Raw genomic sequence first — 57,671 nt, forward strand, 5'->3', positions numbered from 1 at the left:
CTCGGGGTTGAAGGTGAGTTCGGGCGAGGCGCCTGCTGCTTCACCGGTTCCTGAGGGAAGCTCGGGGTTGAAGGTGAGTTCGGGCGAGGCGCCTGCTGCTTCACCGGTTCCTGAGGGAAGCTCGGGGTTGAAGGTGAGTTCGGGCGAGGCGCCTGCTCCTCCACCGGTTCCTGAGGGAAGCTCGGGGTTGAAGGTGAGTTCGGGCGAGGCGCCTGCTCCTCCACCCCTTTCCGAGGGAACCAGGCCGTCTGCTCGTTTCCTTCGTTTGGGCTCTGGCACTCTGAAGGCGATGAATGTCGTTGGGCAGGTAAGCACGGTGACGGGGGCACTAACTGAGGCGGGGCGCACGATGGAGTTGGAGAGAGAGCACGGTCGGGGACGCACTAATGAGCTCCTGATGGGCGCAGCTACCGCTATTGCCTGTGTTCCGGCTGGCTTGGTGGATGACGCCCTTGCTGCATTCGCCACGTATATGACCGGCTCGCCGGCTCCGATAATGGATTATGCGGACAAGAACGGATCAGGACCGGTTCAGCACCTCGCTGGGCGAGTAATACGGGGTGTATTGAAGATTGGTTTCCGGTTGGGGCTCTGAGGCCAGCGGGTCTTGCAGCCGGGGCTGGACCGGGCGCGTGTTAGATAGCCCATCAAAGTGACTTTGGATTATGCCCGGCCGATCAGAATACGATGGCCCGCCAGCCAAGGCTCAGCGGCTTTGTCGAGAGCGCTTCTCGTTTTCGGCAACGGCGTGAGCGGCCGCGTTGGGCTGACTTTGGGCTATTCGCGCCTGTATGGCCTCTCGCAGCCGTGCTAGGGAGCGGATCCTCGCATCTGCTCGATTGAACACATTTTTCCTAATTGCGACGTATCGCGAGAGCGGGCTCATGGATCTCGTAGCTGCTGGCCCTTTGGCGCGCTGCTGCGAGGGCACATGTCGGACGATGATCGCCGGCCGGGAGGGCAACTGCCCTGAGCCTTTCCGCAAAGGATACGACTGGTTTCTTGGGAACTTAGGCTTCACCCTTGGTCTAAGGAAACTCGTCCTTCGCGACAGCGGGGTCCTACCTTGGCGTAGAAGGCTGCTCTTCTTCAATGTAAGGGGCTTGTTTTTGTATGGACCTCTGAGACCGTAAAAGCCGCCGTATCGAGTCGTCTTCCGTCGATCGCGTCGGCGCCGGAGCCGCCGAAACTGCCTGAGTCGAACAGCAGATGAATATCGAGGGCGGGCGACCGGCGCCCTCTTGGCTGCCACCGCCTTCTTCACCTTCGGCTTTCCAGCAATCAGCATGGCTGCCTCGGATCTTAATAGGAGAACATATCGAGTCTTAATAGGAGAACATCGAGCAATGGCCGAACTCGGCCCCAAGTACGCCAAGCGGTGACAACTTAAAGCGCAATGGGTATGTTCTATTAGCCTATTCTGAGCGCAGCGTCCCTACAACTTTTGTGGGAGCTGCGGTACACGTCCTTACCCTGGAACCTCAGAATCCTGAGTTCGTCGCCTCCGCCTTTGGTCACGACTCCGGTATCAGAAGGGCTATCGAGGGCCGTCGGCTGGACATCGTTATCGATGGTCGTCCGCTGCGGTATTGGTGGCGGGACTGGGAACAGCCCGAGTGGCAAATAACGGTTCCGGTCCCGGATCTCGTTACTAGGTTGTCGCCGTCTTCGCCACGAGCAGCCCTTCAGCAATTACGCCAGCTCAGGGGTCCCGGCGTCGGCCACGCGCCGACTAGGGCCGAACTGTTTTACTGCGCCACCTGCTTCGATGTCTCCGACGGCATTCTGTCAGTGGAAATAAGCCGCACCACTGATGCGGTGACTTGGCGGGCCCTCGGTTGGAAGGACGAGGAACAGGACGGCGATGCGGACGCCCTTATCTCAAACGCAACGGATTTCTTGTTTGATCCTATCGCCTACGATTCTGCACTCAGCAACGCCCGCGCAGAGTTCCGCCGCGGCTGTCGCCCTCGGTGGAGTTGGCGCTGGTTGGGTTGAATTGTCAGCAGGCCGGCCGGCTGAGGCTCCACTAATAGACAGGCCATGGGGCACTCTCTTTTAGGGTTTAGTCCGCAGGTTGACGTAGCGGGACCACGCGTCGCCTGCGTTGTCGGCGTGGAGGAACGCGATTTGGTGGCTATAGCCGAGGGCGTCGGCGACCAGCGGTGGCGGGGAAAGGATGAGGTGTTCGTCGAGTGCGGTGTTTCGTGCGCCGAGCAGGACGATGCGGAGACTGCGGAGCCTGTCCATGATGCCGTTCGGGTGAAGTGGTTGTCCGGCGCGGGTTCCCGGGAAGAGCCAGGGACTTTGGGCATCTGATCCTGTTCTAAGATTCGGGCGGTTTCGCAGGTGGTTCTTGAAGCAGTTCTGCGAAGGGCTGGGGTACGGGGACCGGATGGGCGCCGAAGCTGATCCTCACGCTGCCATTCGTTTCGCTGGTCTCGACGGCGTCGGCACGGAGCCTGGCTACCCGCACGAGCGGCTGGGCGTAGAGAAGCAGCAAGATGCCGGCGATTCGGTAGGGCAGGGATACGCTAGTACCGGTGAGCTGTTCCCGCAGCCATGCGACGCGTTGGTCTTGGGTGATTGTTGGTCGGGTTTTGGCCGTGTAGTGTCCACCGCCATTTTCCGCCCTCAAATCACATCAAAGTCGTGCTCATAATCTGAATCAATGGTCCGGGGAAGCCCGAACGTCTTGGCCAGGATCCAGAGGGGCGGCGGGTGCGTCTGCGGAAGATTGCAGGGAGATGGACATCGGGATTCCTTTCAGCCAGGAGTACCCCCAGTGTCACGGCCGCAAGGGAATGCTGTCCAAGACCAAATCCGGAGGAACGCCATGCCCGAAAGGCATGGACTGTACGAAAGAGCAGCTGGTCTTCACCTGGGAGGACTCCCCCATGGCCAACCTCATGCTCTCAGTGATGGGCGCCTTCGCCGAGTTCGAACGCTTCCTGATCCGGGAGCGGTAGCGGGGAGGCATCGTCCTGGCCCAGCAGCGCGGCGCCTACCGCGGACGGAAAAAGACCCTCTCGCGGGAACGGGCGGCCGAAATGGTACCGCGGGCGGCCACTGGAATCCCCAAATCCGTCCTCGCCAGTGGCTATGGCATCAGCCGGGAATCGGTGTACCAGTACCTGCGCCAGGCCACGCCTTCCTGAAGCCCTCGCAGGCAATTCTTTTGTGCCGCAACGGTAGCACAAAGCCAGATTGACGGAATCTTCATTATCGACTCTTCTATGGTTGTCAACGCAGTAATGGCCGGGGACCGTTGGCATTGAGTGTGCGGTAGATCCTTCGGGCGAGGTAGCGTTTCACACACCGGCGGATCTCCTTCTTGGTTCGCCCTTCTGCTTGCCGTTTTGCTACGTATTCGATGGTCTCTGGATCGAAGGCCATCCGGGTAACAGCAACCAGGTGAAGGGCTTTATTCAGGGTCCTGTCGCCGCCGCGGTTGAGCCTGTGACGGACGGTATTTCCAGATGAAGCGGGAATGGGGTTGACCCCGGCGAGGGAGGCGAAGGCGGCCTCGGAATGAACCCGGCCCTGATGAGACCAGGCGGTAAGGCATATGGCTGCCGTGATTGGTCCGAAGCCGGATTCCTGCAGCAGCGGCGCGGCTTCGCTTACCTCGACCAGTTCGGTGATCCGGGAGCCGTTTGCCTTGATCTCCGCGTCAAGGTCGCCGATGCGCTTGGCCAGTCTGACGGCTTCGGAGCGGGCCACAGACACCGCAAGAGGTTCTTCACGGACCCGCCACCGGGACACCTCCAGTATCTGGCTTCCGGTCAACGACTCGCGCGCATCGAAGCCCAAATCATTGATCCGGAGCAGTGCGGTCAACGCATTCACGGTCCTGGTCCGGTCCGTGGTCATCGAATGACGCGCACTGACCAGGACCCGCAACGCCGCCCGGACCCCTTCGTTCAGCCGTGGCCGGCGCAACTTATCCTCTTCCAAGGAAAGGACGGCAGAAGCGATCCGGTGCGCGTCCAACGGATCCGACTTACCAACCCCACGACGCGGCAGGGCGTCCATGCGCGTGGCTTCAGCAACCTGGTAGCCGGCAGCTGCGACAGCACCGGCCAACACGGCACCATAAGAAGCGGCGCCCTCAATCACCCATAGAGTGGCCAGATCGGCTTCGGTGCGACGCGCAACCCAAGCAATGGCGCGGTTGATCCCGGCGCCCGTCGCTGGGAAATCCCGGTTGTCGATCCGTTCGCCGTTTGCCGCGGCGATGATGGCGAAGACGTGCTTCCGGGCGTGGGTGTCGACACCCACGACAAACGGGTGGGAATGCGCAACGATAGTCATAGCGGTTCTGGCACCTTCCTCATTTCGCGGACATGTCAGGCCGTTACGGGGCCGGTACCAGTCCGGGTAGAGGTCACTTCGGAACAGCACTGTGACGAGCCACGCCCCGCGCGGGAGCGGACAATCTTCTGATCAAGTCACCGAGGTGGGCCGGGCAGGTGCCGGCCGCCCACCCAACAGACGGACAAGTCGATAACAGGGCACCATACGGGGGCCAAGCGTTCAGACGAGTCACAGCCGCCGGGTGGAACGGCCTGCACCTACTCTGCCAGCCAGTCCCAGACCAGCCGCCCCAATCCTCACAGGCGTTCAAACCACGGGAGTGGAAGTAGCTGCGAGTACTCCCGTGCTTGGAGGAACCTGGGTGTTTCCGCAGGTCAGGCAGGCTTTGCGACGGACCTGACCGTTCTGTCGACACGGCTGAATTTGGCCGCGGATCCCTTGCCGCTATAGGTTTCCTGCATCTAATGCATGTTTCCATGGTTTAGGGGTTGCAGTGAGCGGTGCCATTCCGGGTTTCGTCCCGCGGATGCTGGTCGATCCGGACATTGGGCTGTTCCGGGCTGATGAACGGGTTTTTGCTGCCATGCTCGATGGCTGGCGGGCGCAGATGTTGGCGCGTGGCCTCACGACGGAGACCATCAAGAAGCGTTGCCAGTTGCTGGAGCGTTTTCAGGGCTTCACGGGTGAACGTCCGTGGCATTGGGGTCCGGCCGACATCGATGACTTCCTGGGCGATCTGCGTTCTGGCGAGAAGCCGATCAGCCTGAAGACCTTGCGTTCGTACAGCAACGCTGTGGCGATGTTCTGCTCCTACGTGACCCATCCGGGCTATGGGTGGGGCGAGTTCTGCGAACGGACTTTCGGTGATATTCCGAGCCAGATCTGTTTCGAGTGGAACATGCCTCGGCACACCACCGATGATGCCGTCCCGGCGAAGAAGCGCTCGTTCACCAAGGCGGAACTGCAGCGGTTATTTGACTACATTGATGACCTCGTCGACCGGGAATACGCCGCCGGCAGTAAGCGCTGGCTGCCCCTGTTCCGCGACTCGGTGGCGTTCAAGGTCTGTTATGCCTACGGGCTTCGCCGGCGTGAAATGACCATGCTGGACCTGGAGGACTTCGGCCCGAACCCGCACGTCAGCGACTACGGCCGGTTCGGGGCAGTCCAGGTTCGGTTTGCCAAGGGCACCGCGGGCTCAGGACCCAGACGGCGCACCGTGTTGACCGTGCCGGAGTTCGACTGGGTCGTGGACCAGCTCAAGACATGGACATCCGGTGGATTGCGGCAGCAGTTCCCGACCGCGGAACGGTCCTCGGCGCTTTGGCCGAGTGAGCGTGGTGCCCGGATGTCCCTGGGCTCGTTCGGGGATGCGTTCGCCGCTGCACGGGATGCCGTCGGCCTGCCCCGGGAGCTGGGACTGCATTGCCTCAGGCATTCCTACGTGACCCACCTGATCGAAGCCGGTTACGACGCGGCGTTCGTGCAGACTCAGGTTGGCCACTCCTACGCCTCGACCACCGGGCTCTACACATCGGTATCGTCTGACTTCAAGCAGAAAACCGTGCAGCAGATGATTGCACGTCGCATCGCGAACTTGGAGGACCCAGATGCCTGAACAGCGCCGGATTGGCTACCGCTGGAACCTGCGAGCCTTGATGGCAAAACAGAACCTCTGGAAGACCACCGAATTGATGCCGCTCCTGAAATCCCGTGGCATTAACCTCTCCGAAAGCCAGGTTTACAGGCTGGTCACATCCACGCCGGAGCGCATTCCGGCCAGGACATTCGCCGCGCTCTGCGACATCCTGAACTGCACACCAAACGACTTGTTCGAGCCTTTTGTCGAGATGCGCGCGGCGGCGACGGCCAACGCCCCCAAGCGCAGCGAAGACCTCGGCATCCAACCAGGCAACCCGATCGCTCGACGCGTCCGACTCGTCGCTTCCGAGGACGATGAGTAGGCCACGCAAAGCAGAGGACCCCATCCGCTGGCCGGTCCCCTGCGGCCGCTGTGGCCAGCACCACCAAACCGTCGCTCGATAGCCCGACGGCGGAGTCTGCGGCTACTGCTACCAGCAAGCCAAACGCACTCGTGGCACCTGCGCCTGCGGCCACGAAGGCGTCCTGCCCGGAATTATCGATGACCACCCTGCCTGCCGCCGATGCTCAGGCATCCGACTCAACGTCGACTGCGAGAGCTGCGGAGCAGAAGACGAACTTCACAGCGGCGGCCGCTGCTGGGGCTGTGTGTTGGCCACCGTTGTTGAAGACCTGCTCACGGACCCGTCGCGGGGAATCATGGCGCCCGAATTGATTCCGCTTGCTGCAGTATTGAAGTCGATGAAACGCGCCAACAGCGGCATCACCTGGATCCGGCAAAAACACGTCACGGCTCTTACCCGAATCGAGGAGCCGACCTGACGAGATCGCCAAAGACGAAGCTCGGTGCGTTTGACTCCCCAGGGGCCTGGTTCGTTGCGAACGCGGTGAAGCGCATTCCGTCGAGGTCGGTGATGTACGGCCTGCCCGACGGCGAGTGGCGAACGGTCCGAGGCGGCGCGCCGCCGCCTCGGGTCATCAGTTGCTGAGCCACCGGCCCAGATTGAATCCGGCCGCCAGACCGACGAGCGCAACCCCGACAAGTCCCACCCAGCCGACAGGCGTGAAAAGAGACGCGATCAATAGCACGCCGCCGATGGCCCCGAGTGCGTTCACGATCCCGCCCGCGTTGTCCCCCCTTTCGAACGAGCGCACCGAGGCAACACCGAATCCGATCGCTGCCGTCGCTCCTCCCGCGAATGTCGCCCCGGCGGCTCCGATCGCCATGGCTTGGGAAGAACCGAGGATGGCTCCCGCGCCGTACATTATTCCGCTGGTCGCTTCGGCCACGCCACCGATCACCAGCGGTATCGCTACCGCAGGATTCGGGTCCTGCCCTCCCGTGATGGCCGTGAACATCCCGGTGCCGAAGAACAGCCCTCCGCCGAGCCCTCCGCCGACTGCCCGTGCTGTCCACTCATACCGCACCTGGATCGACTGAGGTGACGGGGTCCCGTGCGCCTCGACAGGGTGTCCCGAAAAGGCGCCCCTCCGCACGACCGAAGCGGAACGAGGACCCCAGATGCGCTCGAACTCCGCCTGTGACAGCTGCCCGTTCCGAACTGCCGCGCGAGCCTTGTTGAACTCCGCCTCACCCGCGGCGTGTTCCGGCGTCGGCGCCCCTTCGATGTCCCCCATCATCCAGCCCGAGCCGTTGTTTTTGATCGCCGCCTTCGCTTCCGCCTTGCCCGCCGGCCCAGACCAGAGGTGAAGTGTGCCCTTCGGCCGAGCGCCGGTCACACTGGTTGGGCGCGCCGCCTCTTGGACTACTGACCGAGCGGCATCGGCAGTCGGTGCGAGCTCGGCGGATGACTGGGCCTCACCCATGGCATTCGTTCGTGGAGGACCTTTGACCGTGACCTCCTCCGGTTCTTCGTCGCCGCCGGCTGAGGCGTCGCCCTTGTCTTTGCCTTCACCAGGCCTTCGCAGCCAGGTTCCGACCTCCCAACCGCCGCCCGCGCGCTTCATGAGGCCGATGCCCCGGCCTTGCTCATCGGCCTTTTGCTCGACCCCTTCGGCATTGAAACCGGTGAAGTCGAAGCCTTGAGCCCTCAACCGCCGCGACGCTTCTGCCGGATCGGAAACCCCGGTCAAATCGACATCACTCAACTTGTAGCTGATACGTTCCTGCGTTCCCGTCGGGTCGAGGTAGACTACGGGATTGTTCGCGCAATAGCGGAAGAGATTGGGTCCGCTGACGAACCCCGCTGGGTCGGCGCTCGTCCAACGTCCGAGCCATGGCGCGTAGTAGCGCGCCCCGAAGTACAGCAGTCCCGTCTCGTCGTCGCGCTCCTTCCCGCTGAACCGGAAGCGCCTCAGGCTCAGGTCGACTCCCGGCTTCGCGGAACGGTATGCGGTTGTGCCGTAGGGGTGGTACTCCTCGTATGAGATCGGGTTGCCATCCGCATCGGTCTCGAGCACCGCCGACCCGAGGTGGTTCGTGTACTGATAGCGGATGAGGGGCGCGTTCAATGGGTTGGCCGGATCGACGTTGTCGTCGTCTCGGACTTTGGTGTCCACTTGGGCGATGCGTCCCGTTTCATCGGCGATGATCACGGTCCGCCGCTCGAGTCGCACCTCACCGGTGTCGCGCCGTCGTCGGCGGAAGATCTGCAGGGCACCGAGGTCGATCCACTCTAGATTCAGGTTGCCGCTGCGCTCGATCACCCTTCGGATCCGCTGGCCGCCCGGTGCGTAGCGATAATGCGCTGCGCCACCGCCCCCCAGGTCGACTCGGCTGAGCTGGTCGAACGAATTCCACTCCATGACGGCGAGGTGGGGCATCCGGGTCATGTTGCCGTAATCGTCGTAGGAGTACGCGTCCGAGAACGGCCCCGCTGCCGAATCTCCCGAGCGGCTGCTCGACGTCAGGCGATTCGTGCGGTCGGCCGCCACGTCGTCGAAGGCGTAACGGTAGCGTCGCGTCCACCCGCTGCCGACCCCCTGCTCGGTGCGGAATCGGTGGGAGAGCTGCGTGATGTTTCCGAGCAGATCGTATTGGTACTCCTCGGTGTACCTCCGGACAGCGGCGAGGTCGTTCGGATGCTTCAGAGAGACCGCGTCAAGGTCCGCAGAGCCCCGAATGTCGTCGTTGACGACCCCGGCCAGCTCTCTGCCGGTCGCCCGGACGAGCTGATACAGGGCGTCGTACTCGTAGCGGTTCTCCGCTGTGACGACGGCGTTGTTGAAGAATCTCGTCTGCTGCGCGTCGTCGGCAAGTCGGGTGATGTTGCCGATGGGGTCGTAGGTGTACTGCAGGCGCTGCAGAGCCTGCGTCGCGGGGTCCTCACCGAGGGGGCACGTCACGAGCTCCGTGAGCCGGAACGTCGTCCGGTCGTGGAAGTACCGGGTCACGACGTCGTTGCCGTAGTGGGCGAAGATGCGGCGCGCCTTGGCGTCGTAGTCCTGAGCCTTGAGGAAGTCGATCAGATCCCCTTGGCCGCCGATGCGAGCCTGGAGGGAGGCCAAGAAGCCCGATTCGTTGTACTCGGAATGCAGCTCAGTCCCGTCGGGCATCGTGACCCGCGTCGGTCGGTTCAGCGCGTCAAAGTCCGCTGATGCCGAGAACACCTCCGCCGGGTTCAGCAGCACTGTCGCCGCCGCGATTGCGGAGGGGACGTCGGGGGCCGCCTGCAGCGGGCTCCAATCGACCATTCCGGCGTAGTCCCTCGTCAGGGTCCGGTCGACAGATATCGGCCGCCCGCGGAAATCCAATGCGGGGACCCGCACGCTGCCGGCCTGGTCGAAGACGACATGCGCGGTGCCGAGAAGGTTCAGAGGCTTGGCTTGGGCCGCGCCGAGCCGGTCGCCGAAGATCACGTGGTTGAAGAGGATCTCCAGGCTGGCACCATCCTGGACGTACGAGTTCACCGGGCGCTGGAGCTCGTCGTATTCGACCCGGAACCTTCGGCCGTGCTCATCCCACGTGCGCACCAGTCCCCCCACGACGTTCAGGAACGTCCACCGCCGGCCCCGTTCGGCACTCACGCCGAGAATCGGTGTCCCGCCCATCCCCGTGAAGCCACTCGCGACTTCACGCTGCTCCTGGTCGAAGATCCGGGAGAAGCGCCCCGCGAGGTCGATCTCCGTCCGCGCGGCCGCCGCCTTGCCCCCGCCGTAATCCGACACGACATACATCGTGCGACCGAGGCTGTCCGAGTGCGCGACAGCCGGCGTTCCGGCATGCTTCGCGGCCAGCCAGGCGGAGCGTCTCTCCGGATCGTTCGCGGGTTCGGGTTCAGCGACAGGGTCGGGGCTGCCTCGATCCATGTACCAGCGGCTCTCGGTGACAGTGTCGTTGACGTCGAAAAGTCGCGTGAGCCAAGGCGTGAACTCCACCTTGGTGAAGGTCCCGTTCGGAAACTCCGTACGGATGCTGCGTCCGAGCGGGTCGTAGTACGTGATCGCGGTGACGCCGAGTTCGCGCACGGCACTCTCGTCCTCATACTCCGACGTGGTGCTGAAGTACGGTTCGTACTGCTTGACGACGTTTCCCTTGTTGTCGGTGACGACGCGGCCGTTTCCGATCCAGCGCGGATCGGCATCCACCTCGACGGCCGACCCATCCGCCTCGACCCGCAGCGCTCTCCCGGGATGGGCGCGCGTCTTGACGAGCACGACACCTCCGGCCCCCGCGGAGTACGAATACGTCTCCTGCCAGCGGGTGTCCGCAGCGCCGTGCCGCTCCCGCGTAAGCGTGCGCGCGAAATTGGGCTTGCCGTGGTCACGCCAGTTGAAGAGTTCGTACTCTGAACGTGTGGTCGGATCCGCGAGCGAATCCCCGTCGGCCGATCCCGACTTGCCCATCACCGCGGACTTCGCGACCATGCCCAGCTCATCGTGCTCGACGGCCGATCGGTTGCCGTTCGCGTCGGTGATCAGCACCGGTGCCAGCACCCGGTAATCGTTGGCGGCGGTCACGACGTTCCATGCGGCCTGAGTGACCGACACGGCCTCGATGAGGAGGTGGTACGCGTCGTAGGTCGCGATGGTCTCGATCCCGAGCGGCTCCCTCGTGCCGACCGGCACATAGAAGGCGTCACGCGCGTTCGGCGGGTAGACCGGGGTACCGGATGGCGCCCACCATCCTGCGTGTCCCGGGGAGCGGACATACCCGGCGGCGGTGAGCTCGGCATCCGCCACTTGGCCGGCGTACTGCGCTGCGAGCACACCCGGGGTCAGGCGGAGGTCGAGCCACTCGTGCGCGAGGCCCAGCGAGCCCCACTCGCCGAGGGGAAGCGGGTTGAGCTCATCGTCGAGGAATGTGGCCCGTTCGTGGGAGAGCAGCCGCTTCTGGAGTGTCGCGCCGTCCGCGACGATCTCGTAGTCGATGTCAGCGGCCGCGGCGATGTCATCCGCGAGCTGTTCGATCGTGAACCTCTCCGTTTCCGGTTGCAGGCCGGTGATCTCGTGGCTTCGTGAATCGAACGGTACTCGCAGGCGATAGACGTCCGGCGACGCGTCGGCGTCGATGTCGTCGGTGTACTCGGTTTCCGCCCAGACGATGTACGGATGCCCCTGCGCGGCGGTGACCTCACCGGGAAGGTCAGGTTCCGCCTGTTTCCTCCCGTAGGCGACCATGCACGTGCTGCGCGGGTTGCCGTACTCATCGAGGTTTAGCGCGAGCGAGTGCGAGATACGCGGATCAGCGGCATTGCGCTCATAGGCCAAAGAGACGCTCTCGCGCGGTACCGTCAGGAACACGGCGTGGCGCTGTCCGCTTCGCGGCTGAAGCCGGCGCACCTCGTACGTGCTCTCCATCACGGCATACGGGTGCTCTTGGACGGATGAGCCGTCGTGGCTGTATGTCTCCTGCCGCAGAACCACGCCTTTGAGTGCTCGCATACTCTCGCGCGCTTCACAGGCATCCCGGCTGGAGGCGGTCTTCGGCGCGGGAAGATGCTGCTCGCCGCGGTAGTACTCCGCGCGGTATCCCTGCGTCGTCCGTCGCTCCTTGTCGATGGATCCCGTGTGGTACCAGGTCCGCGTCGTGACGGGCGGCTGATACAACTCGGGAGTGGTCTCCTGCGCACCGTCCATGCGCGCGACGCCGGCGACGTGGTCTTCGAACGCCTCTGTGTCGAACTGCTCGACCATTCCGAACCCGCGGAACTCCCGCTCTTCCCCGTCGAAGCAGCCGTGGTGATAGGAGAACCGGCTCACGAACCGAGCCCGGCTGACCCGATCGACCGTCTCTATGCGCTCGACCACGTGCACGGGAAACGGCAGGCAACCCAGCCACGGACGGCCGGCCGCCTTGTCCTGCAGGTAGAACCTGGTGGACGGCGCGTACGTCACGTGGACCTCCGCGCCGAGATTGTTCACCAACGACACGAGCAGATGCGGCTTCTGCCCGCCCGTCAGGCTCACATAGCACGTCGGCCGCTCTGAATCGCCGGGCGACGAAGACGTCCAGACGAGACACGCGGTGCCGTTGCCCAGCAGGTCGACGAGCACCACGCCACCGAGGTCGGTGGTCTCGGGCTGCACCGCAAGGCGCTGCGGCGCGCTCCAGCCGTTGCCGGACTGGTTCGAATACATCATGACGCCATCGCCGTGGAGATACAGGATGTCGGTCGTGCCGCTCCCATCGATGTCGGCGAGCCGCAGGCGGGCAGGGTCGAAGATGTCCAGTTCGTCGAACCAGGGCGGGCCGTCCATCGTGACTTTCGCACCGAACCGGCCGTACCCGAGGTTCGGCCAGTATGAGACCTCGCCGTTGCGGATGCGCACGATATCGCTCAGGCCATCGCCAGAGATGTCGGCGAGGTGAATGGACTCCGAGGGGTCGGCGAACACGACCCGCGGACCCCTCTCCTCATCGAGGGCCTTGATCAACCGCTCACCGCGTCCGAATCCGGCCTCACCGAGCGAGGCGTGCCAGACGTAGGCGTCGTCCTCCGAGATCAACACATCTGCGAGCCCGTCTCCATCGAGGTCGACGAACCGCAGATTTGGATCGCACAGATCCCGCACCAGCGGGGCAGCGAGTGCGCGGAACGGCTCCCAGCCCTCATCTGCGTCGTGCTCGAACAGGCCGAGGGTTGCTCCGCCCCATGTCACGACGTCCAGACGCCCATCACCCGCCAGGTCGAGGAACTCACCACCACGACTCAGCGTGACCGTGGGCGCAAGTGCCACGGTCTCCGCGGCGGCGAATCGGGCGATGCCGGCTTCCTCGCCTCCCGCACCCGTGACTGGACTGACGTTGCGCTCGTAGAACCAGGCACCGCCCTGTTCGGTGAGCAGGCCCGGTATCCCCTCGCCGTGGAGATCGACCCAGCGATGCGCGAGGTCCTCCAGCGTAACGGGGACTTCTTTAAGGCTGGTGCGCTCCACGCGACGGACGGTGGATTCGACTTCGACCTCGGAGTATCGCAGCTCGACCGGAGGCATGCTTCGTGCCTCGTAGTCCCCTCCGTTGCGTCGGTAGCCCGTGTGGGTGACCGCGGTGAGGAAGGTATACACCGCGTTCTGCACTGCGGCGGGATCCACTTCGTCCGAGTACGTGAAGTCCGTCGATGACACGAGGCACTCCCGGCCGACCCCCGGCTCTGCGGGGAAGTGGTGGAACATCAACGCCCGCTGACAGATCCGATAGGTCCGGATCTCGAAGCCTGCGCAATACCGGGAGAACGGATCGCTCCGGCAGGGCCACACCCGGGTGGGTGCGGGCACGGGTGCCGCCTCGTCGTGGTCGCCATAGTCCAGCACCAACTCGAAGTGCCAGAAGTCGCTTCCGTCCAGCGCCCGCGCACCCGGCGGTTCCGGCCATGGGTCGGCGGCATCGAGCGCCGGGTAGTACGGGCGGCGGTTGCCGTACCGCACGCGCTTCAGATACCGCTGAGCCGAACGCGAGACATCGGACCGATTCCGCTCGTGCGCTTTGGCGATGAGGCCGTCGCCCGGACCTTCGAAGATCCGCTCCGAGTCTTCGGCGATGAAGTCATACACGACCACGTTGCCCTTGTCGTCGTGCGTTTCGCAGATGGCCCAGCTGAAGATGCGACTCGCATCGAGAGGGTCTGCGATCCGGCTCTCCGGGGTGCGGCCATACCAGGTCGTGACATTGTCCTTGGAGATCGTCCGCCAGAAGACATCACTGGGGTCGCCGATGTTTGTCCACCGCTCGATTCGTGCGAAGAGACCCTCGATGCGTGGCCGATAGCGGCGAATGCGGTATCTCCTGCCGTCGACTGTCCGCAGCGGAAGCTTCGGTGGCGCCCACGTGCCGTCCGCGGCCTGGACCAGGGCGGGGACCAGGTCTTCCGTCCCCGAGAGCAGGAAATCGTCGGAGTCAGTGTCGTCGCGGTACCGCGGGAGCCCGGTGTCGGTTTTGCGGGTTATCGAGGGAAGCGACAGGCTCCAGCCGAACCCGAACGGGCCGTTTCCCGTAGCGGAGTCGTAGGTCAGCGGCAGGGCCGGGCCGAACCCCGCGCGGCCGGGACTTGTTGCGATCGGCAGGGACAGCGATCCGGTTCCGGTGACCGGGTTCGCCGCGAACTTCTCCCCCAGGCTGCGGATCGCTCCACCGCCCTTCGGCAGCTCGATCCTGGGTGCCTGAGGGAGCACCACTGGCAGCGACCCGGAAGATGGGCGATCCGCGGACGCCGACCGATCAGCCATCGAGCGGCCCGATCAGCGCCGATGGCCGCGTCACCAGCGGCACGGCGTCGGGACGCACATGCAGCGGAACAGCTGATGAGAGGACCGAGCCGCGGAATCCGAACGGATCGTCGTGTGCCGCGACGATGTCGTCCGCCGTCCACAGGAGCAGGTCGACCCTCAGCGGCACGCTCGCGGTCGCATCCGTCAGTTCCGCCCGCAAGGATTGGGTCGGCCGACGATCGAGCACGACGATAAGGTCCAGGTCGCTGTGAACATCGGCCCGCCCTTTGCTCCACGACCCGTACATCAGCACGGCCATCGCGTGCGACACAGCGACGAGTCGACGTGCCAGTCCGACGGCGAATGGCGGCGGAGTCTCATACATCGCTGGCCTCGAAACGCAGCAGCAGCCAGGCATGGCGCACCGCGTCGTCCGGCAGCGCGTCCCACGTAAGGTCGGCCGTTCGCTTGAATTGAAGAGTCCAGGTTCCCAGGAGATCCGGCCCCTGCCCTGCGGGCCACGTGGCGGGTGCGTGCGCGAGCTCGCCGAACGCGCCGCCGGTCGTGGCGGCGACCTCGATGCGGGCAGCCGCCGCTCCGCCGGCTGCCGGAGGTGGTGTCATCCGCACATCCAGTGGGCTTGTCTCGACCTCGGCCACGAGATCGGCGCCCAGGACGCGCAGCCGCTTCGCGCCGCTGTGCTGTCGCTGTAGGAACGTCAGCACCTCCCGTCCCACGGGAATCCTCAGCTGCTGCTCCTCGCCTTCGGAGGGATGCAGGAACCGCGCCCACTTGGCGCCGTGCGTCCCATCGAGCCAGATGAGGGCCGCACCGCGCTTGGGGACGGCCTCGCTCACGGCGCTTCGCGCTTGAGCCACGAGCTGCGACGACCCTTGGTCGCCCTCATAGGCGATGGTCAGGACGAAGTCCGAGAGTGTGTCGACATCGAACGCGTTGTCACGAGGGTCCAATTCGATCGTCCAGTGGCTGATGAGGCCGGCTCCCTCGAACGGCTCGTACCGATCGTCGGGCGCTGATCCGGCGAGGCGACCGCGGTCGTCGACGCCGTGACTCGTGCGGATGCTGGCGATCGTCGGCATCGCCGCTGCGAAGCCCGGGCCACCGGCGAACGCGTCACCGAAGTCCTGGCCTGCCTGCGCTGAGGTCCTGACCACCGCTTGAGTCAACATCACCGTGGCGTGCACGCCGGTATAGGGTCCCGTGACACTGGGCGCGTCCACGGCGACCCACCGGATTCGCTGGTTGTACCATCCCGGGTTCTCCCTTGCGAAGAGCCACTCGGGCAGTTCGATAGTCGTGCGGCCCGTTGCCTTGAGCTCGAGGAGCTTGCCGGGCATCAGGGTAGCGAGTGAAACGCGGGTCGTCGCCTCCAGCCGGCGTCGGTTGTTCTCCAGCGCGATCGACTCGAGGCGGCGGAGATCGTTGACGAGTCGGTCGCCGGCGAGAAGTCCCTTCCGCAGGCTGTCCCAGTATCCGAATTGGACGACGGGCGGGGTCGTGTGGTCGCCTGTCTCGTATCTGTACGCCTCCTCGGCCTGACGCGCGCGGTCATACGCGAGCTGGTAGGCCTGGAAGTAGACGGTCGACAGCTGGCCCAGCGTCCACTCATAAAGCTCAGCCCCCGTGTACCTGCTGCGCAAGAACTCGTCGACGCTCTGCGCAGCCTCGACGGCGTGCAGATGCGCATCGAGCTCATGCTGGCTCACGGCCTCGCGGACTTGGGCGACGACGATCTCCTTCGCGAGCCGATTCAGCTCCTTTCGGGCCAGCTCGGCCTGGAACTGATTGTCTTCGTGCCGGCGCTGATAGCCGCCCTGGGTCTCGAGCATGCCGCCGGCGGAGTGCAGGATGCCGCTTACTCCCTCGAAGACTCTCGCGAAGCCGCTCGCCGAGTCGGCGATGTTCTCGCCGCCGTAGGTCACGGTTGCGACGGGTGTCCCGCCGAAGCCGGCCGCCCCGAAGGTGACGGACGGTGCAAGGCTGGCCCCGCCGGACACCGCGCCCAGGATCGTCGCAATGATCTGCGAAACGATGCCGAGGGCGTGCGCGACGGTCGCCGCCGTCTCCCAATCGTTCATGTAGGGCTGGGCGCTGTAGTGGTCGATTCTCAGCTGGATCGCCTCTGTGCTGTTCTCCAGCGCCTCTCGAGCACGCTGGGCCTCGAGCACCTGCGCCTCACGGACCCGCTGGACTAGCGTCTCCTGCGCAACCTCGTTGCCCGATCGAAGCCGTTCGAGCGCGTCAGCGTCGCGCCGCTCGAGGATGGCGAGCATCCTCTCACCCAGCGCACGGACGTCCTCCGCACACGACCGAGCAGATTCGAACAGGGTCGCGTAGCGGTACGGCGATCCCTTTGCAGACGCGGGGTCGAGCACGCTCGAAAGGTCGACCCCCATCGCCGCCGCGCGCACGAGCAGCGCGGGGTCGATGGGAGGCTCGAAAAGCGGCAGCTGTCTGAACACCCCTGAGATGTCCATCGAGTTGCGGATCTTAAACAGTCGGTCTGCGACGGTGTCCCAGTACACGAGAAGCGCGTCGTTGGCTGGGATGCCGAAGTACGACAGCCGGACCACCGGCAAGGCGCCCGGTTCGTCGGACCCGATGACAAGGGTCGGACGATTGGTCAGGTTCTCGAGCTGGACCTCGACCTGTGCATTGCCGAAGGCATCCAGTTCCTCGGCGGCGACCAACTCCTCGTAGGACTTCGCATCCCGTGGGACGGCTGGGATGTGCTCGGGGCGGCGACCGAGGAGTTCGCCCGCGAGCACATAAAGCAGCGTCGCCTCATTGATCGATTCGATCGTCTCCCGGCGGAAGAGCTGGTCGCCCCACGCGATCACCGCGTCAAGGTACTTCCGGACGACCGCTTTCTGGTAGGCGACGGGACGGAATCTCGCGATGACATCAGGCATGAAGGGGTTGTTTCGCCACTGCGTGATCTGCTTGACGATTTCCGGGTCGTCGGCGTTGCCGAGGATCTCCGTGATCCGGCTTCGCTGATACGTCTCGTCCGTCGCTTCGAAGAACGGCTTCGTGATCCAGTAACGCTGCGGAGCCGACTCGGACTCCGTGTTCGACGGGTCGAAGATCCGGTGGAACCAATCCAGCGCCTCCTCGAAGCGCTGATTCGTGCTCAAGCGGCAGCCAACGAGGAGCGGAATGTGGAAGAAGACCTCCCAGTTGTAGACGGACATTGCCCCTGACCGGGAGAAGTCGAGGATGTCCTTTTGTGCGGTCGGGTCGGCAACCGCCACATTCCCAACCGGGGCGTAGGACGAGAAGTCGAACGCGTTGCCGGGTGGATAGCTGGCCGGGAAGCGCTGCATCGCTCGGTTCAGCACGCCGTCTGGTCCCGAGCGATTGAGCTCGCGGAGGAGAAGCGCAGCGTACGGGTGCTGGAAAGGCGCGAATGTGTATTGCAGCCTCTGGACCGAGGTCGTCGAGTCAATTCGAACGTTCGCCCACTGCGAGGTGACGAAATACGCGCGAGCCGCGTCGAGGTAGAAGAAGGGGCTGCGATCGGCGGCCGTGTCGAGTTGGATCCGGTGCATGCTTTGCACCGTGCCGAAAGGCGGACGCGCGCCCTGAAGGAGCGCGACCTCGGCCCCGTTCTGAATCACGGTCAGCTGGCCGGTATTCGGTGTGACGCTGTTGTTTCGCATCCTTCCCGATTCCAGGTGCATGCCGGGCGGCTGCACGAGGCGCGCGGACACCTGGGCCGTCGTGGTGAGCCGATCCACGACTCGTCTCTGTGGATCGCTGATATCGCTGACGAAGGTGAACGAGTCCGAGGCCGCGAGGTTCGGATTGGGTTGCCCGTCACTTCCGATGGGGTGGTAGAAACCGCGCAGCGGCTTGAGTCGCAGCCCCGTCACGTGGCCCTCGAAGACGAACGACGACGAGTGCCATGGCCGGGCCGACTCGTCGAAGCTCTTGTTCGTGAGCTTCCGATGATAGCCGAGGTAAGGATCCCAGAACCATCCCTGGTTGAACTCATAGCTCATGGAGATGTAGACATCGATCCAGAGTTGGTTCTCGGCGCTGTGATAGCGCGGCTTGAGCGTGTAGGAACGCGCCGGCCGGGGCCAGGGGTGCACGAGAGTCTGCGGAGCGGTCCGCTTGGCCGACCAACCGTCCCTGCCCCGAACGGTCCAAGAGAGCTTGATCTCCAGCTGCGTCGGCGGCTCCGGAGCCGCCGTCGTTCCGGTGGAAGGCTGCGCGGCGGGCTGCCGCTTCCCCTTCTGAGGCTTCTCGGTGAACTGCAGCCAGAAGAGATGGAGTGTTCGGTTGTACACGACGGGAAGCACCTGTTCCGCCGTGACGTCGAGATCGATGGTCTCCCATGGCGTCCAGATGGAGGCATTCACGTCGTAGCGTCGGTAGAAGTACGTGAAGGGCTCGCCGCGCGTGCGACCGACGACGTGCAGGAGGTTTACCGACGGACCGAGATTATCCCAGGGATGATCGTCGTCGATCTCATGATGCACGCCGACGACCTCGAGGTTCGCAATCTCGTTGAGCTTCGTGAGGTAGTTCCTCAACGCGTCCTCGCTGCGCTCGGCGGTGATCTCGCCCGAGAGCAGCTCCTGCTCGAATTCCTTGAACAACGGGGTCTTGTCGTCACGCAGCTCCGGCTCGATCCAGTTCTCCGGATAGAGGAAGATCTTCCGGTTGGCCTCCCATATGCGGTAGTTCTTCATCCACTTCCACTGCCGCCAGCTGTTGGGGGACGCCAAGTCCGCCTTTTCGTCCGTCGTGATGACGACGTGGGGCTTCTCCAGGTTGAGATAGGCACGCTGGACGAACATCTGCGCGCTTCCGATCGCGTGCTTAATGCGTGAAGTGAGGACGGGCGGATTAGTTTCGACGTCGATCAGCAGGTAGTCGATCAGGTCGGCGCTGGACGTCCAGCGCTTGGGGTTCGGATACTCCTTGCCGGCCACCTGCACGGTCGGTGGCTGCGTCCGGGAGGCGTTCTCGATGAGATAGGCGACGAGCGCATTCCGCTTGCGCTCCCGCCACACATCCTGCAACGGGCCCAGGACGGTGAGCCATGCGCCTCGCTCGTACTTCGACTTCGCAGCTTGCATGACCGCCTTCGCGATCTCGCGTTCCGGCGGACCGCCCTGGCGCTCGCGCACCGACCAGGTCGCGGCGACGTCGGAGGAGATCCCGAGCCGTTGCACGGCGTCCGAGGCATCCGCGAGCCTTCGGAGGAACTGGGGATCGGTGTAGCGGGCGGCGGTGCCACCGTCGAGCTGCGTGAGTGTTGCCGTGCTGATTCCGGAAAGGCTCGTCGCGATGCCACGGATCTCATCGATGGGACGACCGTCGGCCGCCGCCGCGAACAGGTCACGCGGCGTGCTGGCGGGGGCCGCCGGCGCGGCACCTGGGGGTGCAGAAACGATGGAGGCACGCAGGTCAAGCGCCCGATGGGCGCCGCTCCACCGCAGCAGGCGGACCCAGCCCGATGCGAGCGGCACGCCGGGCGCGGCATCCACGGGCAGATCGACCAGCCGAAGCCCGAGCGCGGAACCCCGCTGCAACGTCCACGCGAGTTTGTCCGTGTCCAGGGTGAGTGCACGCGCAACGCGAGCCATCTTGAGGATTCGCCGGTACACCGTGAACAGACGAGGAAAGTCCGTGCGCGTGACGGCGGAGTGCACGAAGTCACCGCCGGGCTGACGCTTGAGGAGCTCGGGATCGAGGAAGGCGTCGAGCAGCTTTCCGACGGCGTCGGACTCGTCCAGCAGCGTCTTCGCCTGCGCGGGAACCAGACCAGTTGCGGCTGCGATGGTCGTGAAGACCTGCCCCGCCGGCGAAGCCGCAGGCGCGGTCCGCATGCTCTCTCGAAGCGAACCGAGCGCGAGACCGACCGCTTCGTCGGTCGGGGCGAGGGGGGAGGCCGGCCTGCTCGAGAGCAGGAAATCCTGCTCCGTGATCGTCAGCCCGGCTGCGCGCAGCTCGTCGGTCAGCTCGATGAAGACGAGCAGCGTCGACGGCGACGCGAACGGATCGGAGACGAGCGGCTTCAGCAGGTCCCCAGCCGCCAGCAATTCAGGCACATCGAATCGCAGCCCTCGTGCCAGCCCGACCCAGGCTGTCAGCCGGGAGAGAGTCATGAGGTCGTTGGTCGCACCCGTGCGGTCGAGCAGCGCCGTCAGGGAGGGGTCCGCTATGGCGAGCGCGGCGAGGAGCGCCGGGCGGTGCTGCCGCAGGTCACTCCCGTCCGGCTGAGGGTCGAACGCCGGATCCGGCGCACCTGTGACGGCCCTGCGGAGGAACGTCTTCGCATACAGCGAGGCGTCGGCGGCTGTCAGGTCGGTGGGATCCGACTCTGCAGGGTGACCCCTCGTCGGCAGGACGCCAAACCAGGCGGCCAACTCCTGAGCCCCCGTCCCGAGGCGATCGCCGAGCCGCGCAGCGGCGGCAAGCTGCTTGAGCGCAGGGCCGTCGAGCGCGTCCCCGCCGATCCTCTCGGCTCGGACCAGCAGGCCCAGCTCCCAAAGGTCCCACGGCGCATGCCGCCATACCCGCAGCACCCGGTGGATGCGGTCGAGCGCATCGGCGCTCACACCATCCACGGTCTGGAGATTCAGATCCGCGCTGGATGCGGGGCGCTTGATGTGGATCGGCGAATCCCCGTCGGGTGTGATCCAAGCGTTCTGCAGCAGCATCTGCAGCTGCAGGTAGCTGAGCTTGGTGCGCTCGAGTACCTCCAGAACGGGGATGCTGCTCCGCAATGCGTCGAAGCCCCAGAGCGTACTCTGGTCGCCCGTGGCCGGCTTCGCGGTCGTGATGAGCCCCGCTTCGTGGCTCGACACGCCCAGGTACTCGGCGGCGGCATCCACTTCGGCATCTGGACCCGCTGCGGCACTGCGGAAAATCTCCATGAGCCGCCACCTCGGAACGCCCAAGTGCGTCAGCAGAGTGCGAGTCTGGTCCTGCCAGAGGTCATACGCCGACGAGATCGGAAGGTCGGACACGCGTAGATCGTCGTAGACGGTCTCGTCCTGGTGCTCCGGGGTCGCACGCAGCTCGTCGGATGGCAGAGTGGTCTGGCGGTCCAGGAGCCCCGCGGATCCCGGGTAGATCGATTCGAGGACTTCGTTGGTCAGGTCGATGTACGGAAGCACCGTCTCGGTGTTGGCGCAATCGAGCTTGATCTTAACGATGTCGGGGCGACGGTCGGTCAGTACCTTGAGCACGGTGCCGCCGGTGTTGGCGGCACGGGTGAGGAAGCGAAGAATCTCGGCGAGGTAGGCCGCCGGCCCGTACACCGAGGCGCAGTGCGGGCAGTCACATGCGTCCAGCGCGCCGAACAGCGACTCGAGATCCGGAATGTCCTTGAGAACCTTCGAGCGCAATTCCGCGGTGAGAACGAGCGGACTAAGTGCTGCCGGCAGCGTCTTCTGGAGCTCGGAGCGGAATTCGCCGATCCGCTGCAGCACTTGCGCGTACTGGATCTCGGCGTAGCCGTACATGCTGGCTATCGTGGGCGCGTCGATCTTCAGGGGAGCGAGCTTCGCCGCGAACGCCTCGGGCCCCAGCGAGAGCACCTGGACCGAGCTGTGAACGCCCGCATCCAGCAAGGCGGTCGCGGTCTCGATGGTGGGAGCGAGCCGATGCACGCGTTGAAGCACCCGCATCTCGCTGCGTATCTCCGGCTTCGATTGGGGCGCGTTCGCTGCGATGAAGGCATCGACGCTGGAGGTCCGCAGCTCGAATCCGGGATGCGCGTCGACCAGCTGTTCGATGTCGCCGACGGCCGTCAGTCCGCCAGCTCCAGTACGTTTGACAGAGGCGGTGAGAGCGACCGTCGGGAAGAGTCGATGCGCCTGCGCTTCCATCGTGCGGGCGAAGGTCGCATGGCGCGCCGGGTCGGTGTCACCGTCTGTGTTCACCGGCACAGAGCCCACGGTCGCAACGAGTTGGTTCCATTGCTCCGAGTCCCACTTCGCGAGGTCGCGTGTGGTCGTGAGCTCTCCGTGGGCCGGGTCATCCAGTCGCTGCGCGAGCAGATCGACCGTGGGGGGGTGATTCTTGGCGACGAGCCCGATCTCGACCCCCGTCTCGAGGGACGCCACGGCACCCGCTCCCCCGTACGCATCAGGGTTCTCACGGAGGAGATCCCAGAACTTTGGCCCCATTCCGCCGGTGAGTGCGAATGCGTCGGCGATTGCAGCGTGAGTCCCTTCCGGGACGATCGTGCGCTTCAGTGTGTCGCGCAACGTCCCATTCCCGACCAGGAGCGGACGGTCGAGCGCCATGCGCCGGCGCGCTTCCGCAATCTCAGCCATGATCGTGTCAAGGCGCGCGCCGAGGGCGACGCCGACGAGGTTCTCGGAGACGGCCGTCTCGAGCGCACTTCGCGCGAGTGCCGGTTCGGAGAATGCGACCCCGACGGCCACGCGGTCCACGAGTTGCTCGATGAGCGTCCACTCGTGTGTCTGTGCGAGCAAGTCGCTCGGCACGCCGGCTGGCAGGTTCTGTGCGAGGAAGGCGAAGCACACCTCGGCGTCGAGCTCGCCGCCCAGCACGCCTGCCGCGCGAGCCGCAAGGATGAGGCGCATGACATCGTCCTGCACGAGTCCGGACTGAGCGGCGACTCGCGATACGTCGGCGCGTTCCGCCGTTTCCATGAGGGCGGTCATATCCGTGACCCCGATCTTGGCGACCGCGGCCAGCAGCAGCTGATGGAGGCTCGTGCCGCGGTAGGGGTGGGCCCCTTCGGTGAAGTTGGCCCAGCATGTGGCTGTCGGGTTCAGCAGCCTCTTTACCCCGATCGGGTTCCCGCCTCCGTCGAGGTAACGCACTTTGATCGCGAGCGGAGAGATCGGCTGCCCGCTCGCTGGGTCCTTCGGAACCTCGTACGGGATGTCGAAGAACCCGGTGGGCAGTGTCCGCCTGGTCGCGAGCACGACCGACTCCCCGGCAACGGGATCCGTCGACAGCTCCACGGTGATATCGCCGCGTCCCTGCCACGTCTCATCGCGCACGGACCCGCGGATCCGATGCGGATATTCGGGTCCGGGAGTCGCGATACGGATCTCGCTGTTGATCGCCGATCGAGTCGCAGCGTCCAGGGCACCCGTCTGCGGAAGCCGCTTCGCCGCCTGGAATGAGAGCACCGCCTGGCGGGTGCTCTTTCCGAAGCGAGCGGCCTTGAATTCTGCCTCCGGCGGCGCGTGGCCGAGGAAAGCGAGGGCCTTCTGAGCCGTCGCCACGTCCTTGTTCGTCATGTTGAGACGCAGGTTGCGAGGGACGACTCGCACTTCGTTCGCCTGAGGAGCAGAGACCGGCTTCGACGGCGGCCGGCGACTGGCCGCAACCGCTCTGACACGGTCGAATGTCGTCGGGTCCACCTCGCCCGTCACGGGAAGACCGAGCGACTCCTGGAGGATCCTCACGGCGGCCCGCGTCGAGTCGGCTGCCGTGCGTGTACGCAGCTCAGCTTCGTCGATGTGCAGCTCCACTCCACGAACGGACGCCGCCTTCAGCAGCGCGCGCTGAAGCGTTCTGGTCTGCCGATGCGTGGCCAGAGTGGCGGTGAGGGCGGCCTGCCGAAGCGCCCCAAGAGTGACTTCCCCCACAAGCCCGTCGACGGTGAGACCGTTCTGCTCCTGAAAGCGCTTGACCTCGCCGATCGTGGACTCACCTGCGGTCCGGGTGCTGCGTTCCTCGGCGATCGGCGCGAAACCGGCACGCGCCAGCATGTCCTGCACTTTCGCGGTGCGCATGCGGCTCGATGCGATGTGAGTATGAGCCACTTCCGCGACGACTCTGGCGATCGTCGCATCGTCAGCGTCCCCCGTCGCGGGGAGTCCGACCCGCTCCTGGAATGCCACGAGCGCGCTCGTGGCTGCCGGGAGATCCATCTCGCTGGGGGTGGCCACTGCCTCAGGCGGAGCGATCTGGGCGAGGGCACGCGCGGCGGCGAGCGTTCGCCGTCGTCCGGGCTGCAATCGCCGAAGCTCCGGCAGGGAGGCTCGAACTGAGGCATCGACCATAGGAAGCCCCTTCCCGAAAAAACGCGTCGATCAAGACGAAGCTGCGGCTCCCGCCGGTGACACCGGTGGCGACAGTCGGTGCGGCGAGGACCACCAGTAGTACCGTGGGGCTGATGCCCCGCATATGCTGAATGCTCCCAGATTCTGCGGCGGCGCGGTAGAGGTTCGGTCAGGTGGAGGCCTCAAGCGCCCTGAAAGCGAAAAGGCCCCGAGCGAATGCCGAGGTCCTTTTCAAGAACTGAAAGCTTCTTGTGATGATGCTAAATCTCAGTTTCCTGCACTAAGTCACACCCTCAATACTTCAACCTTAAGTCCTTCCAGTGTGACGCACTTTAGTCCTGTAATGCCTCCGTGACAAGCGTCAAGCTCAGCGCTCGGCCCGAGTGAGCGAAGCGTCCCCTAACGATGCCAAGGCGCCGCGGCATCCCGGAGATCCACCAAACCAGCATCCACACAGGGACCAGCCCCTACATCTAGTGCGAGGGAAAGGGCCGCAAGCACCGGGCCACCCCCATCAGCACCAAGACCCGGGACCAGATGCGCACCTACCTCACCGAACGCCAAGTGTCCAGGTAAGTTGCGAAAATGGCCAACTACATTGAGATAGGACACTCAGCCCTGGTCGCCGGATGTCCGGTCTCAATATAATTGGCAACTTGGATGTGGGGTTTTGCCAACTTAACTTAGACAGATTATGCCGCCGGCGTCTCATCCGAGTTGGCAATTCCGTATGCGTCTTCCCTGCCGTAGGGCGGCCTGGCCACCTCTCCGGAGGCATTGTCCGTCCGTAGTGTTGCCAGACGCGGTGAGACAAAGGCACGCGCTACATTGCTATGTCTATTGAGATTTTGCCAACAAGATTGAGATCGGACACCGGAATTGATGCATCCAGTGAGATACTCAACCGAATTGATGGGGAAATACGTTATCCGATTTCTCGTCATGCGGAATCATTGATGCTGATTCTGCTTGAGGGCGATGTAGTCAGACATTCGTGTGGCTGCCCGGGCTGCATGCCGGGCGATGACTGCCGGGCTGTAGTCGAGTAGATCGATGAGCGTCCCGGCGTCGACTTCCTGGGTGAGATCGCGGAGCGTGGCATTTCGGGCCCTTTGTGCGTCGATGCCAAGGACTTTGAGCCGCTCGGACAGGGTCGCCGGGTGGAGGTGCTGGCCGGCGCGGATGCCCGGGAACAGCCAGGGCGTGTTCGTGTTCGTCGTGTTCCGGTTCTCGGATGAGTTCGTCGAGGACGGCGGCCTGCGGCCGTTCAGCGGGCAAAACACGGGCCACTCGGCCAGAAGGCAAGATCTGCGGACCCTGCTTCACGACCGCCACCCGCACCCATGGGACCGGCACCTATTGCGGTCAGCACCGGCCCTTACCAGGGCCACCCGCGGCTTACGTCCCCCGCTGAGTCAACCCGGGCTCTTCCGGTGCTGGGTGGTCTGGGGCTATGGTGCGTGGAGACGTGCCGGTCGGCTGCGCCGCTGGGACGATAGGGAGGTTTGGTATGGATCCTGTGACGTTGGGGATTGCCGCGGCCGCGCTGATCGCGAAGTTCTTCGACAGTGCCGTGTCCAACGCTGGCGAGGAGGCCGGGGCCGGCCTGGTGGCGTGGATCCGGGACCGGTTCAAAGGTCATGAGGCAGAGGAGCAGGCCCTCGTCCGGGTCGAGGATGCACCGGACAGCGCCTCGCGCGTGAAGGCCCTCGAGGGTGTCATCGTGGACCGGGCCCAGGCAGACCCTGGGTTCCTGGCCCAGCTCGCCAAGTTAGTTGAGACGGCCCAGCCCGCGGCGGCGCAGGGCACGGCCACAACGTCCGGGGATCAGTCCCCCGCTTTCGGTCAGGTCGGCGGGGGAAACGTGAACGTTAACTACGGCAATACCCCGCCGCCTCCCGCGCCCGGAACCTAGGATCAGGTATGGATGTTGTGGGCGGGGGAACGGCGGGCACTGGCGGGTTCCAGAGCCCGGCCTTCGGCTCGGTCAGCAATTCCACGGTCACCATCGTGTATGGCGGGCGGCCGTTCGTGTGCAGCCTCAAACCCGCCTGGGTGCCCTTGGCCCCTACGGTCACGTCGCCCGCGAGGCTGTTGCGGGCCCGCGCGGCCGTTGTCCCGTACCTCGATCCCGCCGGTCATATGGAGATGCTCCGCGGCTGGCTCAGCACCCCGGAGCCCTTCTCCGTCCGCCTTATTGGTGGGCGGGGCGGGTCCGGGAAGACCCGCCTCGCCGTGGAACTGTGCCGCGCTGCCGCCGGAGAGGACTGGGCCGCGGGCCTCCTGGGCCCCTTCCCGCCCGAGTCGGTCCCGGCCGAACAGGTCACAGCAGGTAACGGCACCGGCCCCGGGATGCTGGTTGTTATCGACTACGCCGAGACCCGCACCAGTGAACTCGAGGCCGCCCTGCTCGCCCTGCAGCGCACCGCCGGCCCAGCACGCCGGATCCGGGTCCTGCTCCTCGTCCGCCGCGCCCCCCGGCGCACGGCGTGGACCGATGTGCTGCGCACCGGCGAGGACGAGCTCGACGCCATCCTCGACATCGCCGCCCCCCACGAGATAATCCTCGAGGAAACAGCCTGGGACCTCGGCGACCGGGAGGATCTGTACCGCAGCAGCTGGAAGGCGTTCACCGAACGCCCGCAGCAACCCGGCGGCACCACCTCCGCCGCGACCCCGCCGCTCCCGAACCTGGCCGCGGCCGGATTCGGGAACCCGCTCCTGGTCGCGGCGACCGCATACCTCGCCGTGCATGACCCCGGAAGGACCCTGCCGGACACCCGCGAAGGCCTCCTCGACGGAATCCTTGACCACGAAGCCAGCCACTGGGACCGCAGCAGCAACCGGCCTTCCGACGCCGACGGCACCGTCACCCGCCGCGCTGCCGCCATGGCCGCCCTCGCCGGAGCCGATGATGAAACCGAGGCAGCGGGGCTCCTCCACCACCTGCCCGACCTCCAAGACACAACCAGCGGGACCCGGATGTCCTGGGCACGCTGGTACCAGCGCTGCTACCCCGGCCCCCGGTTCTGGAACCCGCTCGAACCCGACCTCCTCGGCGAACACCTCATCGCGACCACCCTCACCGACTTCCCCGAAGCCCTCGCCGCTTCCATCGTCCCCGAACGCGGCCCCAACACCGCCCAGCCCCTGACCGTCCTTGCCCGGATCGCCGCCACAAACCAAACCCTGAACGCGAATTCGGGCTTCACCGCCATCGCCGCCCACGCCCTCCAAGACTCCCTCCCCGCACTCACCCGCACCGCCCTCGACGAAGCCGCGATCCCTAAAGCCGCCGTGCCCGCCGGGCCCACCATCGCCGCCGCCCTCGCCCAGGCCGTCAATGCCCTCAGCCCCCACCTCGGAGACGTGACAGAGTCCCTCAACACCCTGCCCCGCCGCTCCGTCCCGCACCTAAACGGCCTCGCCCTCGCCCTCACCCGACACCACGCCTCATGGCTACGACCCCAAACCAACCCAAACACCAGCACCGCAGCCGACCTAGCAGGCGCATTGAACGAACTTTCCAACCGACTTGCGAACATCGGGGACCGCGCCGACGCCCTGCACACCATCCGCGAAGCCGTCGACATCCGCCGACGCTTGGCCCAGGCCGATCCAGCCGCCTACACTCCCGACCTCGCCGGGTCACTGAACAACCTCGCCAATTGTCTCGCCGCCACGGGGGACCGCATCGGAGCCCTGGCCGCTATCCGCGAAGCCGTCGGACTGTACCGAGGCTTGGCCGAGGCCGAACCAGCCGACCTCGCCATGTGCCTAAACAACCTAGCCAACCGCCTCGCGGACACCGGCGACCGCACCGGAGCCCTGCACGCCATCCAAGAAGCCACAGCGCTGTACCGGGACTTGGCACAGGCCGACCCCGCCGCCTACACTCCCAACCTCGCCTCAGCCCTAAACAACCTAGCTAGAGGACTAGAGGGCACAGGCAACCGCGAGGGGGCCCTGCACGCCGTCCGCGAAGCCATCAACATCCACCGGGGACTGGCAGGGGTCGACCCCGAGGCCTACAACCCCGACTTAGCCATGTCCCTGAATAACCTCGCCACCCGTCTCTCGGACAACGGCGACTACGGCGAGGCTGTGCAAGCCGCCAGCGAAGCCACCGACATCCGACGCGGCTTGGCAGAGACTCACCCCGCCGCCTATACCCCCGGCCTTGCCTCATCCCTGAACAATCTAGCTGCCTCTCTTGCGGGTAACGGGGATCGCGACGGCGCCCTGCACGCCATACAAGAGGCAACAGAACTGTACCGGGGCCTGGCAGAGACTCATCCAGCCGCCCACACCCCTGACCTTGCCGCATCCCTGAATAACCTAGCTGCCTGTCTTGCGGGTAACGGGGATCGCGACGGCGCCCTGCACGCCATACAAGAGGCAACAGAACTCTACCGGGACCTGGCAGAGACCTTCCCAGCCGTCCACACTTCCGATCTCGCCATGTCTCTGAACAACCTCGCCGGCGGACTCGTTGGGGTCGGGAACCTCGACGGGGCGGAGCAGGCCATTGAAGAGGCAACAGATTTGTACCGGGATCTGGCCCAAGCCCATCCCGCGGCATACACGCCGGACCTCGCCACCTCCCTACACAATCTGTCAATTCGGCTCGCAGCCACCGGCAAGCTTGACAGGGCCCTGCGTGCCATCCGCGAGGCCGTCGACATCCGCTACACCCTGGCCCAGGCCCAGCGCCCCGCCTTCACCGCAGGCCTTGCCTCATCTCTAGACGTCCTGTCTAACCGTCTCGCAGACAGAGGGGACCTCAAAGGGGCGCTGCACGCCATACAGGCAGCCGTCAACATCCGCCGGGCTCTGGCCGACGCCCAGCCCGCAGCCTTCACCCCTGGTCTCGCCGTGTCGCTGAACAATTTCTCAAACCGCCTCGCGGCCGCCGGGGACCACAAGGGCGCCCTACATGCCATCCTTGAGTCCGTCGCACTTTACCGTGGACTGGCCCAGGTCCACACAGCAGCCTATATTCCCGACCTTGCCTCGTCACTCCACAACCTCTCCCTTCGGCTCGCAGACAACGGGGATCACAACGGGGCCCTGCAAACCATTCAAGAGGCTGTAGACCTGTATCAGGATCTGGCCGAGGCCCACCCTGCCGCGTTCACCGCCGACCTCGTCACGTCCTTACTAATTCAGGCCGCTGTCCTCCACGAGCTCGGGCATAATGCCAGGGCCGAAGGCACTCGAGAAAAAGCACGCAGTTTGGGTGCAGCCGAACCTCGGGAGAAGAACCATTAGATGGCTGACCTAAAGTACCTGTTGCTCTTCTGGTCCGCGCTTTTCTTGTCTAACGACATGCCGCCTTGGGACTGTGGGACTGTCAATATCGCTTTGGGTCCGGGTTGATCCGAAAGGAGACGGTCCACGACCGCGATGACAGGGACGACGATCAATCATGTGAGGGGAAAGATCGTCGATCAGAGGCCGTCTATGCAGGATCAGCAATCCCCCAAGATTCAGGCTCTTCCCCTGACTACGAGTGCTCGGGCGGTGGAAGCTGAAGTACACCTCAACCTGACACGCATGAACCTGCAGAGGTGTCAGGGCAGGGTTCGGTCCCCTGGCGGCTCTTTTCTGTCGGCGGCTTGAGAACCTCTTCGATCTCAACATGTCAGGGCTCTGTTGCCGGCGCCTGTCTGCTACTCACTACGGGGATCGGCGGTCACTCGGTAACAACGTCATACATGAGCTGGCCCTCCGCGACTCTCACGCCACCGGTCGCCTGATGCGGGGTCATCCGGCCAGCCGGCATCAAGTGCGCCGGTTTCGCTCCGTCGAGCAGCAAGGCATGGTCTGAAATCAGCCGCCGATGGCAGCGCCACCAGACCGTTTCACTGCACATGATGGCCATGCGCCGTTCTGCTGCTTCCGCCAGCACCTCGGCCAGCGCCGCGCCAAAGCCGGGCGTGCGCATGTACGCCGCGTAGGCCCGGAAGGAATCATTACGCAAGGCAGTGTCTGGCGAGACCGGCGGCAGCTTCCGGAAGCCGCCCAGCCGCTGCTCCCAGCGATAGGCGATCCCCGCCGCCGGCAGCCACTCCTCCAACCGATCTTTGCCGAAGTGCGGATGCTTCCGACTGCCCGGCCCAATCCGCACATCGACAACAGAAACAACTTCCGCCGCCCGCAGCAAGGTCCGAAAGTCCTCCTCGCTGGAGGCACCGTGGCCCACGGTGAACAGCAGCACAGGTTCGGACCTCATGGCTTCGAGCCTACCGCCGTCACAGCTCAAGGCCAGTTCATCTCGGCACCTCGCCGTCCGGGTCATGCAGTCACTGAACAGGCTGGCAATGAACAGGTATGAAAGACCAGCCAGTCAGCGGATCCCTCAGTTCAGGAGACCTCGGAAAAAATCCACAACGTCATGCAGCCGGGCACGACGGCAACCATGAACTGCTATAAACGGAAAAATTCCTGGCTCCAGGGAAGGGACGATAGTGAGAATCATGCTGCCCGTAGAACCACGGCGGCTGGCCGCCACCAGTGCGGACAGCCTCGGGGCGGCCGCCGACACCGATTACCAGCGGTTGGGCGCAAGTCATGCCGCCCTCCCCCAGACCCACCATGAAGAAGTGAACAGCCGACCAAAAAGCCCGAACAGGAGGAACGCAGTAAACACCAAGGAAGCAACAACAAAACCCCCAGCCAAATTTTTCACAGGTCATGTTGGCCGAGCCATGAACACCCATGAACTTGTATCGAACAACAACCCATCGATCCAGGAAACTAAGGAGGCAACCGGCCACAACACCGGCAAGCAATGAAAAAGGCCCCCGAGGGGGCCCAAAAGTGAACAATATGTGCACACTCAGAGGCTAGAAAGCCCCTGAACAGGGAAAACACGTGCCCGAGGTGGGACTCGAACCGGGCGCCAACCCTTGGAAACCCGCCACTCCCCCGCAAACTTCCCCAATCCGGCCCAGTCCGACGCTGGTACAACCGAATCCGAAGCCCAGGGTGTGCACAATGTGCACACCCTCTTTTTGGGTCATATTGCCAAAGCACCCAGCAGCTTGCCACGGCCCGCTGAGGCATGGAGAATCCTTCTCCACGCTCTTCGTCAGTCTGCCTTGCACGCATGTTTCGGGGCTCAGCCGGAATCCGACGAACGACATTGGCAGAGCATTTCTGTGCGGAGCAACAGCCGGCTGGAATTCAGCGAACGTCATAGGATTACGACCTCCTTCGAACATCTCATGGGCGAGACAACGGAAGAAGGCATGACCGAACCTTGCCCCACACGGGCATCGGGCGGCCAAGAGGCCCACCGCGTCCCCAGCATGACTGCATCTCCATTATCGATGTTCCTCGGAGGTACCTCGTGACGGATCGGCTGCAGCTCAAGGGGCGGCCTCCGACGTGCCCTTGCGGCTAAGGATCTGGATCACGATAAGCAAAGGGTTCGGACCCATCTCGCGTTGGTGGGTGTGACTCGATTCAGCCGATGCGCCCGGGCGTCCAGACGCGGATCAGTTCGAGCGCCACGGGAAGAGCAAGTAAAGGCTCACCCAAAATAGCCCTATCAGTATCAGAGCCCGAATCCACAAATCCCAAGAGGTGTTCCACACCCACAATCCGGCCACCCAGGGCAGGAGAATGAGGGCCTCCAGCGCCTGCAGAATCCAAGACTGCCCGCGAAAGCCCGCCCAGATGTCGCTGAACACGGTCCGGGAGCGGTTGGCGAGGGTGTAGTGCTTTTCGTCCTGGTCGCCGCGTGGTCCCCACTCGGTGATGTAGGGCTCAAGGTCATCCCAGTTTGCGTAGCGGCGCGCGGAGAGTGTTTTACCCACTCCGGCGTCCCCGTGGCAGATCCCTATTGTTCGTTCTTTTCGGACTGCGTTGGCGAACTCGTTGAAGCGTCGGTGTTCCTTGGTGACGATGAAGGTGGGGTTCATCATTAGTCCTCTTCGTAGGTGCGCAGTCGGCGCCGGCGCCGTACTGGTTCAGTGATGTGCGGTTCGTCACGGCTGGTGACTGTTGGAATGCGGTCGTTGATGGTGCGTCGCAGTTCTCTCCGGCGCGCTCTGCGTGCGGCCTCGATGTCACGCAGGCTCAAACGAAGGTTGGGGTGATCTTCGTCAATGGCGACGCAGACGAACGTGTCGTGGTCATAGACGCGGATCTCGGATACGTCCCGCGGGTCGTAGCGGATGGTGACGGTTTGCCCCACGAAGGGCGCCAGCGTGGGCGAGAGGTAGCGCTGGCCTTGAAAGTGGATGCCGTCGCGTTGCACGGTCCGGTTCTTTGGAACTGTCAGGAGGAGTCCGTCGAGGTCCTCCAGGGATTCGGGCATCCGGGGAAGCCAACCGTCCGCAACCCAAGCATCCCGTGGTGAGATACCAAGTTCGCTGTGGGGCCGGTCGTTGTAGGAGGCGACGAAGCTTCCGATGGCGCGATCCAGTCCCGGGAGATCGAGCGTGGGGCGTGGTTTCCTGTTCCCGGGCCCAAGGTGTCCGGGGAGGGTGGAGAGAACTTCGGTGTTGATGGTCCCGAAGAACCGTTCGATCTTTCCTCTGCCCTGGGGACGGCCGATGGTCGAGTGGATGATGCGGATGTGCAGCTCGATGGCGGTGCGTTCGAGGTGGTGGCTGGTGAAGTCGGAGCCGTGATCCACGTGCAGGATGTCGGGCAGCCCGCACATTGCCCAGCTGGGGTCGCTCTTACGCCAGATCGCCTGGCGGAGTGCCAGAGCGGTGTTCAGTGCTGACGGTGCACCGGTGAAGACGGTGTAGCCACAGAGCGCCCGGGAGTAATCGTCCATCACTGTCGTCAGCCAGGGCCGGTCAGGTTTCCCGGTGGCGCCGCTAATCAGGATGTCGAGCTGGGTGTGGTCCGCTTGCCAGATCTGGTTTGGGCGGTCGGCGCGGCGGCGAAGGACAAGTTCATGCCGGTCCCTATACGATGCGGGACCTTCGAGAGCCAGGGTCACCAGGGCAGGGTCCAGTGCCTGGACGATCCCGCGGACAACCGAGTAGCTAGGCGCCAGCGCGTCTCTTCTGCCCGCTTCGGTCGCGGAGAGTCTGTGCAGCGTTGCCATGCTCGGGCGGGGCTTCGTCAGTGCAAGTCCCTCGATAAACCTAACCAATCCGGGGTCTATGCGCCGCGTGCCGGCATCGGCGCGCAGTCCCAAGTCGAGAGCACTCGCACCACCAGCCCGGTAGAGCCGAAGCCAACGTTGAAGAGTGCGGGTGCTGATCCCGGTTTCACGGGCGAGGGCGGCAAGCGGGATCTGGTCCTCGACGTGAAGTCGAAGGACTTTCCAGCGCTCATCGCCGTTCAGGATTACCTACGTTCTGGTGCTCTCGCGGGCGGCGAGGGCTTGCTGGTGGCGGTAGAGAGTGGCACGGCTCCATCCAACGAGACGGGCGGCGTCTTCCGCGGTGCGTCCCTTCGCCCGGGCGTCCTGCGCGATCGCCAGCTTGTCTGCAGTTACATCCGGATCCGTCAGCGGGCGGCCAAAGCGCGTTCCGTTCTGTCTGGCGGCGGCGATGCCGGCACTGACCCGCTCGACGATCAGCTCGCGCTCATATTCAGCCAAGGTGGCGAGCATGTTCAGCATCAACCGACCTGTCGAGGTCGCCGGGTCGATACCGTCTGAGATGGGATCGGACCTGGACGCCGCGTTCGCGCAGCAGGTTCACGGTGTTCAGCACGTCGATCAATGATCGGCCCAGCCGATCGACCCGCCACACAACGACGGTGTCGCCCTCCTCGGCGTACTCGAGGAGCCTCTTCATCCGGGGCCGTTCGATCGCCGTCTTACTTCCCGAGGTTACGTCGGCGAAGACGTCGCGCTTTTGCACGCCGACGGAGAGCAGAGCGTCGAGCTGCAGCTGGGCATCCTGGTTCGAAGTACTCACCCGTGTGTAGCCCAATTGCCTCATCAAGCCATTCTGACTCAAAAAGTCCGTCACGAGGCTATGCTGAGACGATTTACGGTGAGACGTGTTTCCGGGACATCGGCCAGCCCGGTTTTCTCAGTCCGCAGCTGGCTCCTCCCGACCCCTCGAACAGTGTCTCGAAAAGCTTTTGATTTACGAGACATAGTTTTCGAGGAATCCTATCCGGCGCACCACGATTCGGCGGCGAGCATTGCGTCTCTGACTTCCTCTCCGCGGACAGCGAGTCCTTCACCGATAACCGCTGATCGGCAGGATTCTGCGTAGTCCTGTTCAGTGCTGCCCAGGCCCCTCATGGCGTAGGTCGTGACCGGATGGATGGTTTTCCCGGCGGAATCGTAGCTGTCGGCCAATGTGGTCATCTGCGGGCCACCGACGTGGGGCCGCTGGTGGTGGATCTATTTCCCCCACCGCCCGGAGGAATCGCGCTCAGCGCCTCGTCTCGTACCTGGTTAGGACCACGCCGCCGGGAAACGTCCGCGTCTCTACCAGGTTCACGGCTAGAAGTGTCTGTTCCAGAATTCATTCAGCACTGGGTCGAAGGCTGTCATGGTGTACCAGACCAAGGCCACCAAGGCGGCGAGAACAAGTGCGCATAGCAGCACCGCAACAGTTGAGGGCCTCCGCCTCTGGTTTTCATCCATGACTGCCACCATTCATCATTGAAGGCTTCGATTAGGATGTTAATAATGCATCCGCAGCCACATAAAGGCTAGACCCAGCAAATTGACAGCTTAAATACAGCAACTTGGTGTACGCAGCTCATTTGTACCTTACAAAGGGAAAGCGTCGGGTCAATGATGGATGCTGTGGGCTCGCGACTCGGGTCCCGTACCGGAAACCGCCCCGGTGGCCAACTGCGGGAATGTGCTGTCCGGCAGGTGTGCCAGGGCTTCGGTCGGATAGCCAGGGGTAGCCGGGAGACCAAGGTATTTCCCAATTCACAGATGTCGAAGTCGCCGCGGCGTGCTTGTCAGGTAGCTAAATAGTTCCTCGGTGCGGCTTCGCTGCATTGCGGTCTGAGTGCCAACGTTCTTCATTCATTTGGGGCGGGCGCTCCGTATATGACGGCGAGGTTAGTGAAGTCGATGGCATCGGGAACGGGGTTCGTGTTGTCATTGGTGGTTTCATTCATGACGGTATTCCGGTCCGTGCGATGAACGAGTCCTAACGCGTGGCCCATCTCATGGACGACGGTAGCCAGTGCCCCGTTGTCGCTGGACCGGTCAAGCGGCCTGGTGTAGAGGGTGATGGTCCCGCCGGACCGTCTGCCACCCGTGGCCCTTCCGCGGAACTCACCGTCAGTTCCCCGCTCGTTCGGGGAGACTTTTTCTTCGACGGTGACGCAGTTTCCGCCTTCCTTGCATTCCTCAACGGCCAGAGCCTCAATGCACGGGCTGGCGGACCAGATGGACGCCGCATCTTCCACCAGCCTCTCGTACCGGCCGGACAGTCCTGTGGTTTCAAAGTGGACAGTTACTTCGACACCGTCCGTATGAGGCCAGGGCTTCTCGGGCGCATCCTCGGGATCCATGTCGTGCTGTTCGCCATTTCGCGTCAACGCGCACTCGCTGGCATGGGCTAGGGCTTCAGAACGCGCCGGAACCGACGATGAAGAGCACGCCCAAAGCACCACCACAATCGCGAGGGCGACCAGATAAAGGGCCAAGGGGCGGCGTTTCATGGCCGGCTCCAGTCGGCAACAGCTTTATGCCGCAATTGACCAGTTCCTCCCTCGGAAAGTCGAGTAATCGTAGCTTATCAAAGATGACTTGAACAGGCCTTTGAATGAGTTTGGAGCTCCGCGAAGAGCGATCACGACCGCACGCGAAGAGTTACCAAGTAGTTAATCCGTGTGAATGCAGGTATGCCAGTGGCCGGTCATTCAGAAAGGCAAGTAGCGGGTACTGGTGCGTCTGAGGATTGTCGTCCCTATTGTCGTTGCCAAGGATCGGACGATCACACCATGCGCAGACTCGCTGTTCAGGGGATTGGGATATTGCGCTATGCACGAAAAGCACCTGATGCCGGAAAAACAATATTCATCCTTCTCGCGTGTGCTGCGACTTTCGGTCTTGCGGCACTGTTCCCGAAGTCAGCTGGGTTCCGGACCCAGGGCCGGGGCCCTCGCCGAGGCAAGAAGGAACCCTCGGATGACCAGTTCTGAACGTGGGGAGTGCAGGTTCATAGCTGTTGCCTGCGGACGTTTTCTGTACCGTGTCCAAGGCCTGTCCAAGGGCGGCAAACGACCTCGAAGTCATCAACATATCCATCACACCAGCTGACGGACATGAGGACGTCGTTACAGCGTCGGCGCGGGTCTGACCCCCGGCGTGCGAGAACGCGAAGCCCCGACGCTTCACTGCGCTCACGCCAGCTGGTGGCAGCGCGCCGGGCGGCCCGCCCCGAGCTGCCGCCAGGAATTGACGACATCTGCAGGGACAGTGTCGACCATTACTTCCTGCCCCCGCGAACGGCAGTAGGCATCGCGATCCGCAGGAGAACGGCAGCTGGTCTGAGCAGCGGGCCGGCTGAGCGGCTGCTCAGTTAGTCACTTCGAAGGAAAGAACGGGCGATATGAGGAAAAAGACGAGGACAACGATTGACGCGGTTCGCCCCGCCGAGCTGCGGGGCGAACTGTCCACGGGTGCGGTTTCAGCCACGGGGGCGGTCCTGACCTGCGCCGCGGTGGACCAGGGAGCGCGCTGGCGCCCTGGTGAGCGGCTCCATCAGTTGTTCGAGGATCGGTGCGATCGGCTTCGCAATGAGGGGCTCGGCCACCACCTGGCGCTGGATGCGGGGCACGCCGCCTGGAGTTACCCGGAGCTGGATCGGCGGGCGAACCAGCTCGCTCGCCACCTGCTGACCTGCGGTGCGCGGCCGGGGGACCGGATTGCGCTGCTCTTCGATCAGCCCTCGCAGGCATACGTCGCGATGCTGGCGGTGCTGAAGGTCCACGCGGCCTACGTGCCGCTGGATCCCGGGTTTCCCGCTGACCGCCTGAAATACATTGTTGAAGATGCCGATGTGACGGTGATCCTCTCGCTCTCTCACCTGAAGGATCTTTTGCCGGAAGTGGCTGCCCTGACGGTGTGTCTTGACCACGTGCGTGCACATGTCGAGGCCGAGAACCCTTCCCGTCTGGACCAGTTGGATATGGGCGGGGTGGAGGATGAGCTGGCGTATATCATTTACACGTCGGGATCGACCGGCCGGCCTAAGGGCGTGGCCGTAGAGCATGCCAGTATCTGCAACTTTGTCCGAGTTGCCTCCGACGTGTATGGCGTTGAACCGACCGACCGCGTGTACCAGGGCATGACGATCGCCTTTGACTTCTCGGTGGAGGAAATTTGGGTGTCCTGGATGGCCGGGGCCACGCTCGTACCCAAACCCGGAGGGTCCAGCCTGCTGGGCGCCGAGCTGGCCGAGTATCTGACCGAACAACGCATCACGGCCCTGTGCTGCGTGCCGACGCTGTTGGCGACCATCGACGAGGACCTGCCCGCTCTCCGGTTCCTGCTGGTCTCCGGGGAAGCCTGCCCGAAAGACCTGGTCACGAGGTGGCACCGCCCGGGTCGGAGGTTCCTGAATGTCTACGGACCAACCGAGGCCACGGTCACCGCCACCTGGGCCCTGGTCGACCCCGACAGGCCGGTGTCCCTGGGCGTGCCCCTTCCCACCTACTCGGCTGTCATCCTGGATCCCGAGGAGTGCCGCGCGCTGCCGGCCGGTGAAACGGGGGAGATTGGCTTGGCAGGGGTCGGGCTGGCACGGGGATATGTTAACCGCCCGGATTTGACTGACAGGGCCTTCATTCCCGACTTTCTTGGAATCGGCAACAATCCCTCCGGCCGGATTTACCGTACCGGGGACTTGGGCCGGATCAACGCGGACGGGGACGTCGAATATCTGGGCCGCATCGACACCCAGGTCAAGATCCGCGGCTACCGCATCGAGCTGACCGAAGTCGAATCCTTTCTCCTGCAGCTGCCCGGAATCGCGCAGGCCGTCGTCGATACTTATGAACCCGAGCCTGGGATGGTGGAGCTGGCCGCTTATTACACCCTGCGGCAGGATGTCGTGAGCATCGATGCACATGAGATCTACCGGATGCTCCGCACCCGGCTTCCCGGCTACATGGTCCCTGCCTACTTCGAAGAGCTCGAGTCCATCCCCCTGATGGCCAGCAACAAGGCGGACCGGAAGCGTTTACCCCAGCCCACCCACAGGCTCAGTCTGGCCGGCACAGGCCCCTACACCGCCCCGGTGACAGCCGCCGAAGAAGCCCTGGCGGAACAGCTCGGCGCAGTCCTCGGTCTGGAGCGGGTCTCGACCGACGCACACTTTTTCAACGACCTCGGCGCGAACTCCCTGCTGATGGCTCACTTCTGCGCCCGCGCCAGAAAAGAAACCGAGCTGCCGGCCGCGGCCATGCAGGACATTTACCAACACCCGACCATCCGGCAGCTGGCCCTGCTGCTCACAGCAAGGACTGCAGCAGATCCTGCACCTGTCCGCCCCGGGACGGAGCAGGTGGCATCGGAACCGGCGAGACTCCCCAGCACATTCAAATACGTGCTTTGCGGGGCCATCCAGCTGCTGATTTTCCTGGGCTACACCATGTACGCTGCCTTCCTGCTTGTCATCGGCTTCGAGTGGGTTTCGGCCGGGACCGATCCACTGGACATGTGGCTCCGGTCCATCGGCTTCGGCGCCGCCACATTCCTGGCACTGTCCGTCTCCCCAATCATCATGAAGTGGGTCCTGGTCGGCCGCTGGAAGCCGCGAGAGATACAGATCTGGAGCCTCGCGTACATCCGTTTCTGGGCCGTGAAGACACTGACCCGGGCCAACCCCCTCGTGATGTTCGTCGGATCACCGCTCTACGTGTTCTACCTGCGCCTCCTGGGAGCCAAAATCGGAAAAGGCGTGGCGATCTTCTCCCGCACGGTGCCGGTGTGCACGGACCTGCTCACGATCGGTGACGACACCGTCATCCATAAGAACTCCTACTTTCTCTGCTACCGGGCACGGTCCGGGGTCATCGAGACAGGACCGGTAACCCTGGGCAGAAACGTCCTTGTCTCGGAGAAAACCACCCTCGATATCGGCACCTCAATGGGAAACGACACCCAGCTCGGGCACGCCTCGTCACTGCAGACGTCGCAGTCCATACCGGCGGGAGAGACTTGGCACGGGACCCCCGCCGCGCGCACCAGCACGGACTACCGGCGGGTCCCCGCCAAGAACTGCAGCACCCGCCGGCGAGTCATCTTCAGCCTGCTCCAGCTGGTCAACCGGCTTGTCCTGGTTATTCCCGGCGGTATCCTCGTGCTGGCCGCGCTGCTGCCCGCCTATCTGGCGACCGACGACCTGAATCTTGGCGAGCCCAACTTCTTTTTCCACGTTATGGCCGCAAGCCTGGTCTTGTTCATTCTGAGCCTGATCACCGGGCTGGTCTATGTCTTCACCGTCCCACGCCTGCTGAACCGCTTCCTCAAACCCGACATCGTCTATCCGCTCTACGGCGTGCATTTTACGATTCAGCGCATGATCGCCCGGATCACGAACGCCAAACTGTACAGGGACCTGTTCGGCGACAGCTCCTACATCGTGCACTACCTGCAGGCCCTCGGCTATGACCTGGGCAAGGTCGAACAGACCGGATCCAACTTTGGCCCTGAGGTTGCCCACGAGTCGCCCTATCTGTCCTCCGTCGGATCCGGAACCATGGTCTCCGACGGTCTGAACCTCATGAACGGCGACTTCACCAGCTCATCCTTCCGGGTCACACGCGTCAGGATCGCCGGCCGCAACTTCCTCGGCAACGATCTCACCTTCCCCCCCGGAGCGCGTGTCGGGGAGAACTGCCTGCTGGCAACGAAAGCGATGATTCCGATAGACGGCCCGGTCCGATCCGACGTCGGCCTGCTCGGATCACCAGCCTTCGAGATTCCCCGGTCCGTGCAACGGGACGCCCAGTTTGATGAGCTGAAGATCGCGGAGGCGAAAAACCGGCTCCTTCCGGCGAAGAACCGGCACAATATCCTGACTATGGGGCTGTTCCTTACCGTGCGGTGGTTCCAGCTTTTCACCGCCACCGTCGCCGGCGCGGTGGCCGTGTCCTTTTACGAGATCCTCGGCGTGCTGGCCGTGGCCCTCGCATCGCTGGCGTTCCTCGTCTTCAACATCCTCTTCACCGTGGTGGTGGAGCGCTCTGTATTGGGCTTCGGCCGCCTGAAGCCTCAATACTGCTCCATCTACGACCCGTACTTCTGGCACCACGAACGACTGTGGAAGCTGCTGGCCATCCCGCCGTTCAACGGGACACCCTTCAAGCCGATCATCTGGCGGATGCTCGGCGTCAGGGTCGGCAAGCGACTCTACGATGCCGGCGTCGACGTGACGGAGAAAACCCTGGTCACGATCGGTGATGACTGCGCCCTCAACGAAGGCACAGCCATCCAGAGCCACTCCCTCGAAGACGGAACCTTCAAATCCGACCACATCGTGCTGGGCAACCGCTGCTCACTCGGAGTCACCGCCTTCGTCCATTACGGCGTGACCATGCACCATGGAACCACACTCAAGGCCGACGCCTTCCTGATGAAGGGCGAGGACGTGCCCGAAGGCGCAGTATTCGCTGGCAACCCGGCCCGCGAGGCGCCGGATCCCGCACGATGGGCGCCCCCCACGACCGGAGGACCGCGTCACAGGGCAACCGACAGGACAGCGCGCGGAGACCGGAAACCCTCAAGCGGCACCCACAGGAAAGTGCGGTCCCGGGTGCCGCGGCAACGCGAATCGGCACTGACCGGATCTTAGACGAGTGAGTACGTCTCTGCTTAGAGATCATAGGCAACGTTGAACGCGAACCGCGGGAGCTACGCTCTTAGTCGGCGTCTGGCTGCGCTCCTCCTTGATGCTTTTTTGGCGGTGAAGGCGCAAAAAGCTACGGCGATGACCGAGCCGTCAGCAGCGCTGTCAATCCGTTTTGCACCTATTCGGCTGCACCCTGATCTAATAGGGTGGCAGATCATTCGAACCTTGCTGCAGACGAACAGGACAGCAGGGTGTTTCTGGGTCATGAGGGCGTTGTTTCCTTTGTGAGTGAGTCGACCAGGGTTTTGACCCGGACGTGGATCTTGTCGCGGATTTCCCGGACCGTGTCGAGGGGCTGGTCGGCCGGGTCTGGCAGGTCCCAGTCCTCGTAGCGTTTGCCGGGGTAGATGGGGCAGGAGTCCCCGGAGCCCATGGTGATGACAACATCGGAGGCACGCACGACGTCGTCGGTGAGCGGCTTGGGGTAGTTCTGTGACAGGTCCAGACCCATCTCGGTCATCACGGCCACGACGGCGGGATCGAGTTCGGCGGCCGGCAGGGAGCCTGCTGAGCGGACGTGGATCCTGCCCTTAGCTTCGACGGTAAGCAGGGCGGCGGCCATCTGGGACCGGCCCGCGTTCTGCACACAGACGAACAAGACCTCGGGCACCTCGGAGGCGATAGCTCCCTTGGACTTGGCCAGCGCGCTGAGCCGGTCGCTGGCGAAGTGCTCGGTGGTGGCGGGCAGGTAGGTGGTGATTCTCGCGGTCCGGGCCAGGGCTGTGTAGGACTCGAAGACATAGCGTTCGACGGTTTCGGCGGCGAAGATCCCGGCGAATCTTTCGCCGAGGCGGGCGCTGATCCGGTGCAGGACCTCGGTGTTGTCCTGCAGGCCCAGGCTGGTCTCACGGTTCTCGGTCATGGCAGCACTCCAATGGTTGGGTTTACTGTCGGTCAGTTGGTGCCGGAGCGGCCGTGGGTCAGCCCGGTGGGGAAACCGACCAGCACCGGTTCCGGCGTGCCCCAGCAGCCGCCTTCAGCAGAGGCTTCGGCGGTCGATGTTCCGGCTGTCGCTGTTTTGGCAGGTGCGGGGACGTCGCAGCTGGTGCCGGCGTCGGTGGAGCAGACGCCGGTTTCGGGGAGTTCGAGGTGGACGGTGTCGGCGGCTTCGCGGTCGCCGGCGAGGGCGGCGGCGACGGAGCGGACCTGCTCGTAGCCGGTGGCCAGCAGGAAGGTGGGGGCCCGGCCGTAGGATTTCATGCCCACGATGTAGAAGTCCTTCTCCGGGTGCGCCAGCAGCCTGGCGCCGTGCGGGGGGACGGTGCCGCAGGAGTGGAATTCGGGGTCGATCAGCGGGCCGAGTTCCACCGGGGCCTCGACGGCGGGGTCCAGGTTGAGCCGGAGTTCGCGCAGGATGTCCAGGTCCGGACGGAAGCCGGTGCAGGGCACCACGACGTCGGCGTCCAGGGTGCTTCCGTCGACGGCTCCGACGGTCACGCCGGAGTCCAGCGCTTTGAGGGAAGCGATGCCGAAGCCGGTGTGCAGTTCGATCTTGCCGGCTTCCACGAGGCGCCGGAGCCGGCCGCCGAGCTGGCCCCGGGCGGGGAGCCCGTCGGCATCTCCGCCGCCGTAGACCTTCGCCGCAGAGGAGCCCCGGACGGCCCACAGAATCCTCGTCTCCGGTTCGTCCCTGACCAGCTCGGATAGGCTGATGAGGGTGTTGGCGGCGGAGTGCCCGGCCCCGACCACCAGGACACGCTTGCCGGCGAAGGCTGCGCGGTCGCGGCCGGTGACGTCGGGAAGCGGGGCGGAGATCCGGTCTGCCGCGGTGTCCTCGCCGATGGCGGGCAGGCCGGAGGTGCCCAGCGGGTTGCGGGTGGACCAGGTGCCGGAGGCGTCGATGACGGCGGCCACGGTGTGGTCGCGGGTTTCGCCGTCGGCGTGCTCGACGCGCACGGTGAAGGGTGTGGTGTCGCGGTTGCGGACGTGGGTCTTATCCAGCCCCTGCCGGGTCACGGCGATGACGCGGGCACCGGTCTCCAGCCGCGAGCTGATGGCCGGGAGCGCGGCCAGTGGTGCGAGGTAGTTGTCGATGAGTTCCCCGCCGTACGGCAGCGCGGTGGGCCGTGGTGATGTCCAGCCGGCTGCTTCGAGTAGGCGGAGGGCGGCGGCGTCGGTGTTGTACCGCCAGGGTGAGAACAGCCGGATGTGGCGCCACTGCTCAATGGCCGCACCCGCCGTCGGACCTGTCTCGAAGACCAGCGGCTCCAGGCCGCGTTCGAGCAGGTGGGCCGCGGCGGCCAGGCCGATCGGGCCGGCGCCGATGACGGCCACCGGAAGGCTCTTCGTCGAATCCATGCTGTCCTCTTTCATCTATAGGTGTGGCGGCTTAGGTACGGGCGGGACCAGCCGGCCCCCTTGGGTGTTCGGGGGCCGGCAGGTGTCCGGGGGTGGTTAGCAGCAGTCCTGATCGTCGTCGCAGCAACCTGAGTCGCCGCAGCATCCGGTAGTCATTCAGCTCACCTCCTCCCCTGTTCCGGGTTAGGCGTGGATAGGTTCCTCGACTAGTGCCGTGGCGATGCTGTCCGCGTCCTCTAACGCGGCGAGGTAGCGCTCGGCGTCGAGGGCCGCGGCGCACCCGGTGCCGGCGGCGGTGATCGCTTGGCGGTAGCGGTGGTCCACGGCGTCGCCGCATGCGAACACACCGCTCAGGTTGGTGACGGTGGTAGGTGAATCGACCTTGATATAGCCGTCCCCGTCGAGCTCCACCTGCCCGGCCACCAGCTCGGTGCGCGGCACGTGCCCGATCGCCACGAAGATACCCGTGGCGGCGTGGTGCCGGGCTTCCCCCGTGCGCGTATCCGTGAGCGTCACCCCGGAGACTTTCCCATCACCGTGAATGGCGGTGACGGCGGAGTTCCACGCGAAGCTGATCTTCGGGTTGTCCTTGGCCCGCTGAGCCATGATGCGTGAGGCGCGCAGCTCGCCCTTGCGGACCACGACTGTGACCGTCTTCCCGAAGCGGGTCAGGAACGTGGCCTCCTCCATCGCGGAATCCCCGCCGCCAACCACGACGATGTCCTGGTCGCGGAAGAAGAACCCGTCGCACGTGGCGCACCAGGAGACGCCGTGGCCGCTGAACTTCTTCTCCTCGGGCAGGCCGAGCTCCTTGTACGCGGAGCCGGTGGCGAGAATGACCGCCGGTGCTTCGTGGACGTCCCCGGCGCCGGTGACCACGCGCTTGAGGTGATCCTTCAGCTCGACTGAGGTGGCGTCGTCGAACACCACCTGCGCGCCGAACTTCTCCGCCTGCTGCTGCAGGCCGTCCATCAGCTCCGGGCCCTGGACGCCCTCCGGGAAGCCGGGGAAGTTCTCCACCTCTGTGGTGTTCATCAGCGCGCCGCCCGCGGTGACCGAGCCGGCCAGGACCAACGGCTTCAGCCCGGCCCGGGCGGCATAGATCGCGGCAGTGTAGCCGGCGGGTCCGGAGCCAACGATGATCAGCTGCTCGCTGGTGGCCTCTGTGGGGGTCTTGGTGTTGCTGCTCACGGGTGTCTCTCCTGGTGTCCGGGACGGCGTTACTTGGCAGCGGGGATGAGGGACTCGATCAGGCCCTCGATCCGGGTCTTGATCTGGTCGCGGATGGGCCGGACGGACTCCACGCCCTTGCCGGCCGGGTCTTCCAGGACCCAGTCCTCGTAGCGCTTACCGGGGAAGTAAGGGCACTCGTCGCCGCAACCCATGGTGATCACCACGTCCGACTCCTTCACGGCTTCGGTGGTGAGAACCTTGGGAACCTCGGCGGACATGTCGATGCCGACCTCGGCCATGGCCTCGACGGCAGCGGGGTTGATTTTGTCGGCGGGCTGGGACCCGGCGGAGCGGACCTCGATCTCTCCCTTGCCGAGGGTGGTCAGGAACGCTGCGGCCATCTGGGAGCGGCCGGCGTTGTGGACACAGACGAACAGGACGGAGGGCTTCTTGGCGGTTTCGGTGCTCACGGTTTTCTCCTGGAATCAGTTAGGTGATGGGTGAAACGGTCTTGGTGTCATCACGCCCGGCACGTCCTGCATCGCTCACTGAATATTGATGTTGATCGATATATGGAGTATCGGACGATAGATTGATGGTTGTCAATATTCACGTCAGGTCGGTTTTGTCCTCGGCCCGGATCGGCGGCCCTCGGGGCGCTTGCCTGGGGTTTAGGCGGCGTGCATCCTAGGCGCGAGGCCGTTGATGCGGTGGGAGATGTCGGTGAAGGCGTTCTCGAAGGCTTCCTCGGTGTTGCTCCGCAGCGGATCCGGCACGGACCAGTGAATGCCGGCAAGGCCGGTAAGTTCCTCGTGAGCGTTGTCGCACACGGTCACAACGAAGTCCCCGTGGCCTGCCACCTCGTCCAGGCTCCGCGGAGACCGGTTTGCGAGGTTCAGTCCGTGTCGGCGGGCGACGTCGACGGCTCCCTCCGCGATGCGCTCGGCCGGGTGCGTTCCTGCAGAGGCGGACGGGATGTCGCTGACCTGCTGCCAGAGGGCGGCGGCCAGCTGGGACCGGGCACTGTTGCGGGTGCAAACGAACAGGACACGACTGGCGCCGTGCTCCACGCCGGGCGCGAGACCATCGAGGGCGCCGGCGGCGAGGCGGATGTAGCTGCGGCGCCTGTCGGCTTCGGAGCGGTGGCGGGTGGTCAGGCCCGCCCCCTCCAAGGTGCGCAGATGGTGGGAGAGCAGGTTGGAGGGCATGCCCAGCTCGGCCTGCAGTTCCGTCGGGGAGAAGTCCCCCAAGGTCAGCAGATCGACAATGCGCAGCCGTGCTGGATCAGCGAGGGCCGCGTGCTTAGCAACCCGCGCCCGGAAAGCGTCCACTGGGTCAGTTTTCATTGACTCAATTTTGACTGAGTTAATTTCTTGGGTCAAGCTTGGTGCCATGACTTCGAACCAACCGCCGCTGTGGCGCCGCGCCGTCGCCGAACTGATTGGCACCAGCCTGCTCGTGATGATCGTCGTGGGTTCGGGGATCGCCGCGCAGCAGCTCTCCCCGAACGACGTCGGCCTGCAGCTGCTGCAGAACAGCACCGCCACCGTGCTGGGCCTGACCGTGCTGATCCTCATCTTCGGCCCGGTCAGCGGGGCGCACTTCAACCCGGGCGTGTCGCTCGTCGACTGGATCCTGGGCCGGCGCAGCGGCACGGGGCTGGCCCTGCCGGAGCTGGGCGCCTATGTGCTCGCACAGACCGTTGGCGCCATCAGCGGCAGTGTCGTGGCCAACGCCATGTTCGAGGTGGGGACCTCCATCTCCGGCAAGGACCGCGCTACTGGTGGCCATCTGCTCGGTGAGGTCGTCGCGACCGCCGGGCTCATCCTGCTGATCTTCACCCTGGCCGCCACCAAACGGGGCGTCCTCGCCGCTCCGGCAGTAGGCGCCTACATCGGGGCCGCGTACTGGTTCACGTCCTCGACGTCCTTCGCCAACCCCGCCGTGACGGTCGGCCGCATCTTCAGCGACACCTTCGCCGGGATCGCGCCGGGCTCCGTGCCCGCGTTCGTCGTAGCCCAGCTCATCGGCGCCGCAGCAGGGCTCGGGCTTCTCGTCCTGCTGTTTCCCTCGGCAGGCCGCGCCGCGGACGACGTCGTACTCCCCCACGAAGCCGGAAAGGCCGGCTCCTAGGCTGCAGCTGCGCCGACTCGAGCCGGCGCAGGACCGTACATTGATGATTATCGATATTGGCGCATAATGGGTACATGAAGTTGCTGCCTGTTCTTGAGCCCGTCACGGACGAAGCCTGCTGCGCGCCAGCGTGCGCGCCCACCCTCGGCGCCGAGGAAGCGAAGCAACAGGCCCTGGTCTTCAAGGCACTGGCCGACCCGAACCGGCTCAGGCTGCTCTCCATCATCAAGGCCGCATCCTCCGGCGCGACCTGCGTGTGCGACCTGACCGATCCTCTGGACCTGAGCCAGCCCACGGTGTCCCACCACCTGAAGGTCCTCGTTGAAGCCGGGCTGCTGCACCGCGAAAAGCGCGGCACCTGGGCGTACTTCTCCCTGGCCCCCGGCGCCCTGGACAACGTCGCCGGCATCCTCACCAACCTGTGACCTCCGAACCTGTGACCTTCACGGTTGCGATCCGGGCCATGGAACCCGCCGACTGGCCCCGCGTCCGGCGCATCTACCAGGAAGGAATCGACACCGGCCACGCCACCTTCGAAGCCGAGGCCCCCGATTGGGATCAGTTCAATACGTCCCGGCTTTCCCGGCACCGGCTGGTGGCAACAGCAGACGACGGCAGGATCCTTGGCTGGGCCGCCGTCTCCCCGGTTTCCGCCCGCCCGGTCTACTCAGGCGTGGTCGAACACTCCGTCTACATCGCAGCCGAAGCGCGGGGGCGCGGCCTCGGCACGGTCCTGCTGCGGGCACTGGCGGACTCCACCGAGGCCGACGGGATCTGGACCATCCAGGCCAGCGTCTTCCCAGAAAACGAAGCAAGCCTCAAACTCCACCTCGCCAACGGCTACATCATCGTCGGACGCAGAAACCGCATCGCCAGGATGACGCACGGGCCGTTCACCGGCCAATGGCGCGACACCATACTCATCGAACGCCGCTCACCCACCGTCTGAAAGACCGGACCGCCTTCCCCAGATCCCGCGCGGCCTTGTCCTGGTCGCGCGCATAATGAAGCCACACAGGAGTAAGCCGCCCCGAGCCGGAGCCGGCGGCCGGTATCAACACGGAGGGAGACGCGACGTGGCGACTAAGACGGACATCGTGGCCGAATACAGCCGCACACGCGTCGACCTCGACGCCTGGCTGAAGAACGCTACCCCTGAGGACCTTAGCCGCAGAAGCAACGGCACAAAGTGGACGAACGAAGAACTGCTGTTCCACATGGTCTTCGGGTACATGGTCGTCCGCGCCCTGCTTCCGCTCGTCCACCTCATCAGCCGACTCCCCAGGTCCATCGGGAAGGCCTTCGCCACGCTCCTAAACGCCGGCACGCGACCGTTCGACGTCATCAATTACTGGGGCTCCCGTGGGGCCGCCCTGTTTTACAACAAACGACGAATGGACCGGAAACTCGAGACAACCATCAAGGCCATCACCCGCAGACTGGAACACGAGACCCACACGTCACTCTCACTATCGATGCCGTTCCCGGACCGGTGGGACCCCTTCTTCGCACCATCCATGACACTCAACGATGTCTACGCGTACCCCACAAAACACTTCGACTTCCACGCCAAGCAACTCAGTCTTAGGCAATAAAGCCCGGGTGAGCCGAGCCCCGCGGACGGGCCGAAGGGCAACCCGAATAAGAGAGCCGATCGCCCCGGTGCAGTGTCCCGAGAATCCCTAGGCTTTCAAGACATCGAAACCGCCAAGTCGATCTCCTCCTGTCAGCCTGAAGTACACCCCAACCTGACGCCCAAGACCTTGTGGCTCTTGACGTTTCGTCTAGGAAGGTTCTAGAACTCAATCCCACATGTAAGAGGGGGTTGGAGGCAGCGGTGGCTGGTCAGCGGATTAGGTATGTGCGGGTGAGCACACTGGACCAGAACGGGCAGCGCCAGCTCGACGGGCTGGTTCTGGACCGGGTCTTCACGGACAAGGCGTACGGCAGGGACACCGACAGACCGAAACTGACCGAATTGCTACGGTTCGCCCACGACGGCGATACCGTCGTGGTGCACAGCATGGACCGGCTCGCGCGGAACCTCGATGACCTGCGCGCCCTCGTCCAAGGCTTCACCCGCAAGGGCGTGCGGGTGGAGTTCGTCAAGGAGCAACTGCTCTTTACTGGCGAGGACTCCCCCATGGCCAACCTCATGCTCTCGGTCATGGGGGCTTTCGCTGTATTCGAACGGGCCCTCATCAGGGAGCGACAGCGCGAAGGCATCGCCCTGGCCAAGCAGCGCGGCGCCTACAAAGGGCGGAAGAAGACTCTCACACCGGAACGGGCAGCCGAGTTGACGCAGCGGGCCGCTGGCGGCGTTCCGAAATCCGTCCTGGCCCGCGATTACGGCATCAGCCGGGAATCGGTGTATCAGTACCTGAGGCAGGCCACTGTCTTAGGTTGTCGTCCCCTCCGGCTACCGGTAACGGCCGGGTTTGAAACTTGGCGGGATCAGCGCCCCGGCCCCGCTGCCTCTTTTTGGTAGTCCTGTCGGGGGACCAGGTGGCCGGAGATCATATTCGCGCAGTCCCGTAGCTCGATGCTCCCTGCAGCGACTCCAACGACGAGGTCAAATGCTTCGTCGGTGCTGAAGTCGTGGCGGTGCGAGTTGATCCACAGGGTCAGGACCATGAGCGTCCATCCGGTGCGTTTGTTGCCGTCGATGAGCGGATGGAAACGTGTGACGGATTCGAGGACCGTAGCGGCCTTCATGGCGAGTCCGCGGTAGGCTTCAACCCCCAACACGGTTGTAGCCGGCCTGGCCAGAGCCGAAGCGAGCAGGCCGACGTCACGGATATGGAACCCGTAACGGTCAATCACCTGCAATGCATCCTCGATGTCGAGGTACGCCGTCATGCGTCTTCGAGGCGTTTCAAAAGCTCGGCGTCGTGGCCCAGCACGAAGTCCATCCCTTCCCGGATTTCACGGTTCCGCTCACGCCGCTGAAGCAACAGTTCGGCTCCCCGAAGCAGCAACGCCGACTTCGACGTGTGCTCCTCCGCGGCAAGCTCGTCCAACCTGCGATCAAGGTCCGCCGGCAGGCGAAGATTCATAGCCATACAGCCATGGTACCAGGCTGGTACCGATCGTGCGCCCCAGCAGCCCAGCCTGACGGAATATCCCTTATCGGCGTTCCGGAATGCCTGGGGATGGGCCCAAGGGCTCTGGGAGCCGGTCAGGATTCGCCGCGTGAACCGGGAGTTTCGATGTCTTCCTGCTGTTCCCAGCGGTCGACGGCGAATTTGGAGGCATCGGTGGCTGGACAGCGGATCGGATACGTGCGGGTCAGCACCACCTTGACCAGAACGAGAAACGTCAGCTTGACGGCCAGTTCTGGACCCGGGTCTTCACGGACAAGGCCTCGGGCAGGGACGCCGCCGGACCGGAACTGGCGGAGCTGCTGCGCTTCGCCGAGCGCGGACAGCTTGTTCCCGATGCTGCTGCTAGGACTTCCTCACGTCCAAAAGGGTCCCGGAGCCAGATCATCGCTTCGTGAACACACTCAAACAGCCTTGCTGAGCACTTCGGAGGATTCCTGCTCAGATGGAAATACACGGCGACCCGATCCACCGGCGAGGAGGCCACTATTGCCACGTGTGTCACCGGCCAAGGACCGGCAGCAAACGCTTTTCGCGCGCGATAGTGAACCTTTTGGACGCCACGTACCTCGACGAGCAAGGGATAATCATGTCCGGCACTCAGCTCACTGATCTGTGCCATGGCTGCTTGGGCTTTCTCCTCCGTGACAGCTCCGTCAAGCCATCGTAGGCATATGATGCCGCCAACGAGCACGATCTCGTTCCGGCTGCCATCGCATGGCGAGCCCTTCATAGGGCTTCCCGGAGCAGTGAACCACACTTGTCGGACAAGGACCCCGGATTTCTCAACACAACGGCCGGACAGGACGGCGCATTCACCGCCATACAAATTAGGCACGGCATCAGATCCAAACCCGGCGTGGTGTCCAAATAACTGTCGCGTCTCAACGGGGAGCGTCTGACAGCGGATGGTGAATCCATGCCCTCCTCATGTTTGACCTGGCAGCAGTATGTGTGAAACTGGCTGTGCATATGGCGATTTGCATTGTTGCGTCCAAAGCTAGCCAACACTCCCACGTGGCCGACCCTCAGCACCCCCCAACCCTCTCTAGATATGAGCGGCAACTTATCCCGGAATTGACCCAACTTCTCTGACAAGTGGCTGCGGTTTTAGACTGTGGCCCCGCCGGGCATCCACCGCTTCGGTCCAGATCTCGGGGATTCCGTGGGTAGGGCCTGGGATGCCTTTTGATGGTCGGTGGTGTGCTTCCTCCACATGGTCAAGGTCAGACGCGGGCGGCCGGTCCAACGTAGCTCTCGATCTGGTCATCAATTGAGGCCTCGGGCCCCTTGAAGATTTTTAGAATGGACATGGGAAAGTTCCTCAGGTCTGCTTGGATGAAAACGGTTTGTGCGCTGCCGACTTTGGCCGCCCACGTGTTTCTACATTTTGATTTCAGCCTTCGTGGGGCTCGTGAAGCAGCGATTCGGTGGTGCGTTCGCCGCCGGAGCTGGGTAACTCGCCGGATTTTGGGAGGAACGGGGGTGGTGTCATTGCTGGGGTGTTGTCACTGATGTCATTTCATGTGCCAGCCGGTCTGGGCGATGCAAAGATCTGCCGCTCTTAAGGAACGTCGCTCGGCTTAAGGGGCCCTTCGCAGATGAGCATGGTTAGGGCGGTCTGAAAGTTCCGCCGCGGGGTTGGACGTTTTCGGTGCGGCGCGGTGCGGTGGGAAAGAGATCAGGGCCTCTTTGAATCGGAGCGACCAAGCAACGGTGTACACGGTGGCGACGAGGGCAAGTGCGCCGTATCCGAGCGCGATCTGCGGTAGTGAGAAGGTGTTGGAGAGTTGCCCGGCGATGAGGGCGGGGATCGTGGCGGCGCTGTAGCTGATGAGGTAGATGACGCTGAAGGTTGGTGCCCGGTCAGCGAGAGTGCTGCCGTGTAGCAGACCGCGGGTGGCAGCACTGATGGCGATGCCTTGAGCGGCGCCTGCGATGATGGTCGCGGCGACGAACAGCACCAGTGTGCCGGTGGCGATCGCTGTGATGATCCCGGTCATCCCCGCCAGGAAGGCGACCAGGCCGAAGCGTTGGGCTGCCGCGGGTGTGAACCGGCTGCCGAGCGGAGCGCCGAGAGCACTGGAGCCCATGTATGCGGCGAACACGAGTGCGAGGATGAGAGGACTGGTGGTGTGGAGTTGATTTTCGACCAGGGCGGGCACAAACGCCTGGTAGAAGGCGCCGACCGCCCACGTAGGCAGGAGGACCGCAGCCGTGACCGGCAACAGATGCCTGACTCTGACCGGTACACGGACGCTGGGCCGCAGCGATAGCCACGCACCCGGCGTTCGAGTCACCGTCTCGGGGCTGATCGCGATGAGTACGGCTGACACGAGGAGGAGGCCGATGATGACGAGGTAGATGAGTTCGCGTGGCCAGGGGCCGAACTGGGCCAGGGTGCCGGAGGCGACGGCGCCGAGGGCGAGGCCGAGCATGACTGTCTGGCTGGAGGCGACGGAGGCCAACGAGGCCGGCCTGGAGGGTGCGGTGTCGACGATGTAGGAGGTGAGGCTGCTGCTGGCCAGCCCGGCGCCGAGGCCCATCAGAAGCCGACCGGTGATGAGGGTGCCGATCTCGTGCACGTTCAACAGCAGCAGACACCCAAAAAGCAGCAGACCGAGGCTTGCCATCGAGGTAGGTCGTCGGCCCAGATGGTTGGACAGTCGTCCGAGCACCAGCAGTGTGGCGAGGGTAGCGGCGGAGTAGGCGACGACAGTCATCGAGATGCCAGCGTTGGTGAACCCGTCCTCGGCCCGGTAGACGTTGAACAGCGGGATCGTCGAGCCCACCGCGGCGAACGCGGCGACCAGGGAGAACACCGCCGAGATGAAGGCCAGCCGCAGCCTGGAGCCCCAGCCGGTCTCGTCAATCACCGACGCCGTGTCGTGCGTCGAGCCGCGCCGCACCAGGTCAGGCCCCCGGAGCGATAGCGCAGGCCGAGACACAGAGCCAGGTGCCCTCACGCTTTTGGTACGCGTCCGTGTACAGCGCTTCCTGCACAGATCCGTCGGCGATCATGGTGTAGCGGGCGCGGCCGTGGACCAGGGCGACGTCGCCGAGGATGCGGATCCTGGCATCGAAGAGAGCGAGATCCTTGAAGGGGCGCGGCTTCGCTATGTACTCGACGTACTCGTTGCGGTCGCGGGTGACTCCTGGAGTCTGCACGATGAAATCCTCGGCGAGCAGCTCGCGGAAGCGCTCAGCATCGCTGGCCTGGTCCGCCTGGTTGTAGTCGAGGTTGAGCTGCTCGAGGATCGCAAGATCTTCGACCGACTGCCTGGTATTGCTCATCTTCTTGTTCCTTCACTGTGTTCGGTTATCAGTCCCTATTGCTGTTGCGAGGCCGAAAGGGTCCGTGGAACCTCTTCATGGCCCTCGGACGGGCCCGGATGACCGTCTTCCGCGGGTGCCGGCTGGTCTGGGTATAGACGACACGGCATCGTCGCAAGTCGCACGGCGCCGAGGTTCGTACCCAGCCTGTCCATCACGCGCCAGCGGGCCGATCTCCGTCAGTTGCGCAGGAATGGACACGACGCCGGGGTCGATCGCCGGCCGGCGTACCGGGAGCTTATGAACGAACGGTGATGATCGTCTTGCCCTTGCGTCGCTCCGTCGGGTTGAGGGCGGCGATGGCGTCGTCGAGAGTCGCGACGTTGCCGATGTTCGTCCGCAGCCGACCGTCCCGCACCCGCCGGGCGATCTCCATCAGTTGAGCGGGAATGGACTCGACCACGAAGTCGACCGCCAGCCCGTCCGCGGGCCGCGCGTCGGTCAGCCCGGTGACCGTCACCAGCGTTCCGCCGGCCCGGATCAGGCTTGCGGACCGCTTCTGGATGTCACCGCCGATAACGTCGAACACCAGGTCGACTGCGCCGACGTCTTCGAGGGTGTCATTGTCGAGATCGACGAACTCGTGAGAACCGAAGTCGAGAGCCTTCTGCCGGTCGGCGGCGCGTCCGGTGCCGATGACGTGGGCACCTGCCTCGCGCGCAAGTTGTGTGACCATGGTCCCGACGGCGCCGGCCGCACCGTGCGCGAGGACGCTCTGCCCGGCCTGGAGGCGGCCGTGCACGAACAGTCCCTGCCACGCTGTGAGGCCCGAGATCGGCAGGCTCGCGCCGACCGTGAAGTCGACATCGCCCGGCAACGGCGCAAGGTTGCGTGCCTCTACCGCGACATACTCTGCAAGGGTGCCGTCACGATGCCAGTCCGAGATACCGAACACCCGCTGTCCCACAGAAAGCCCTGTCGTGCCATAGCCGAGCGCCGTGACCACTCCGGCGAGTTCGTGTCCGAGGATCGACGGGGTGCGGTCGCGTCCGGCCCGATCCGTCCAAGTAGACGACCACTCCACCTCAGTCGGCACGTATCCCGACGCGTGGATCTCAACGATGACGTCGTTGATCGCCGCAGCTGGCTCTGGACGTTCCAGCAGCCTCATTCCGGCCGCGCCCGCGGCCTGATCCGTTACCACTATCGCTTTCATTTGGTTGCCTCTCTGTTGTTTTGTCTCATGCCCTTGCTCTTAATGACAGGGCTGGAAATGCTTATGTGCGGCAGCAGGTTTCTCAGTAGGAGAATCTGGCGAACGTGAGCTGCCCGCACTTATCGCCACAGTTGCCGTTCCAGTGTCCACCCGAACGGGACGGAATCGCTGAGCGCTACCGTGAACCGTTCGCAGGAGTGACGGGTGACCAATATTCCGTGTTTGCCCATTTCCACTGCCTGCTTCTCGGCTTCCGCGTGTGCTTCATCGAGCCTTCTTTCCATGCTTGCTCGATCAGCAGCGGAGACCGTCAGCTGGAAGTTGGTGGTAATGCCCATGGTTACTCCTTGGCGTTGAGGGTACTAATGCATCATCAATGGTTGGACGAAGCCGTAGCCCGGGCCACGGGCTGGTGGGGCACCGCGGCATTCCGCCATTGCGGAATAGCCAAGACCTCCGTTCAAAGCCGACAAACGACAAAAAGAGCGTCACCTGACGCTCCCTGCCGGGGCGGTTCAGAGGTGTTCGTACGGTAGGTCGTCCCGCCGTACCGCGTAGCGGTACGCGCGCGCGTCGGTCTCGACTTCGAATCCGGCAAGGTCCGTTTCAGAGGCCTGCTCGAAGTCGTCGTGCGAATGCACGATCGGTGCGAAGTAATCGCCCCGGGAGGCGGGGCCCAAAAGGACGTAAGCCCACCACACAGGACGAAAATGTCTCTTTAAAAAACCAAGTTTGATTGCCACCATTCGACCTCTCAACTGGAAAATTCGACACTTCTCTAACAGTTCTCGTTCACTCCGCTTCGATTTAGCGGGATCTTCGTGGTCTTCATGACCCTGGCCGACCCGGTTTGCCGTCTTACCGTTGTCTCAATCGGGTTGTAGGCGGGAGCGACTTCGCCCCGGAGCGCTATGGTGCCGGTGTTCGTCGGCAGCTGACAATCCCGGGCGCGTTGGACAACTCGACCCAGGTCAGTGTCGGACGGCTACGTCATGTCATGTCATGCTCAAAGGCGGTGACGTGCTCGTCGTCGTCCTGGCCGGCCGCGGGTGCGTGTTGGGGGTAGGCGCCGGAGCCGGGGTGGACCTTGTCGATGAGACCGAGGTATCCCGGGTTGCGGGCAATGAACTCACCCACGAGCGGGCAGATGATGGTGATCTTCTTCCCGCTCTCACGGATCTCGTCCAGCACGCGAGCGACGAGTTCTGTTGCCACCCGATGGTTGCGGTAGGCATGGTTGACCCAGGTTGAAAGCAATACGACCCGGCCGCCCACGAAACGATATGTGAGCTCCCCGATCGCCTCAGCCCCGAGGGTGGCGATCCACCGGCCCCGCTCCGGATCGTTGATTACATCGAGCTCCCAGCTGGACTCCACCTCACTGGGAGCCTCGGTTTTCAGAGTATCGATGAGCGCGGCGTTCCTCTCTTCACGGTTGGTCTCCTCCGCCTCGATGTTGGTCGTCACTGTCACACTTTCTGTCGGGGAAGCCCAGAGGGCTGGGTTTAGGATCGGTGTGACCCTCTGAGCACTCCGGGGTGCTTGGGGTCGATGAGGTCGGCGTACTGGGGGTTGTGCTCGATGAAGGTGCGCACGATCGGGCACATGATGGTGACCGTTTTTCCTTGTGCGCGCACATCATCGAGGACGCGTCGGATCAGCTCGGTGGCGATTCCCTGTTTACGGAACTCTGGGAACACTGACGTGGCCAGCAGCACGAGTCGGTCGTCGTCGACGACGTTGTACGGCAGGCCGGCGATTTCGTTGTCCCCGACGATGGCCTCGTAGATGCTGGTTTTCTCGTCGTTGACGACGTAGAAATCGAATGCAGGGGCATGGGGATCATCGATTACCTCATCGATGTGGCCGGTCTGGTCCTGGCTGAGGGTGCCCATTCCGTCGGGGTATCCGGCGGCGTCCGGGTACTCAAAGGCATAGCGGGTTGGCTCAGATGGGTCGGTCATGCAGGTGTCCTTTCGCTGATTGACTGTACGGGGGTATTCCTACGGACGGATGCGGATATACGCCTTCCCCTTGACCTGCTCGAGCGAGCTGAAAACGGGGGTGAATCCCTACGCAATGAACCTGGGTTAGGACATCCTTCCCGGCCGCATCCCGCTACGCCCGCTGCGGCAGCATTGACCGGTCACTGCAATTGCCGTCACCATGCACTCCTTGTATCCAACCCTTGCCTAAGCGGCCTTTTCCACACGCATTTCTGGGGTCCGCAAGGTTAGTGGCACCAAATCGAGATGTCTTACCACGCACGTCGATAAAAGTTAGGCCCCTGCGGGTCGTGGCACATCCAATCTGCAAAGCGAATCGAGATGGAGATTGCTGGTAAGACGGCGCGAAGGACGGACGCATATAAGTAGGTGCAGCCCACAATCGGAACGAAAAGGAGCCGGCATGGCGGGTACGGCTGAGAGCATGGTCTTCCCTGCCGGCAGAGAGCAGAATGGTGCAGACGTGCACCTGCCGGCAACAACCCCGCCCGGTGCGGAAGAGCTCATTATCACTGAAAACAGCGCTCTCGGCATCTATGAAGCCGTGTTGGGAGGCGAGATCGTCGCCGGGGTCATTTACAGCAAAGCGGTCAACCGGGTCGCACTCCTGGCGACCTCCGTGTTCCCAGCGTTCCGAGGCAAGGGGATCCCTGCAAAGCTCCTCATCGGCGTCCTTGAGAAGCTGCGGGCACAGGGAGCGACCGTCACTATCTCCTGTCCATTCGCGGCAGAATTCGTTGGCGCCCATCCCGAATATGCCGATGTTCTCGGCTTGGCTGTCCTGGGCAACAGCACTATAGGGCGCGGGCATTGAACCGACGCCCGAAGTCCAGGGCACGTGAAGACCCCTTTGTTTGGCACGCGTATCGAGGAGAGGAACATTATGACAACTATCGAGCTCACCGACGACAATTTCGAGTCCACCATTAAGGACAACGACATCGTCTTCGTTGATTTTTGGGCCCCGTGGTGTGGGCCTTGCCGGCAGTTCGGCCCAATCTTTGAGCGATCTGCACAGGATAATCCGGACATCGTTCACGGCAAGCTCGACACCGAGGCCGAGCATCGCATAGCGGCAGCCGCAGGGATCACTTCCATCC

At 64.0% G+C, this 57,671-nt stretch carries 39 protein-coding genes and 6 pseudogenes (1 of these 45 running past the window's edge); 16 read left to right on the forward strand and 29 right to left on the reverse strand.

Annotation, left to right across the window (positions count from 1 at the left end; genetic code table 11):
* Positions 1 to 279, reverse strand: a pseudogene (locus tag AC5RWD_RS17885) (hypothetical protein); the annotation flags it as partial.
* 1,779 nt (positions 280 to 2,058) lie between these two features.
* Complete coding sequence (locus AC5RWD_RS17890) at positions 2,059 to 2,250, reverse strand: hypothetical protein (protein WP_494021296.1); 192 nt, start codon at positions 2,248 to 2,250, stop codon at positions 2,059 to 2,061.
* A 611-nt stretch (positions 2,251 to 2,861) separates the two neighbouring features.
* Between AC5RWD_RS17890 and AC5RWD_RS17895 the strand changes: the two are divergent.
* A pseudogene (locus AC5RWD_RS17895) lies at positions 2,862 to 3,158 on the forward strand (helix-turn-helix domain-containing protein); the annotation flags it as partial.
* An 85-nt stretch (positions 3,159 to 3,243) separates the two neighbouring features.
* Here the strand turns inward: AC5RWD_RS17895 and AC5RWD_RS17900 are convergent.
* Positions 3,244 to 4,314 carry an IS110 family RNA-guided transposase gene (locus AC5RWD_RS17900; protein ID WP_494021297.1) on the reverse strand — a complete coding sequence of 357 codons (1,071 nt, stop codon included), beginning with the start codon at positions 4,312 to 4,314 and terminating at the stop codon, positions 3,244 to 3,246.
* 496 nt (positions 4,315 to 4,810) lie between these two features.
* Between AC5RWD_RS17900 and AC5RWD_RS17905 the strand changes: the two genes are divergently transcribed.
* The 3 genes from AC5RWD_RS17905 (at position 4,811) to AC5RWD_RS17915 (ending at position 6,741) form a co-directional block, all read left to right on the forward strand.
* Entirely contained in the window at positions 4,811 to 5,935 is a 1,125-nt protein-coding gene (locus AC5RWD_RS17905) for a tyrosine-type recombinase/integrase (protein ID WP_494021298.1), read from the forward strand.
* Positions 5,928 to 6,281, forward strand: coding sequence for a helix-turn-helix domain-containing protein (locus AC5RWD_RS17910; RefSeq protein WP_400577114.1), 354 nt, complete (start codon positions 5,928 to 5,930; stop codon positions 6,279 to 6,281). Before AC5RWD_RS17905 ends, AC5RWD_RS17910 begins: the two co-directional genes overlap by 8 nt.
* Before the next feature lie 289 nt (positions 6,282 to 6,570).
* Positions 6,571 to 6,741, forward strand: coding sequence for a hypothetical protein (locus AC5RWD_RS17915; protein ID WP_494021299.1), 171 nt, complete (start codon positions 6,571 to 6,573; stop codon positions 6,739 to 6,741).
* Between the two features lie 156 nt (positions 6,742 to 6,897).
* On the opposite strand, the gene AC5RWD_RS17920 is transcribed toward AC5RWD_RS17915, so the two are convergent.
* From AC5RWD_RS17920 to AC5RWD_RS17935, 4 genes are all read right to left on the reverse strand, one after another.
* Complete coding sequence (locus AC5RWD_RS17920; protein WP_494021300.1) at positions 6,898 to 14,493, reverse strand: SpvB/TcaC N-terminal domain-containing protein; 7,596 nt, start codon at positions 14,491 to 14,493, stop codon at positions 6,898 to 6,900.
* 43 nt (positions 14,494 to 14,536) lie between these two features.
* On the reverse strand, positions 14,537 to 14,857 hold the full coding sequence (locus AC5RWD_RS17925; RefSeq protein WP_494021301.1) for a nucleotidyltransferase domain-containing protein: 321 nt from the start codon (positions 14,855 to 14,857) through the stop codon (positions 14,537 to 14,539).
* Between the two features lie 46 nt (positions 14,858 to 14,903).
* Positions 14,904 to 24,443 (reverse strand): Tc toxin subunit A-related protein, encoded by a 9,540-nt coding sequence (locus AC5RWD_RS17930; protein ID WP_494021302.1) that lies wholly within the window; start codon positions 24,441 to 24,443, stop codon positions 14,904 to 14,906.
* A 1,064-nt stretch (positions 24,444 to 25,507) separates the two neighbouring features.
* The gene (locus tag AC5RWD_RS17935; protein ID WP_494021303.1) at positions 25,508 to 25,840 is read right to left on the reverse strand and encodes a hypothetical protein; all 333 of its coding nucleotides are present in this window, start codon (positions 25,838 to 25,840) and stop codon (positions 25,508 to 25,510) included.
* A gap of 227 nt (positions 25,841 to 26,067) precedes the next feature.
* Here AC5RWD_RS17935 and AC5RWD_RS17940 point away from each other — a divergent pair, with 227 nt between their 5' ends.
* Entirely contained in the window at positions 26,068 to 26,472 is a 405-nt protein-coding gene (locus AC5RWD_RS17940) for a hypothetical protein (RefSeq protein ID WP_494021304.1), read from the forward strand.
* A gap of 8 nt (positions 26,473 to 26,480) precedes the next feature.
* Complete coding sequence (locus AC5RWD_RS17945; protein WP_494021305.1) at positions 26,481 to 29,828, forward strand: tetratricopeptide repeat protein; 3,348 nt, start codon at positions 26,481 to 26,483, stop codon at positions 29,826 to 29,828.
* A 424-nt stretch (positions 29,829 to 30,252) separates the two neighbouring features.
* Here AC5RWD_RS17945 and AC5RWD_RS17950 read toward each other — a convergent pair whose 3' ends face one another.
* Positions 30,253 to 30,792 (reverse strand): DUF488 domain-containing protein, encoded by a 540-nt coding sequence (locus tag AC5RWD_RS17950; RefSeq protein ID WP_494021306.1) that lies wholly within the window; start codon positions 30,790 to 30,792, stop codon positions 30,253 to 30,255.
* 235 nt (positions 30,793 to 31,027) lie between these two features.
* Here AC5RWD_RS17950 and AC5RWD_RS17955 point away from each other — a divergent pair, with 235 nt between their 5' ends.
* The gene (locus tag AC5RWD_RS17955; RefSeq protein ID WP_494021307.1) at positions 31,028 to 31,354 is read left to right on the forward strand and encodes a hypothetical protein; all 327 of its coding nucleotides are present in this window, start codon (positions 31,028 to 31,030) and stop codon (positions 31,352 to 31,354) included.
* 705 nt (positions 31,355 to 32,059) lie between these two features.
* Here the strand turns inward: AC5RWD_RS17955 and AC5RWD_RS17960 are convergent.
* The 6 genes and pseudogenes from AC5RWD_RS17960 to AC5RWD_RS17985 form a co-directional block, all read right to left on the reverse strand.
* Complete coding sequence (locus AC5RWD_RS17960; protein ID WP_494021308.1) at positions 32,060 to 32,485, reverse strand: AAA family ATPase; 426 nt, start codon at positions 32,483 to 32,485, stop codon at positions 32,060 to 32,062.
* Between the two features lie 2 nt (positions 32,486 to 32,487).
* Entirely contained in the window at positions 32,488 to 33,873 is a 1,386-nt protein-coding gene (locus tag AC5RWD_RS17965; protein WP_494021346.1) for a TnsB C-terminal domain-containing protein, read from the reverse strand.
* 3 nt (positions 33,874 to 33,876) lie between these two features.
* Positions 33,877 to 34,474, reverse strand: a pseudogene (locus AC5RWD_RS17970) (recombinase family protein).
* A 176-nt stretch (positions 34,475 to 34,650) separates the two neighbouring features.
* Positions 34,651 to 34,851, reverse strand: a complete 201-nt coding sequence (locus AC5RWD_RS17975; protein ID WP_494021309.1) for a hypothetical protein — start codon at positions 34,849 to 34,851, stop codon at positions 34,651 to 34,653.
* Between the two features lie 67 nt (positions 34,852 to 34,918).
* Positions 34,919 to 34,987, reverse strand: a pseudogene (locus AC5RWD_RS17980) (dihydrofolate reductase family protein); the annotation flags it as partial.
* A gap of 538 nt (positions 34,988 to 35,525) precedes the next feature.
* Entirely contained in the window at positions 35,526 to 36,173 is a 648-nt protein-coding gene (locus tag AC5RWD_RS17985; RefSeq protein ID WP_494021310.1) for a matrixin family metalloprotease, read from the reverse strand.
* A gap of 893 nt (positions 36,174 to 37,066) precedes the next feature.
* Here AC5RWD_RS17985 and AC5RWD_RS17990 point away from each other — a divergent pair.
* Positions 37,067 to 41,314 carry a Pls/PosA family non-ribosomal peptide synthetase gene (locus AC5RWD_RS17990; protein WP_494021311.1) on the forward strand — a complete coding sequence of 1,416 codons (4,248 nt, stop codon included), beginning with the start codon at positions 37,067 to 37,069 and terminating at the stop codon, positions 41,312 to 41,314.
* Between the two features lie 259 nt (positions 41,315 to 41,573).
* Here the strand turns inward: AC5RWD_RS17990 and AC5RWD_RS17995 are convergent, their stop codons facing one another.
* From AC5RWD_RS17995 to AC5RWD_RS18015, 5 genes are all read right to left on the reverse strand, one after another.
* Positions 41,574 to 42,233, reverse strand: a complete 660-nt coding sequence (locus AC5RWD_RS17995; RefSeq protein ID WP_494021312.1) for an arsenate reductase ArsC — start codon at positions 42,231 to 42,233, stop codon at positions 41,574 to 41,576.
* 32 nt (positions 42,234 to 42,265) lie between these two features.
* A complete protein-coding gene (locus AC5RWD_RS18000; RefSeq protein WP_494021313.1) occupies positions 42,266 to 43,669 on the reverse strand; it encodes an FAD-dependent oxidoreductase in 1,404 nt (467 codons plus the stop codon).
* Between the two features lie 183 nt (positions 43,670 to 43,852).
* Entirely contained in the window at positions 43,853 to 44,860 is a 1,008-nt protein-coding gene (trxB, locus tag AC5RWD_RS18005; RefSeq protein ID WP_494021314.1) for a thioredoxin-disulfide reductase, read from the reverse strand.
* A gap of 29 nt (positions 44,861 to 44,889) precedes the next feature.
* A complete protein-coding gene (locus AC5RWD_RS18010) occupies positions 44,890 to 45,312 on the reverse strand; it encodes an arsenate reductase ArsC (RefSeq protein ID WP_494021315.1) in 423 nt (140 codons plus the stop codon).
* A 201-nt stretch (positions 45,313 to 45,513) separates the two neighbouring features.
* Positions 45,514 to 46,188 carry an arsenate reductase/protein-tyrosine-phosphatase family protein gene (locus AC5RWD_RS18015; protein WP_494021316.1) on the reverse strand — a complete coding sequence of 225 codons (675 nt, stop codon included), beginning with the start codon at positions 46,186 to 46,188 and terminating at the stop codon, positions 45,514 to 45,516.
* 46 nt (positions 46,189 to 46,234) lie between these two features.
* Here AC5RWD_RS18015 and AC5RWD_RS18020 point away from each other — a divergent pair, with 46 nt between their 5' ends.
* From AC5RWD_RS18020 to AC5RWD_RS18040, 5 genes are all read left to right on the forward strand, one after another.
* Positions 46,235 to 46,975, forward strand: coding sequence for an aquaporin (locus AC5RWD_RS18020; RefSeq protein ID WP_494021317.1), 741 nt, complete (start codon positions 46,235 to 46,237; stop codon positions 46,973 to 46,975).
* 74 nt (positions 46,976 to 47,049) lie between these two features.
* On the forward strand, positions 47,050 to 47,400 hold the full coding sequence (locus AC5RWD_RS18025; RefSeq protein WP_494021318.1) for an ArsR/SmtB family transcription factor: 351 nt from the start codon (positions 47,050 to 47,052) through the stop codon (positions 47,398 to 47,400).
* 38 nt (positions 47,401 to 47,438) lie between these two features.
* A complete protein-coding gene (locus AC5RWD_RS18030; RefSeq protein ID WP_494021347.1) occupies positions 47,439 to 47,924 on the forward strand; it encodes a GNAT family N-acetyltransferase in 486 nt (161 codons plus the stop codon).
* Positions 47,925 to 48,051: 127 nt separating this feature from the next.
* Complete coding sequence (locus AC5RWD_RS18035; RefSeq protein ID WP_494021319.1) at positions 48,052 to 48,570, forward strand: DinB family protein; 519 nt, start codon at positions 48,052 to 48,054, stop codon at positions 48,568 to 48,570.
* A gap of 242 nt (positions 48,571 to 48,812) precedes the next feature.
* The gene (locus AC5RWD_RS18040) at positions 48,813 to 49,463 is read left to right on the forward strand and encodes a recombinase family protein (protein WP_494021320.1); all 651 of its coding nucleotides are present in this window, start codon (positions 48,813 to 48,815) and stop codon (positions 49,461 to 49,463) included.
* Here AC5RWD_RS18040 and AC5RWD_RS18045 read toward each other — a convergent pair.
* Together AC5RWD_RS18045 and AC5RWD_RS18050 are read right to left on the reverse strand one after the other, a co-directional pair.
* On the reverse strand, positions 49,430 to 49,834 hold the full coding sequence (locus tag AC5RWD_RS18045; protein ID WP_494021321.1) for a type II toxin-antitoxin system death-on-curing family toxin: 405 nt from the start codon (positions 49,832 to 49,834) through the stop codon (positions 49,430 to 49,432). The genes AC5RWD_RS18040 and AC5RWD_RS18045 overlap by 34 nt on opposite strands.
* On the reverse strand, positions 49,831 to 50,037 hold the full coding sequence (locus AC5RWD_RS18050; protein WP_494021322.1) for a ribbon-helix-helix protein, CopG family: 207 nt from the start codon (positions 50,035 to 50,037) through the stop codon (positions 49,831 to 49,833). The genes AC5RWD_RS18045 and AC5RWD_RS18050 overlap by 4 nt, the downstream gene beginning before the upstream one ends.
* Before the next feature lie 195 nt (positions 50,038 to 50,232).
* Here AC5RWD_RS18050 and AC5RWD_RS18055 point away from each other — a divergent pair.
* Positions 50,233 to 50,408: pseudogene (locus tag AC5RWD_RS18055) on the forward strand (recombinase family protein); the annotation flags it as partial.
* Positions 50,409 to 50,461: 53 nt separating this feature from the next.
* Here AC5RWD_RS18055 and AC5RWD_RS18060 read toward each other — a convergent pair.
* The 8 genes and pseudogenes from AC5RWD_RS18060 to AC5RWD_RS18095 all read right to left on the reverse strand — a co-directional run.
* Positions 50,462 to 50,809 (reverse strand): annotated as a pseudogene (locus AC5RWD_RS18060) (DUF7793 family protein); the annotation flags it as partial.
* Between the two features lie 850 nt (positions 50,810 to 51,659).
* The gene (locus AC5RWD_RS18065) at positions 51,660 to 52,952 is read right to left on the reverse strand and encodes an MFS transporter (protein WP_494021323.1); all 1,293 of its coding nucleotides are present in this window, start codon (positions 52,950 to 52,952) and stop codon (positions 51,660 to 51,662) included.
* 37 nt (positions 52,953 to 52,989) lie between these two features.
* On the reverse strand, positions 52,990 to 53,370 hold the full coding sequence (locus tag AC5RWD_RS18070; RefSeq protein WP_494021324.1) for a nuclear transport factor 2 family protein: 381 nt from the start codon (positions 53,368 to 53,370) through the stop codon (positions 52,990 to 52,992).
* A gap of 277 nt (positions 53,371 to 53,647) precedes the next feature.
* Entirely contained in the window at positions 53,648 to 54,565 is a 918-nt protein-coding gene (locus tag AC5RWD_RS18075; protein WP_494021325.1) for an NADP-dependent oxidoreductase, read from the reverse strand.
* Between the two features lie 119 nt (positions 54,566 to 54,684).
* A complete protein-coding gene (locus AC5RWD_RS18080) occupies positions 54,685 to 54,903 on the reverse strand; it encodes a hypothetical protein (protein WP_494021326.1) in 219 nt (72 codons plus the stop codon).
* A gap of 177 nt (positions 54,904 to 55,080) precedes the next feature.
* Positions 55,081 to 55,266 (reverse strand): hypothetical protein, encoded by a 186-nt coding sequence (locus AC5RWD_RS18085; protein WP_494021327.1) that lies wholly within the window; start codon positions 55,264 to 55,266, stop codon positions 55,081 to 55,083.
* Between the two features lie 289 nt (positions 55,267 to 55,555).
* Positions 55,556 to 56,032, reverse strand: a complete 477-nt coding sequence (locus tag AC5RWD_RS18090) for a GNAT family N-acetyltransferase (protein WP_494021328.1) — start codon at positions 56,030 to 56,032, stop codon at positions 55,556 to 55,558.
* A 38-nt stretch (positions 56,033 to 56,070) separates the two neighbouring features.
* Positions 56,071 to 56,529 carry a GNAT family N-acetyltransferase gene (locus AC5RWD_RS18095; RefSeq protein WP_494021329.1) on the reverse strand — a complete coding sequence of 153 codons (459 nt, stop codon included), beginning with the start codon at positions 56,527 to 56,529 and terminating at the stop codon, positions 56,071 to 56,073.
* A 445-nt stretch (positions 56,530 to 56,974) separates the two neighbouring features.
* Between AC5RWD_RS18095 and AC5RWD_RS18100 the strand changes: the two genes are divergently transcribed.
* Both AC5RWD_RS18100 and trxA read left to right on the forward strand, forming a co-directional pair.
* Positions 56,975 to 57,385, forward strand: a complete 411-nt coding sequence (locus AC5RWD_RS18100; RefSeq protein WP_494021330.1) for a GNAT family N-acetyltransferase — start codon at positions 56,975 to 56,977, stop codon at positions 57,383 to 57,385.
* Between the two features lie 69 nt (positions 57,386 to 57,454).
* Positions 57,455 to 57,671: the 5' portion of a thioredoxin gene (trxA, locus tag AC5RWD_RS18105; protein WP_494021331.1), read on the forward strand. It continues 164 nt past the right edge of the window; only the first 217 of its 381 coding nucleotides appear in the window; the start codon lies at positions 57,455 to 57,457; its stop codon lies beyond the right edge, outside the window.

This window comes from Arthrobacter sp. CMU6 (assembly GCF_059090205.1).

Bases quoted from the DNA above. Each gene is read 5' to 3' on its own strand.
- AC5RWD_RS18025 (WP_494021318.1), top strand. From the start codon at position 47,050: ATGAAGTTGCTGCCTGTTCTTGAGCCCGTCACGGACGAAGCCTGCTGC.
- AC5RWD_RS18095 (WP_494021329.1), bottom strand. From the start codon at position 56,529: ATGACCGACCCATCTGAGCCAACCCGCTATGCCTTTGAGTACCCGGAC.
- AC5RWD_RS17975 (WP_494021309.1), bottom strand. From the start codon at position 34,851: ATGACCACATTGGCCGACAGCTACGATTCCGCCGGGAAAACCATCCAT.
- AC5RWD_RS18015 (WP_494021316.1), bottom strand. From the start codon at position 46,188: ATGAAAACTGACCCAGTGGACGCTTTCCGGGCGCGGGTTGCTAAGCAC.
- AC5RWD_RS18020 (WP_494021317.1), top strand. From the start codon at position 46,235: ATGACTTCGAACCAACCGCCGCTGTGGCGCCGCGCCGTCGCCGAACTG.
- AC5RWD_RS18080 (WP_494021326.1), bottom strand. From the start codon at position 54,903: ATGGGCATTACCACCAACTTCCAGCTGACGGTCTCCGCTGCTGATCGA.
- AC5RWD_RS17890 (WP_494021296.1), bottom strand. From the start codon at position 2,250: ATGGACAGGCTCCGCAGTCTCCGCATCGTCCTGCTCGGCGCACGAAAC.
- AC5RWD_RS17985 (WP_494021310.1), bottom strand. From the start codon at position 36,173: ATGAAACGCCGCCCCTTGGCCCTTTATCTGGTCGCCCTCGCGATTGTG.
- AC5RWD_RS17940 (WP_494021304.1), top strand. From the start codon at position 26,068: ATGGATCCTGTGACGTTGGGGATTGCCGCGGCCGCGCTGATCGCGAAG.
- AC5RWD_RS17995 (WP_494021312.1), bottom strand. From the start codon at position 42,233: ATGACCGAGAACCGTGAGACCAGCCTGGGCCTGCAGGACAACACCGAG.
- AC5RWD_RS18100 (WP_494021330.1), top strand. From the start codon at position 56,975: ATGGCGGGTACGGCTGAGAGCATGGTCTTCCCTGCCGGCAGAGAGCAG.
- AC5RWD_RS18000 (WP_494021313.1), bottom strand. From the start codon at position 43,669: ATGGATTCGACGAAGAGCCTTCCGGTGGCCGTCATCGGCGCCGGCCCG.
- AC5RWD_RS17960 (WP_494021308.1), bottom strand. From the start codon at position 32,485: ATGAACCCCACCTTCATCGTCACCAAGGAACACCGACGCTTCAACGAG.
- AC5RWD_RS17990 (WP_494021311.1), top strand. From the start codon at position 37,067: ATGAGGAAAAAGACGAGGACAACGATTGACGCGGTTCGCCCCGCCGAG.
- AC5RWD_RS18030 (WP_494021347.1), top strand. From the start codon at position 47,439: ATGGAACCCGCCGACTGGCCCCGCGTCCGGCGCATCTACCAGGAAGGA.
- AC5RWD_RS17910 (WP_400577114.1), top strand. From the start codon at position 5,928: ATGCCTGAACAGCGCCGGATTGGCTACCGCTGGAACCTGCGAGCCTTG.
- AC5RWD_RS18075 (WP_494021325.1), bottom strand. From the start codon at position 54,565: ATGAAAGCGATAGTGGTAACGGATCAGGCCGCGGGCGCGGCCGGAATG.
- AC5RWD_RS18045 (WP_494021321.1), bottom strand. From the start codon at position 49,834: ATGACGGCGTACCTCGACATCGAGGATGCATTGCAGGTGATTGACCGT.
- AC5RWD_RS18050 (WP_494021322.1), bottom strand. From the start codon at position 50,037: ATGGCTATGAATCTTCGCCTGCCGGCGGACCTTGATCGCAGGTTGGAC.
- AC5RWD_RS17945 (WP_494021305.1), top strand. From the start codon at position 26,481: ATGGATGTTGTGGGCGGGGGAACGGCGGGCACTGGCGGGTTCCAGAGC.
- AC5RWD_RS17950 (WP_494021306.1), bottom strand. From the start codon at position 30,792: ATGAGGTCCGAACCTGTGCTGCTGTTCACCGTGGGCCACGGTGCCTCC.
- AC5RWD_RS18070 (WP_494021324.1), bottom strand. From the start codon at position 53,370: ATGAGCAATACCAGGCAGTCGGTCGAAGATCTTGCGATCCTCGAGCAG.
- AC5RWD_RS17900 (WP_494021297.1), bottom strand. From the start codon at position 4,314: ATGACTATCGTTGCGCATTCCCACCCGTTTGTCGTGGGTGTCGACACC.